The following is a 57,671-nucleotide window of genomic DNA, read 5'->3' as shown; positions in this document are numbered from 1 at the left end:
CTACATCGTCGACAACTGGGGTAACTACCGGCCCACCGGCACGTACAAGGGCACGGTCACCAGCGACGGCGGCACGTACGACATCTACCAGACGACGCGGTACAACGCCCCCTCCATCGAGGGCAACAAGACGTTCAACCAGTACTGGAGCGTCCGGCAGTCGAAGAAGACCGGCGGGACCATAACCTCCGGCAACCACTTCGACGCGTGGGCCCGTAACGGCATGAACCTGGGCAGCCACGACTACATGATCCTCGCCACCGAGGGATACCAGAGCAGCGGAAACTCCAACATCACGATCGGCGGCTCCTCCGGCGGCGACAACGGCGGCGGCAACAACGGCGGCGGCAACGGTGGCTGCACCGCGTCGCTCTCCGCGGGCGAGCAGTGGAGTGACCGCTACAACCTCAACGTCTCGGTCAGCGGTTCGAGCAACTGGACCGTGACGATGAACGTCCCGTCCCCCGCGAAGATCCTCTCCACCTGGAACATCAGCGCCAACTACCCCAGCGCCCAGGTGCTGACCGCGAGGCCCAACGGCAACGGCAACAACTGGGGTGTGACGATCCAGCGCAACGGTAACTCGACCTGGCCGACGGTCTCCTGCAGCGCGGGCTGACCTCGTGACGACGGCCGCGTAGCGCCGTACCTGATTTTCCGACCGGATGTGCGCTCACCCGGCTCAGGCGGGTCCGGTCGGAAAACGGTGGCCCCGTTTCCCCTGGGGGGGTGAGGCGGGGCCACCGCCATGTCCGGACCCTCGTCTCCGGCGGGGCGGAGCCGGGTGACCGGCCCCGCCCCGTTGATCAGCTTCCGTAGACCTCGAAGGTGAACAGGGAGTACCCGTACACCGTGGCCCGGGTGGTGCCGTGGATCCGCACGTACCTGGCGGAGGCGCTCAGGCCGGTGTGGTCGTCCTCACCGCCGTTGCCGCCGGTCACCGACCGGGCATTGGCCCAGGTCGTTCCGTTCGTCGAGGTCTGGATCTGGTACGCGGAGCCGTAGGCCGCCTCCCACACCAGACGCACCCTGTTGACCGTGTACGTGGCGCCCAGGTCGACCTGGATCCACTGCGGGTCGGAGAACGCGCTGGACCACCGGGTCGTCGCCGACGCGTCCACCGCGGCGGAGGCGGGGTAGGTGGCCGACTCCTCACTGGAGGCCGTCGCCGGCTTGTTCAGCGCGAGGTTCGTCGACGTCGTGCCGCCGTTGAAGGTGAAGGAGTCGACGTCGAACAGCGACCCCGTCCCCCCGGTGAAGACCAGGAACAGGTTCGTCGTCCCCGAGGGCGGCGTCACCGTGCCGGTGACGTTGACCCAGTTCTCCCAGCCGCCGGTCGGCGCGACCGTGGCCGTGCCGATCACCGTCCCGGTCGCGGAACCGGCCCGCAGGGTGAGCGTGCCACCGGCACCCGCCGACGCGACCCGGGCGGTGAACGACGTGACCCCGGTCAGGTTGTACGGCGTGAACGAGATCCAGTCCCCGCTCTCGACGTGCCCGACCGCGTTGCCGCCGTTCGCCGACGGCTTGGCCACGACCTGCACACCCTGCTGGGCACTGTAGTGCTCGGCCTGGCGGGTCCGCGGCTGCAGGACGGCCTGCGGCGCGTGGACGGCCGTGGTCGAGCCGGCCGGGGTGTACTCCGCGTCGAAGACACCGAAGATGTTCGCGTTGGCGTCGTGCTCACCGTCCACGGGAGTCTGGATGGTGCCCGAGCAGCCGGTCGCGCTGGTCATCTGGTGGCCGTGACTGTCGTGGCCGAGAATGTAGTTGATCTTCACCCGGGAGCAGTCGACGGTCGGGGAGTTCGGATCGGTGACGCTGATCTGGAACGGGATCGCGTCGCCGAAGTTGAACACCCGCCCGTTGAGCGGCAGGTTGAGGGTGACCGTCGGCTGCCCGACGCTGATGACGGTGCTCGCCGTGGCGCTGCGACCGGTGTTGTCGCTCACCGTCAACGTCGCCGTGTACGTGCCGTTGGCCGCGTAGGTGAACGACGGGTTGGCCGCGGTCGAGTCGGTGCTGCCGTTCGTCGTGAAGTCCCACGCGTAGGTGATCGGGTCGCCGTCAGGATCCGTCGTCCCGGCCGAGCTGAACTGCACGGTGAGCGGCGCGTTACCGGCCTTCGGGGTGGCGTTGATCACCGGGATCGGCGCCTGTCCGGTGCCCGAGTTGTACTCGATCCTGTACACGGCCGAGTTCGCGTCGCCGCCGAACCAGCCGGTGCCGTAGTCGAGCACGTACAGCGCGCCGTCCGGCCCGAACTCCATGTCCATCACCTGCGTGCCGGTCCAGGCGGGGAAGGGCTCGATCGCGCCCACCCCGCCGCCCGAGGCGAGGGTGACCGTCTTGATCCACCGCCGCCCGAACTCGCCGATGAACACCTTGCCGTTCATCGACGCCGGGAACTTCACGTCGGAGGCGAGCCCGGCGTCGTAGTTGTAGACCGGGGCGTTCATCGGCGACCAGCTTCCGCAGCACAGCTCCGACCGGTCCTGGCCGACCCCGTACGGCAGCCAGGCCGCGCGCGAGGCCGGGAGCTGGGTGATGCCGGTGTTGTTGCGCGAGGTGTTCACCGGCCCGCCGGCGCAGTTGAACGCGGAGCCCGAAGGACCCGACGGGAACGTGAAGTCGATGTACGGCACGTTGAACTGCGAGCAGTACGGCCAGCCGTAGAAGCCGGGCTGGGTGATGCGCTCGAACGAGACCGACGCCGCCGGGCCACGGGTGGCACTCGCGGTGCCCGCGTCCGGCCCGTAGTCGCCCAGGTAGACGATGCCGGTGGCCTTGTCCACGTTCATCCGGAACGGATTGCGGAACCCCATCGCGTAGATCTCCGGCCGGGTGTTCGCGGTGCCGGGCGCGAACATGTTGCCCGAGGGGATCGTGTAGCCGCCGGCCGCGCTCGGCTTGATCCGCAGCACCTTGCCCCGCAGGTCGTTGCTGTTGGCGGAGGTGCGCTGCGCGTCGTAGGCGGGGTTACGGTCGGTCCGCTCGTCGATCGGCGTGTAACCGCCGGAGTCGAACGGGTTCGTGTCGTCACCGGTGGACAGGTAGAGGTTTCCGGCCGCGTCGAAGTCGATGTCGCCGCCGACGTGGCAGCACATGCCCCTGCTGGTGGGGACGTCGAGGACGGTGACCGCGGAGGCCGCGTTGAGGGTGTGGTCGGCGTTCACCGTGTACCTGGCGAGCCGGTTCACCCCGTTGAACGGGGCGAACTGCGCCGCCGTCCCCGAGGCCGGCGCGTCACCGGCCGGGGTGGACAGCGGCGGCGCGTAGTAGACGTACACCCACCGGTTCGACGCGAAGTTCGGGTCGGCCTTGATGCTCTGCAGACCCTCCTCGTCGTGCGTGTACACCGGGATGGTGAGCGCCACCTTGGTGTTGCCCAGCACGTCGGTGTAGCGGATCGTGCCGTCGCGCGAGGTGTGCAGCACGCCCCGGTTGGGCAGGACGGTGAGCCCCATCGGCTCCCCGGTCTCCGCCGCGCCCTTGGCGAGCGTCACCTGGGTGTAGCCGGGCGCCGCGAGCGCCACCGCGTTCGAGGTGGTGTTCGAGGTGGTGTTCGGTGCGGCCTGCGCCGGTGGGGGAGCCAGGCTGAGGGCCGTCGCCAGTACGGCGACGCAAGAGACGAGTTTTCTTAGCATGATCGGCGGTGCTCGCTTCCTGTGGTACGAGTCCATGCGGGCGTGCGCCGATCACGCCGGCGACGCGGAGAGGTGGGGAATCCCTCGGCGACGTCGCTCGGACAAACTGTGACTGTTATTGGTAAAACAGTCAATAAGCTGTTGTCAGGAAATGTGAGGCAGGTCACTTTCGAGCACTGCGTGATCGGGGTGCGCCGTTCGGTGAGCATGGGCGAGCGCGTCGCAGCGCATCACGAAGATGGCCGTCGCGGGTGACCACGGCGCGAGGAAACGGGGAGGCGGAACCGGGTCGGCAGGGGGAGGAAACGAGGGGGGCGGGACGACAGGAGGGGAAACGGGGAGGTGGGACCGGGTCGGCAGGAGCGGTCGGCGTCCGCCCCCGCCGACCCGGCTATCCCCCCTGTGACGGCGGCACGGCACCCTCGGGTGCCGCGTCGGCCGTCAGCGGGTCATGGTGGGAGAGATCAGCAGTCGCATGACGACCTCCAAGCCGTTTGAGGGGGGTGAGTGGGCGAGGGGGCCGGCTCCCGGTCACTCCGGCTACGGCCCGACCACCGCGCGCCCGCGCGATGGTTCGACCCGCTCCCCGGCCTCGACCTCGGGCGGCGCCGCCCCTCGCCATGCGGGGGACGAAGAGCGAGGTGCTGCGTTCTCAATGGCCGCACCTCCCGAACTTTCGCCAACTGCACGGCTCATTCTGGTGTGAGCTTAAAATGTTACGTACTAATTGTCCAGATGTTACGGCCGAACTCATGGAACTTTTGTCGCTCATGGACGAAAGTTCAGGGGTATTGATGGAAACTCCACCTGCGTGACACAAAAAACCGCAGGCCATGACGACGATCGCCGATTAGTGGCCGCCATCCGGCATCGGCGGCACTGGAAGCTGGCGTGCCACTCCCGTGACGGCCCCGCCCGGGTGCCGAGACCAAGCCTGATCCGGTTCGGCGGACATCTGAGATCAGAAGTCGATCGCACCGAATCGACCCCAAGCACGTGTGCGCCATCGTGTGTACGGATGGCGGGGTCGGCGATTCGGAGTGCGTCCAGTAGGCGGATCGAAAAGGCTTCCGACATGCGGGCCGAGACCTCGTCGAGTGTGAGCCACGCGGCCTCCGTCGCCTCTTCGGTCGGTTTGGCTCGTCCCCCACCGGGTGGCAGAGAAAGACCAGGGAGACGACGCCGAGCGTCATGTTCTTGTGGACGCCGGTCAGGCGGATCGGCTCGACGTGGACGCCTGTCTCTTCCAGGACCTCGCGCCGGACCGTGTCCAACGGGCCTTCTTCCAGTTCGACGACACCGCCGGGCAACTGCCACTCGCCGTTGTCGCGCCGCCTGATCGCGAGGAAGCGGCCTTTCGTGTCGATAACAGCGGCGCCCGCACTCACCGAGTGCAGAGGTCGGTCATTCCGATATGCCCGCGTGCGGTCTGGTTGGACGGGTTCAGGCTTCTCGTTCAGGGACATCCGGGCCTCGCCTCGGCGGCCCAACCGGGCCAGGCTCGACGCCGTCGAGCGGCTGGCCGAAGTCGCCGACGAGGCCGGCCTGACGATGATCCAGCTCGCGCTCGGATTCGCGACCGCGCATCCGGCCGTGACCAGCGCGCTCATCGGCCCCCGCACGCTGGACCACCTGCACTCGCAACTCGCCGCCGCCGACACCGTGCTCTCCGCCGACGTGCTCGACGCGATCGTCGCCCCCGGCACCGACCTCGCCGCACACGAGAAGTACGACACCCCGCCCGCGCTGCTCGACCCGTCACTGCGGCGGCGCTGATCGTCCGAGGGGCGGCCTTCACCCCCTCTCCCACGGCTCCCGAGTCCGCGCGATCCGCTGCGACGATTCGCCGTGGCCGTACGAGAACAGGGCCGAGGAGGGGCCGGCGAACCCCGCCCCGGCCTGGGCTCCGGAGGTCAGCCGGCGTCGACGACGGCCGCGCCGATGTCCACCGCCATGGCTCGGCTCCCGGCCAGGAGGCCGCCGTCCACGGGCAGGTCGATCCCGTTGATCCAGGAGGCGCGGTCGCCCGCCAGGAACGCGACGGCCTCGGCGACGTCGTCCACGGTGCCGACCCGTCCCATCGGGTACCACCGGGCCGCCTCTTCCAGGGCGTGCGGGTCGGTCGCGAGCCGGTCCTCCCAGGCCGGGGTGGCGATCGTACCGGGCGACACCGAGTTGACTCGCACGCCGTACGGCCCGTACTGGGCGGCCAGGCTGCGGGTGAGGTTGAGCAGCCCGGCCTTGGCGGCGCTGTAGGTGTCGTTGCCGAAGTAGCGGTGGCCGTTGACCGAGGCCACGTTGACCACGGATCCCCGCCTGACCTCGCGCATGCCCGGTAGGACCGCCTGGCACAGGCGGATCGCCCCGCCGAGGACGACGTCCACGTCGATCGACCAGACCGACTCGGGCACCGATTCGAACTCGATGTTGCTGCAGACGGCGGCGTTGTTGACCAGGACGTTCAGGGGACCGTGGCGCGAGGTGATCGAGCCGACCGCCGACCGGACGGACTTCTCCGAGCGCACGTCGAGGTGGACGGCCTCGGCGTCCTCGATCCCGTCCGCGACCGCGCGCGCCGCGTCCAGGTCGACGTCGGTGACGATCACCGCGGCGCCTTCGGCGTGGAGGACGCGGGCGATCGCCGCCCCGATGCCTCCGCCGGCGCCGGTGATCAGCGCGCGGCGCGGTGCGGCCGCGTCCCGAGAACCGGATGACATGGATCTTCCTCTCTCGCCTCTCGGCTCAGCCCTTGAGCGCGCCGGCCGTCAGGCCCTTGGTGATCTGCTTCTGAAGTACGGCGAATCCGAGCAGTACGGGGGTGACCGTGATCATCATCCCTGCGAACAGCGTGGCCCAGTTGGTGCCGTAGTCGGCGGCCTGACCCAGTTGGAACAGCCCGAGCGGCAGGGGCATCTTCTCCGGCGAGTGGATCAGCAGCAGCGCGTAGAAGAACTCGTTCCAGTTCTGCAGGAAGCTGATGATGGCGACCGACGCCAGCCCGGGTCCCATGAGGGGGAGGATCACCGAGACGAACGTGCGGGCCGGGCCCGCTCCGTCCATCGCCGCCGCCTCCTCCAGTTCGTACGGCAGGGTCTTCATGAAGCCGACCAGGACGAAGACGTTGAACGGCAGGTTGTAGGTGGCGTAGACGAGGATCAGGCCGAATTGGCTGTCGAGGAGGCGGAGGTCCTGCATGATCAGGTAGAGCGGCGCGAAGGTGACCATCCACGGGATCATCAGCCCGAGCAGGAAGGCGCTCAGGATCAGGCCGCTGAACCTGAAGGTGATCCGGGCCAGAGGATAGGCGGCGAACACGGCCAGTACGACGCCGACCGCGGTCGAGGCGACGCTGATGACCACACTGTTGCCGAAGAACAGGCCGATGTTCGCGCGGTCCCAGGCGTTGGCGTAGTTCTCCCAGCGCCACCCGCTGGCGATCTGCCAGGGAGGCGTGGAGATGAACTCGCCGTTCGTCTTCATCGACACGTTGAAGACCCAGGCGTAGGCGCTGATCGAGGACAGCGCGACCCCGCCGAGCAGCAGGTAGAAGAAGAGGTGGTGCGGGCGGAAAGGCGCGCGGGGGCGGGATGAGACGCCCTTCCACCGCGGGGCGGGGGCGGGCGGTGGGGGCGTGTCCGCGGGACCGGCGGGCACGGGGCGCTCGGTCAGGTCAGTACTGGAGGTCATCGCGCTTCATCACCTTGTTGAGGAGCTTGGCCACCGTCAGCATGACCACCACGAGCACGACGCCGATGGCAGCGGCGTAACCGAATTCGGCCCGGTCGAAGGCCACGCGGTACATCAGCGTGCCGACGGTCTCGGTCGAGCCGAAGGGGCCGCCGCCGGTCATGATGTAGACGAAGGCGAACGTCTGCAGGCTCTGGACCACCCACAGGATGGCGAGCATGCGCAGGAGGTCGCGCATCATCGGCAGCATGATGCTGCGGAACACCCGCCACTCGCCCGCCCCGTCGATGCGCGCGGCCTGCAGGACGTCGGTGGGCAGGCGCTCGAAACCGGCGCACAGCAGGACGATCCAGATGCCGATGCCGTGCCACACGGACACGAACGTCACGGCGGCCAGGGCGGTCGCGGGGTCGCCGAGCCAGATCTTGGCCAGGGCGCCCAGCCCCATGGACTCCAGCGCGGGATTGATCAGGCCGAGGGTGGGGTGGTAGAGGAACTTCCACATCAGCGAGACGACGGCGACCGACAGGACCACCGGGGCGAACACCACGAACCTGAAGAAGCGTTCGCCGTGGATGCGCTGCGACAGGGCCCAGGCGATCGCCATGGCGGGCGGGAACAGCATGCCGCTGCCGATGAGGGTGAGCAGGAAGGTGTTCTTGAGCGAGTTGAAGAAGGCGGGGTCGTCCACCAGCAGGCGGTACTGGTCGATCCCGACGAACCGCATCGTTCCCGTGCGGGAGAACTCGTGCAGCGACAGGTCCACCGTCTTGACCAGCGGATAGAGGAAGAAGACCCCCAGCAGCGCGAGCGCGGGGAGCAGGAATGGGACGATGATGCGTCGCTGGGCCGCCTTGAGCATGTGGCCTCCCGGGGTTCATACCCGCCGCGGGAACGGAGCCCGGGAGGCGGGTTCGGTTGAGGGGGTTCAGTTGCCGTAGACCCGGCGCAGTTCCTTGTCGAGGTTGTCGAGGGTCTGCTGGGCGTCCTGCTTACCGAAGAGCAGCTTGGCGATCTGGGGATAGACGACGTCCTTGGCCTTGGACTGCAGCAGGCCGTAGTAGCTCGCCTGGAGCCGGTCGGCCTTGGCCACGACGTCGGAGATGCCCGGCAGGCCGGGGGGGCTCGGCACTCCCTTGACCCCGGAGACCTCGCCGATCTCGTTGGACCTGCGGGTCTGGGTCTCCACGCTGGTGACCCGGCGGATCCACTCCAGCGACAGCGGGATGTTCTCACTCTTGGCCGACACCGACATCAGCTGGGCGGCGGCGAGCATGCTCGCCTGGTCGCCGGTCCCGCCGGTCACGGTCGGGAACTGCAGGACGCCCAGCTCGAAGCCCTCGGGGATCACGTCGGCCATCTCGCTGACGAGCCAGCTGCCCATGAGGATCATGCCGGCCTTGCCCTGGAAGAACTGGGCCTGGGCGGCGGTGAAGTCGGTGCCCTCGAACCCTTTGAGGAAGCCCTTCCTGTCCCGCAGGTCCTGGAGCATCTGCAGCCCCTTGAGGAATCCCGGGTCGTCGGTGATGTTCCCCTCGCCCTCGATGAGGACGCCGTGGACCTTGTCGTATCCGACGGTGCGCAGCCAGATGTTGTCGCTCCACATGCCCATGTAGGGCTCGAACAGGCCGGTGACCGCGATCGGGTCCACGCCCGCGGCCTTGAGCCCGTCGACGGCCTTGGTCAGGTCGTCCCAGGTGGCGGGCGGGGTGATGTTGTGCTTTTTGAAGAGTCCGGCGTTGTAGAACAGCACCTGCAGGGACAGCTCGGAGGGGACGCCGTAGATCTTCTTGTTCGCCGGGTGTTCCATGAACTGCATGACCGCCGGGCTGAACTGGTCCAGCCACGGCTTGCCGGTGGTCGTGTCGACCTGCTCCAGGTAGGGCTTGAGATCGAGCAGGGCGCCGCTGTCGGCCCAGTCCAGCAGCGCCGGGTTGGTGCCGTCGAACATCGTGTAGTCGACGTCCAGCCCGTCGCCGGCGCGCCACCTCTGTTCCAGGGCCGGGCGCGCCTTGGTGTTGGCGAAGGTCGTCTTCAGGTCGGCGCCGGGGTGGTCCTTCTCGATCCCGGCGGCGACGTCCTCCAGGAACTTCAGGGAGGGGGTGCCGACGGCGGGGAGCACGCCGACCTCGATAGGCCCGCCCTTGATGTCCTGCTGCCAGCTCTTGGCGTCGGGTGCCTTCGCGGCGGCCTGGTTCGCGTCGTTTCCGCCACCTCCGCCGCACGCGGTCAGAGCCAGGCAGGGAACGACGATTAAACCGGCAAGTAGCTTATGCATAACTTTCGTCACGGAAACCTCCACTCTTAGTGATATTGGGTTTTATGTCTATATTTCTAGGCTTATGTCGCAATTACTTGGTTCCAGATGGAAGTCAGTTCCGTCCGGACAGATCCGGCAGCAGATCCGCGAACTCGTTGAGGAACACCTCGATCCGGCGGAGTTCCTCGGCGTCGAGCACGTGGGCGGGCTTGCGACAGTGGGCGCTGTCGATGAGACCCCGGCGGAACGAGATCTGCTTCTCGGCGGCGATGATGAGCTCGGTGTCGAGCATCCAGTACGAGATGTACGGCAGCAGCCGCCGGTGCAGGTCCTCGCCGCCCGCCTCGTCGCCGGAGGTGAGCCGGCGCCAGATCTCGACATAGATCTCGGTGAAGGAGCATCCGGGCTGGCTGCCGACCGCGCCGCGCCGCCAGGCGTCGGGCAGTTGCACTCCGGCGTAGCCCTCCAGTGAGGTCACCGGCGGGTCGAGCGCGGCCAGTTCGCCGATGAGCCGTCCGGGCGGGTTGGACTCCACCTTGACCAGCCGGAGGTTCGGGTGGGCGCGAACCAGGTCGGCGATGGTGGCCGCGTCGAGGCTGCTTCCCGTCTCGTTCGGGGCGTACTGCAGTACCACCGGGGTCGGCGCGACCGCCGCCAGGACCGCCGCCACATGCTCGATCTGGGAGCGGCGCGAGGGGTTGAGGAAGTGCGGCGCCAGCAGGTTGATCAGGTCCGCCCCGGCGGCCACGACCTCGCGGGCCCGCGCGACGGCCATCCGGGTGGTGTGGTCCTGCACCGCGACGATCGCGGCGAAGTCCTTCCGGTGGGCGGTCCGCCGCAGCAGGATCCCGGTCAGCTCGCGGCGCTCGTCCTCGGTGAGCTTGTAGTACTCCGAGGCGAACCCCGGGAACATCGCGCTCGTCACGCCCGTGCCGAGGACGTGGTCGACGACCCGGCCGAACCCCTCGAAGTCGACGTCTCCGGCGTCGGTGAACGGAACCGCGAGAACGGGCGAGATCCCCCGAACCAGGTCCGAGGCGTCGCCGCGGCCGTCGCCGTTGAGGGAGGCCGGCGTGGGAGAGGCACTCGTCTGGGTGTTCATTCGCCCTCCTGGCTTGATGAGGCTTTATATTCGAAATATCGAAACTATTTTCCTAAATAGGAACAATAGACGCCCAGGTCCCCCCGCGACAAGAGGGCGCGGGGGGAAGAGGGGAGCTCAGCTGAGAGAGGGGCCCAGAAGGCGCATGATGGTGCCACCGAGCACCTGGCGCCGCGCGTCGTCGTCGAGCGGCCAGTCCAGCACCCGGCGCAGCTCGGAGCGGGGCACCGTGTAGGGGGCGTCGGTGGAGAAGACCAGCCGCGACGGACCGATCTCCGGATCCCGGCCCAGCTCGGTCAGTACGGTGTCCCACGGCGCGTAGCTGGTGTCGCCGTAGAGGTTCGGCGCGTAGCGCAGCGCCGGTGCCGCGTCGATCCAGAAGTCGGTGGCGCCGCTGCGGCCCATCACGAACGGCGTTTCCGGCCGGCGTCTGGCCAGGCTGGCCAGGGGGAGCGGCAGCGCGCTCGGGGGAGTGCCGGTGCGGACGTAGACGGGCCACCCCGCCTCGGCCGCGAAGTCCAGCAGCGGGTCCAGGAGCCCGTCGAGGAGGTCGAACCCCTGGAGCACGCTGTCCACGTTGAGGGCGCGGGCACCGGCGTCCCTGGCACGTTCCAGTTCGTCCACGGCCGCCCGGCCGCGCCACGGATTGGCGACCGCGTACGGGATCAGCCGCCCCCCTGACGCGGCCGCCGCCGCGGTCACATGCTCGTTGCCGGTCCGGTTGTCGTAGGCGATGCAGCGTTCGTCCGGTGCCACCAGCGCCACGTCGACGCCCAGTGCGTCCATTGCCGAGATCAGCCGATCGGCCTCCAGTTCGACCTCGCGTCCCCGCCCCAGTCGTACGTGCGCGTCAACGATCAATGGGTTCTCCCACGGTCAGGCCGAGTGCGGAGAGCGCGTCGGCATGGATGATCTGCTCGATGAGTTCGGACGGCACGCGCGGCAGCGCCGTACCCTCCAAGATCTTGTTGACGCCGCGCAGCCCCGCCATCGCCTCGCCGGTATTGGCGATCGGGTAGTCCGAGCCGAGCAGGAGCTTGTGCGTGCACCCCCATTCGACCGCGGCGAGCAGCGACTCGTAGCAGACCCACGGCCGCAGATAGATCGAGGAGACGTCGGCGTAGACGTGGGGGTGCTTGCGGATCGTCGCCACGGTCTCCTTCCCCCAGGGATGGCCCATGTGGGCCATGACGATGCGCAGCTCGGGGAAGCGCAGCGCGACCTCGTCGGTCACCAGCGGGTAGGTGTAGCGCAGCGGCGCCGCGCGGATCGGTGAGGCCCCCTGGTGGAAGAGGATGGGGAGCGCGTTCCTCTCGCAGTAGGCGTAGAACGCCAGCGCGGGCTCCCCGAGCGGGTCGAAGTTCTGGTAGTTCGGGCCGAGCTTGACGCCGACGAGCCCCATCTCGCGACATCGCTCGGCCTCCTGGATGCAGTCGGTGGACGTGGGGTCGACGGACATGAACCCGATGCGGCGGGCGGGGTCGTTCGCCACGAACTCCGCGGTCGCGTCGTTGGTCCGTTCCGGAGCGTGCGGTATGCCGGTCGCGGCGGCCGGGTCGGCCACCGCGATGTTGAACACGATCGCGATGTCCGCCGCGGACATGGCGTCGTCGAAGTCGGCCCAGGTGTTCGTGGTGATGACGGGACGGTCGGTGCGCCAGGAGGTGAAGACGCACGTCTCCTCGGGTGGCACCGTGTCGCGGTGGGTGGGAGTGTGGGCGTGGACATCGACGATCATCGGAATTCCCTCATCAGATCTGCTCGCGGCCGGACCCCCAGTCCGGGTGAATCCCCGAGCCTGACGCGACGGCCGTCGCTGTCCAGCGGCTCGGCGAGGATGTCCTCGGCGTAGTAGTGCGCGCCGATGATGTCGGAGGGGAACTCCCTCGACAACGTCGGTAGTGCGCAGGCGACATGGAGCTGTGCGGCGGCGCCGATCCCCAGCTCGCCGTTGGAGCCGATGAGCGTGTCGACCCCGAAAGCCGAGGCGAGCCGTCCCATGGCCACGGCGCGGCCGGGGCCGCCGCTCTTGCCCACGTAGAGGCTGACGCAGTCGGCCGCCTCCGCCCGTACGAGCGCCGTCAGGTCGGCCATGCCGAAGACAGACTCGTCGGCGACCACCGGCAGGCCGAGGCTCCGCAACTGCCGCATGCCGTCCAGATCGGCCGGTGCGACCGGTTGCTCGACGAACGAGACGCCCCGCTCGGCCAGCGCCGGGATCGCCCGGGCCGCCTGGCTGCGCGTCCATCCTCCGTTGGCGTCGGCGCCCAGGAAGGCCGCGGGGCCCGCGAGCCCGCGGGCCCGGGACACCCGGGCGGCGTCGCCTTCGACGCCGAGGCCGACCTTGACCTTGAACGCCTGGAATCCGGCCGTCGTCGCCGCCCGGAAGACCGAGTCCAGCGCCGCCCCGTCGCCGGACAGCGAGAGCTTGATCGGGACCTCGTCGCGGTACGGACCGCCGAGCGCCACGGCGAGCGGGACGTCGAGGGTCCTGGCGAACGCGTCCCACAGCGCGATGGACACGCCCGCCTTGGTGAACGGGTTGCCCGCGAGCAGCCGGTCCATCAGGAGTTCCAGGCCGCCGACCGGCGCGAGCGGCCGGCCCACCAGGGCGGGCTCCAGGACCTCGCGGATGAAGTGAGCGGCGCTGACGCCGTCCTCGCCGCTCCACAGCGGCGTCGCGCTGACCTCGCCGTACCCTTCGACGCCGGTGCTGGTCACCACGCGGACCAGCAGGAAGTCCGAACGGGCATGGGTCCCCCTGGCGCCGGTGACGACCAGGTCCGGATGCACCTCCAGGCTGATCGCCGCGGTGTGGACCGCGGCGACGGTCGGCCTCACCGCCCCGCCGCCAGCAGAGCGCGGGGGTTGTCGACCAGCATCGCCCGGCGCCGCTCGTCGGTGATCCCCCACCCGTCGATCTCGGCCACTCGGGCCACCGCGTAGTCCTGGCTCTTGCGGTCCGACAGACCGGCATCGGTGCCGAACAGGACCTTGTGCGAGGGCGCCCGGGAGAGGATCTCGCGCGCCGCGTAGGGCGGCGTTCCGCAGATGCAGATGTAGAGGTTGGGGGTCTCGATGGTGAGGGCGAGCGACTCCCGCCAGGTGTCGTGCAGGCCTGCGTGCCCCAGGACCACCGGGAGCGAGGGGTGCCGCCGCGCCAGGGCCGCGATCTGCCCGCCGGTGGAGTAGGGCGGTGTCCCGTCGTGGCTGAGCAGGATGCCGCCGCTCTGGGCGAGAACGTCGCAGATCGGGTCGAGCGCCAGTTCGTGCATGCTGAAGCCCTGCAGCCACGGATGCAGCTTCAGGCCGCGCAGCCCGAGCCGGTTGAGCATGCGGTCGACCTCCTCGGGGGCGTCCGCGCGGCGCGGGTGCACGGTCCCGAAGCCGGCCAGCCGTCGCGGATACTGTCCGACGAACGCGGCGAGGTCGTCGTTGGCCTCGGGAGTGGCGTCGAAGAGGCCGTCGTGGCTGAGGACCACCGCCTGTTCGATACCGGCCGAGTCCATGAAAGCGACGAACTCGTCCGCGCCGAACGTGACGCCGCCCAGCCAACTGGTGGTGCGCCACGTGGGGGTATGGGTGTGGAAGTCGATCAAAGGACGCTCGCAATCTCGACCAGGCGGTCCGCCGCCCGGTTGACGATGTCTTCCAACCGGCGTTCGCCGTCGCCGACCCGGGCCAGTTCGGGACGGTCGGTGAAGCCGTCGATCCGGCGCCACACCGTCCCGGAGTGCAGGTCCACGTCCTGGACGGTCAGGACCTCCGGCGCCCGGGTCCGGGGTTCGCGCGGACCGACCAGGTCGGCCCGGACGGCCAGCACCATCGAGGTCTCGAACTCTCCCGCGTGTCCCGGAACCGGCGGCTCGCCTTCGGTGCCGGCGAGCCGCCAGTAGTCCAGGTGTGCGACGGACAGGTCGAAGCGGGTCGAACCCGCGGCGGCCGCGGCGTGGCAGACGCCGATGTTGCCGCCGTGCCCGTTGAGCAGGACCACCCGCCGCCCGCCCTGCGCCGCGATCGAGCGGAGCAGGTCGCAGATCACGGCGAGCAGCGTCTCCGGTGACAGGGAGAGCGTCCCGCCGTACGGCAGGTGGTGGTCCGACGCGCCCCAGGCGATCGTGGGGGCGACGATCAGCGGCCTGCCGCTGCGGTCGGCCGCCGCCGCCGCCGCGCCGTCGGCGACGGCGGCGGCGATGAGGGTGTCCGTCGAGGTCGGCAGGTGCGGCCCATGCTGCTCGGTCGCACCGACGGGGATGATGACGACGGCCTCTGGCAGGTGCCGTCTCAGCCGGTCGCGATCCGTTTCGGACCATCGCAGAGCTACCGACACCATCACGCTTCCTTCGGTATATCGTAATTATTTCCGATACGCCGAATACTAGGAGCCGACGAGCTCGGATGGCAATGACCCGGTTCGACATCCGAGCCGCCGGGATATCACGATGCCGAGACGGACGACGCCCGCCACGGCGAGGTCGCGCCTGTCCTCGGCGAAGTCGCGGGCGAACCCGGTCACTCCGACCGACCCGGCGATCCGGCCCTCCGCGTCGAAGAACGGCGCGGCCAGGCAGGAGATCCCGGCCTGCTCCTCTTCGTCCTCGAAGGCGTAGCCGTCAGCGCGCACCCGCTCCAGCAGCTCCTTGAACGCCTCCGGGTTGGAATCCCTGGCCCGTGGCCCCTGTCCGGCCTTCAGGCGCGGCAGCAGGACGGCGAGCTCGTCGGCGGGCAGGTGGGCCGCGATGGCCCGGCCCAGTGCGGTCAGGTCGAAGGGCGCGACCTTGCCCGGGTAGGTGTCGAACTGGATGAAGCCCGGGGTCGCGGCCTTGGCCACGTAGACCACCGACGCGCCGTCCAGGACCCCGATGTGGACGGGCATCCCCAGCTCCTCGCCGAGCGCCCGCATCTCGGCGGTCGCGATCTGCGACAGGTCGACCTTGCGGACCAGTTGGCTGGCCAGGCTGTAGAGCCGTAGTGTGGGGCGCCAGAAGTGGCTGCGCCCGACCACCCTGCGGGTGGCGTATCCCCGATGCTCCAGGGTGTAGACGATGCTCGCGCAGGTCGCCAGCGGGATGCGGGTCACCTTGGCCAGCGCCGTCAGCGTGAGGTCCTCCTCGGCCATCACCAGCTGTTCGAGAACGGTCAGCGTGCGGTCCACACCCGGAGACGCCGGGCGCTCCACCCCACTGCCACCATCAGACATCGACCAGTCCTGCCTTTCTGCTCGTTGTTCCCGTGCTTCTCGTTCCCGTGCCTCGCACGGCACCGGCGTCGGTGGCCGCTCATCGGAACGTGACCCCAGCCCTCGAGGTTCGATATTCTGAGATTCCGATAATAGTTTCACTATATCGAAACGATGGGACCCGTGAGCGCTGAACAAGGGAACCCGGGAGCGACCGTTTCCGGCGTTGTAGCCATCATCCGCCTGCGTGAGAGTGAACCCGACGACGCCATCGCGACCGCCCTGCTGGGCGGCGGTGTGAACGTCATGGAGGTGACCCTGCCCACCCCCGGAGCCCTCGGCGTGATCCGCCGCTGGAGTGCGCACCCGGGCATCCTCGTCGGGGCCGGAACCGTGCGCACCGCCTCCGACGCCGACGCGGCGATCGCCGCGGGGGCCCGCTTCCTGGTGACCCCCACGACCATGCCGGACGTCCTCGGCGTCGCCCGCGCCGCGGGTGTGCCCGTGGCGTGCGGCGCGCTCACCCCGACCGAGATCGACCTGGCCTGGGGCCACGGCGCCGCCGCGGTCAAGGTCTTCCCCGTCTCCGCCCTCGGCGGCGCCGGCTATCTGCGGGCCGTCCGCGAACCGCTCGACGACGTGCCCCTGCTGCCCACGGGCGGGGTGGGCCTGGAAGACGTCGCCTCCTACGCGCGGATGGGGTGCGTCGGCGTCGGCGTCGGCGGCGCGCTCGTCTCCGCGGACCTGGTCGCGGCCCGACGCTGGGGGGCGATCACCGAGCGCGCGGGCGCCTTCGCCGCGGCGTGGAACGAAGGGCTGGCGGGGCGAGATGCCTGACGTTCTGACACTCGGCGAGGCCATGGTCTGCCTGCGGGCCGACGGCCAGGTCAGGCTCGGGGGGACCGCCCGGATGAGCGTCGCGGGCGCCGAGGCCAACGTCGCCATCGGCCTGACCCGGCTCGGGCACGACGTCGCGTTCGTCGGTGCCGTCGGGCCCGACCAGTTCGGCGAGCTCGTACGGCGCACGCTGCGCGCGGAGGGGGTCGGCGTCCACGCGCTACGGACCGACCCGGCACCGACCGGCATCGTGGTCTTCGAAGAGCGTCTCACCGGGGTGACGCGGGTGGACTACCACCGGCACGGCTCGGCCGGTAGCGGGCTCTCCGTCCCCGACGTGGAGGGCGCGTTCGCGGCGCTCCCGGATCCACCGCGGATCCTGCACGTCACCGGGGTGACCCCGGCCCTCGGCGAGGGCACGGCGCTGGCCGTGCGCGCCGCGGTCCGCCTGGCCAGAGCCGCCGGCGCGCGCGTCTGCCTGGACGTGAACCATCGCGGCCGGCTCTGGTCCGAGGCGCGGGCCCGCCGGGTGCTGACCGAGCTGGCCGCCGAGGCCGACATCGTCGTCGCCTCCGAGGACGAGCTCGCGCTCGCCTCGCCCGGCGACGACGAGGCGGGCCGGGTGCGGTCGCTGCTGGCCGGGGGAGCGGCCGAGGTCGTCGTCAAGCGCGGGGCGGCCGGCGCCACGGTGTTCACCGCCGGCGAGGCGCTCAGCCTCCCGGCCAGGCCCGTCACCGCCGTCGATGTGATCGGCGCCGGCGACGCCTTCGTCGCCGGATACCTCTCCGGGCTGCTGGACGGCCTGCCTCCGGACGGGCGGCTGGCGCGGGCGATCACCACGGGAGCCTTCGCGGTCGCCGTGCGCGGCGACTGGGAGGGGGCGCCGACCCGCGCGGAGCTGTCCCTGCTCGGCCTGCCGGACGGCACGGCGGTCCGGTGAGGGTGCCGCCCGCCGCCGGATCCTGACACCGCCGAGTGTGAGTTTCATGCTGTCCGTCTAACAAATCCCATCACGGGCGAATTGTCACTTCCCGTGACGCACCCCCTTGCCTTTCCTGGATGCCAGTGCCACAGTTTTCTATTATCGATACTCCGAACATATCTTCGGGATAGCGAAAATTCCTTACCCCCCCTGTCGTCACGTCCGGCACCGACGCTGTGCGAGTGCCGTTCGAGGAGGCTGTCCAAGTGACTGAACCATCCAGGCGCCGAATGCTCCAGATGGCCGGCGGAGCCGTCGTCGCCGGAGGCGCGTTGGCCGCCACGGCCCCCCTGACCGGACTGTCGGCCGCGCACGCCGACACGTTCGTACCGACCCCCCTGGCCGCGACCGACCCCGAGCCGAACGTCGAGCGCTCCAAGCACTGGTGGCCGGCGCAGCGCAACGTCTGGACGCCCATCGGCTGGAAGGGCCACCTCTTCCGGTTCAACGTCGTCTACAACGGCGCGCTCATCTGCGACCCCAGCTGGGTCCTGGCGGCCAAGCCCAACACCCAGCCCTGGCATGGGAAGAACTTCCAGACGACCGTCGTCATGCCCATGCGCGGCGGCGGCTTCCAGCCCTTCCCCGCCTTCCAGTACGAGGTCTGGGACGACGACCTCGGCCAGGGCAAGCAGGGCTGGGAGGAGGACAGCGACGCCCCGGTCCTGTGGACCGAGCACCGCCGCCAAGAGGGCCTGGTCATCAAGCAATCGGTCTTCGCGCACGTCCCGGGCGAGCAGACCGTCCAGACGGCGACCGAGCCGCTGTACTCCTGGACCCGCTTCGAGGTCACCCACGTCGACCCGGTCAGCGCGGTGAAGGACTTCGTGTTCCAGCTCTGGCTCAGCGGGTCGTACATGAAGCCCGCGGGGCCGTACCAGGACGAGGACGGAGTGCCCCTCACCGTCTTCCCCCAGACGGCGCCGATCCCCACCGGCCTGACGATGGGCCGGGTGTGGAACCCGACCGGCAAGCCCATCACGGTGCCCATCACCGATGCCGAGGGCAACGTCAAGGTCATGGTGACCACAGCCGACAAGGGCTCCATCGCCATGACCGAGAACAAGGTCAAGGGCGTGTACGACCTGCGGCTCGGCCTGCCCGCGACGGTCGGGGCCCACATCGACGTGCTGATCCCGATGATCCCCGCGCCGCTCGCCGACGCCAAGGCCGAGGCCGAGCTCGGCCGCGACGCGGCGCTCGCCAAGTGCCAGGCGTTCTGGAAGGAGAACGCGCCGACGATCGCGGTCGTCGACACCCCGGAGAACTACGTCAACCAGGTCATGCGCCGCGGTCCGCAACTCGCCCAGGTGGTCGCGGAGAAGAGTCCCGACACCGGGCTGTTCACCTTCCTGTCCGGCTCGTACGCCTACGACGTGCTGTGGAGCACGCCGACCTCCATGGTCAGCCACATGTTCATGGACCGGCTCGGCTACCACGACGTCGTCGAGAACCACATCGAGATCTACAAGGCCACCCAGGGGACGCGGACCCCGCCGGGCGCCGTCTTCGCCGGTGGCTCCTACCCGGGGTACCTGTCGACCCCCAAGACGTTGCAGGCCATCGACTGGATCAGCGACCACGGCGCGATCCTGGAGATCCTGTCGGTGCACGCGCTGCTGACCAACCGTCCGGCGTTCATCGCCAAGTGGACCGACGTCATCGTCAAGGCGTGCGAGTACATCGTCCAGGCCTGCGCGCTCACCAACCACAGCGGCGTCAAGGGCCTGATGCCCCCCGGTCACTCCACCGACGAAGGCGTCGAGACCCAGGGCTTCATCAGCCAGTGCTTCACCTACAAGGGGCTCGCCTCCGCCGTCGAGTTCCTGCAGCGGATCAAGCACCCCCGTGCCGGCGAGTTCGCCACGTTCGCGAACACCTTCCGTACGACGTTCGTCCAGGCCGTCCGCGACCTCGCCGACCGGTCGGCGAAGTGGACCGACGCCGAGGGCAAGCAGTGGCCGGTCTTCCGGCCGCAGTTCGCGGGCGAGGGCGTCTGGGACGCCTTCACAATGCTCGACACCGGCGCGCTGATGTCGGTGTGGGCCGGGCTGATGCCGGCCTCCGACCCGATGATGAAGTCGTTCGTCGAGTTCTTCCGGGTGGGCCCCAACACCAAGCTGTTCGACCCGGTACACCACAACGCGCTGGACCGCGCCATCCTCGACCACGAGCAGTCCTCGGCCGAGCCCTGCTACAGCTGGAACATGTTCCACACCTGGCAGCTGGGGGAGCGGGCGCCCTTCATCGAGGGGTTGTACGGCCTGCTCACCGGCGGACTCTCCCAGGACACCTACATCTCCAGCGAGCACCGCAACGCGATCTACGGCAACCTCTTCTCCTACCCCATCATCACCTGGTGCCTCCTCCACTCGGTGATCGACGACAGCCTCGTCCCCGACCAGTTGCAGTTGCTGCGGCTCTGCCCGCTGGAGTGGCTTTCCGCCGAGAAGCAGACCCGTTTCGAGAAGGTCCCCACCAAGTTCGGCCCGGTCACGCTGCGCTTCAAGTTGGAAGGCAAGAACAAGGACACCCTCAAGGTGGAGTACAGCGGCGACTGGCACCACAAGCCCAAGAACGTGGTGGTCGAGACACCGCCGCTGCCCGACCTGAAGTGGATCACCGTCAACGGAAAGAAGTACCGCACCGGCCGAAGGATCGTGCTCTGATGAAGATGTCGATACGGGCGACCGCGGTCGCCTCGGCCCTCGCCCTCGCGGTCCTCACCGTCGCCCCGGCCGCGCACGCGGCGCCCGGCGACGACCGCAAGCGGCCCACCCCCGCTCCCACCGAGCCCTACCACTCCGGCAAATCCGGTAAGCCCAGCAAGCCGGGCAAGATCAAGACCAAGAAGTGGGATGTCAGCGGCCTCCGAGCCAAGGTGCTCGCCACGGCCCCCGAGCTGACCGCCCGCGCGGACGCGTCCCGCGCCGCCGCGCCCCCGGCGCCGGTCGCGAACGACGTCACCGGCGACGGCCGGGCCGACCTGGTCGCCCAGCTGTCCGGCGCCGACGCCGGAGCGCTGCGCGTCTACAACGGCAACGGGGCCACCACCTCCAACCCGTGGGAGACGACCTACACCGCGACGCCGCCGCAGTGGGAGTTCGCCGATACCCTCATCGTCGCCGACGTCACCGGCGACAACCGCGCCGATGTCATCGTGCGCGACCCCTCGGCGAACAACGGCACGCTGTACGTCTACCCCAACGACGGCTCCGGCTCGGCGAACCCGTGGCCCAACCGTTTCGCCGCCGGCACCGGATGGAACATCGTCGACCGGATCCTCGTCGGCGACGTCACCGGCGACGGCAGACCCGACCTACTGGCGCGCAATCCCCACGAAGCCAGCGGAACCCTCTACGTCTACCCGAACAACGGCTCGGTCACCTCCAACCCGTGGACCCGGTCTCCGATCTGGTCGGGCACCGGGTGGAACCTCGCCCAGATGATGATGCTCGACGACGTCACCGGCGACGGCAAACCCGAAATCGTCGTCCGCGACGCCACCGGAGCACTCCTGGTCTACCCGCACAACGGGTCGACCACGTCGAACTTCTGGACCTCGATCGTGTACGGGAGCACCGGCGGCTGGAGCAGCACCGACCGGCTGTCCATGGCCGACGTCACCGGCGACGGGCGCCCGGACGTGATCTCGCGGGACCCCTCCGGCGCCCTGTGGATCCATCCCTGGCAGAACGCCACGGCGGGCTCGATGTGGTCGCCGACGATCCGCTTCGCCGCGGGCACCGGCTTCGAGTACGCGCTCGACGTCGTGACCGGCGACGTGACCGGCGACGGCAAGCCCGACCTGATCGTCCATGTCGCCCGCAACGGCGACCTGTGGCTGCTGCCGAACAACAAGGCGGCCACCGGCAATCCCTGGCCCGACCGGGTCAGTGCCGGCACTGACTGGGGCTTCGCCTCGCAGATTCTCCTCGCCGACGTCAACGGCGACCGCCTTCAGGACGTGCTCGCGGTTGACAAGCGCCTCTCCAACGGCACCCTGTGGATCTACCTCAACAACGGGTCCACGACCGGCCTGCGCTGGACCACCCGCTACTTCGGCGGAACCGGCTGGAACATCTTCAACCACCTGATCGCCGGAGACGTCACCGGCGACGGCCGCGCCGACCTCATCGGACGTGACAACAGCGGCGACCTGTACGCCTACCCCGGCAACGGATCGACCACGGCCTTCCCGTGGGCACCGCGCGCGTGGGTCGGCAGCAACTGGCAGACGGCCACCCGGCTCGCCCTCGGCGACGTGGACCACGACGGCATCGCCGACCTCGTCGACCTGGAGAACGACGGGTCCCTGTGGGTCTTCCCGACCGGCGCCTCAACCGATCCGATCGTGATTCCGGGCAACTGGAGCGGAACGCGGACGCTCGGCCTCGGGTACGTGACCGGGGGCTCCGGGCCCGACCTGGTGGTCGGCGACGCCTCAGGCGGACTGTCGATCTACGCCAACAACGGCGCGACCTCGGGCAACCGCTGGTCCAGCACTCCCAGATCGGGCGGCAACGGCTTCCAGAGCGCGGTCTCCCTGGTGCTGTAGCACCGGCCACCGAGAGGATTTCAGGTATGACACACACCAAGGCGGGTATCCGCACCGATCAGGCCCCGCCCCCGCGGGGCGCCTACTCCCAGGCCGTCGTCGTCGGAGACCTCGTCTACACCGCGGGCTTCGGGCCGGTCGACCCGGTGACCCGGGCGATCGTCGGAGACGACGTCGCCGAGCAGACCCGCCAGACACTGCGCAACGTCGCCGCAGCGCTGGAGGCCGCGGGCTCGGACCTGCAGGACGTCGTCAAGGTGACCGCGCACCTTGCCGACGTCGACAACGACTGGGACGGCTTCGACACGGCCTACCGCGAGTTCTTCGACGAACCGCGCCCGGCCCGCACGACCGCGGGATCCAACCTCGGCGGAATCCTCGTGGAGATCGACGTCGTCGCGGTCAAGGGCTGCCGCCGACGGTCCTGATCCTCTCACCGCGCGCCGAGCCGGTGTCGGGGCCCTCGGCGCGCGGTGAGGAGGCCCCACCACGCGAAGCGGGCGGTGGCTCGCCGGGCCGATGAGCGGACACACACGTCTTCGCCCGGTATCGATGGGTGCCCGCCCGCTCAGGAGGGGGACCTGGTCCCGATGACGACGGTGGCGTCCAGCTCGTCGGAACCGGCCACCCGCGGGATCAGGCCGTTGCGGGCGAAGATCTCGGCGGCCTCCGGCGCCTGGCGCTCACTCGTCTCGACCAGCAGGAGACCTCTCGGGGCCAGCCAATACGGCGCGGCGGCGGTCACCCGCCGCACGACGTCAAGACCGTCCGCGCCACCGTCGAGCGCCGTCCGCGGCTCGTGGACGCGGGCCTCCGGGGGGCGCCTCGGTGGGCACGTAGGGGGCGCTGGCCACCAGGACGCCGACGCGGCCGCGCAGCCCGGCGGGCAGCGGCTCGTAGAGATCGCCTTCGTACACCCGGTCGCCGGCGGCGGCGAGGTTGCGGCGGGCGCACCGGACGGCGGCCGGGTCGATGTCGACGGCGTGCAGTTCGGCCCGGTCCAGTGCGGCGCCCCCCGCGCCCGAGCCGCAGCACAGGTCGACGACCACGGTCCGTGACCGAGGGAGGACCTGGCCGGCGAGGCCGGAGGCCGGACTGGCGAGGCCTGCGGGCCGGTGGGCCAGGGCCGCGGCCTGGAGGGCGAGGAACTCGGTACGGCGGCGGGGGACGAAGACCCCGGGGCTCTGACGGACAGAGTGCGGGCGATGAACCCGCTTGGGGTGGCACTGCGGCCCCAGGAGATCGCGCAGTACTACCTGTTCCTGCTGTCCGGCGAGGGTAGGGCGATGACCGGCCAGGTGCGTACCATCGAGAACCTGGGAGACATGGTAAAGACCCTGCAGGAGGGGACCGCGGAGCGGAAGAGCGACGTCTATCGAAGCATCGGCCTGCGCGCCGAATTCGATCCCAGAACAAGAAAGTGCGGGCCGAGGTGAACCTCGATCCCGCACCGTCTGGTAAATCCCATTGGGATTTGGTTGGTGTCCGAGGGGGGACTTGAAGCGTTCGCCCATCTCCTGAGTAGCTTCGACGCTCCGTGTCTGGACCTTTCATGTCCGGACTAGGTGTGCAGGGAGGCGGCGCCCGCCGTAGCGTCGAGGTCGTCAGCGGGAAACTCGGGCGCTGCGGTAAGCGGCACGGGTGTGCCTTCCCGGCCGACGCGCCAACATCGGCCTTATCCCGAAACCATCATCGGATGATCCGGGAAGGTACCCCCCTCCCCGGCAGATCCACGGGTTTCGATCATTGCTCGCGATGTCTCCGTACCGCGTGAGGCTGGTGGTCAGGCGCAGGTGTAGCCGGACGGCAGGGCGGTGTTGCCGTTGGGCCTGCTCGCTTGGAAGCCGAAGCTGGTGGTGCTGGCTCCCGGCGCGAGCGTGCCGTTGTGGCTGACGCTTCTGACCGTGACGGTCTGGCCGCTGGTGGTGACGGTGGCGTTCCACGAGCCGGTCAGGGTGTGCCCGGCCGGCAGGGTGAAGGTGACGGTCCAGCTGGTGATCGTCGAGGTGCTGGTGTTGGTGATGGTCAGCGGCTGGATCACATACCCGCTCCCCCACTGGGACTGCACGGTCGGGGTGGCCGAGCAGGCGCCGGTCGTACCTCCCTGAGTGGTGATCTGGACGGTGTTGGAGACCGGCGAGACGTTACCGGCGGCATCGCGCGCCCGGACCTGGTAGCGGTAGGTGGTGTCCGCAGACAGGCCCGTGTCGGTGAACGAGGTCGTGGCCGAGGTGCCGACCTGGGCGAACGTGCCACCCGTCGCGCCGGGAGCGCGCAGGATCTCATAGCCGGTCACACCGGTGTCGTCAGTGGAGGCCGTCCAGGTCAGGCTGGTTCCGGTTGTGGTGGTGCCCGAGGCGGTGAGTCCGGCAGGGGCGGTCGGTGGCGTGGTGTCGCCTCCGGTGGCGGCCGTGGTGAAGGTGGCCGGCGCGGAGTTGCCCGACAGGTTGCCCGCGCCGTCACGCGCCCGTACGTACACCTGGTATTGGGTGTTGGCACTCAGCCCGGTCAGGGTGATCGAGGTGGTGGTGGACTGGCCAAGCTGCGGGTCGGTGGTGCCCTGCTCTCGGTAGACGTTGTAGCCGGCCAAGCCGGAGCCGCCCTGGTCGGTGGACGCGGTCCAGGTCAGCGTGGCACTGGTGGCGGTCACGTTGGACGCGACCGGCGTGCCTGGCGTGGTCGGCGGCGTGGTGTCGGTCGGACTGGTGGTCAAGCCGAAGAACTCGATGGCGTAGCGGGCCATACCGCTCTGCGGAAGAGCATGCCCGGCGCCCTGGATGCTGTACGCCTCCACCTGCACGGTGCCGGACGGATTGGCGTACCGGCTGCGGTTCCAGTTCGCCTGCGGGGTGTCGGTGCTGGTCGGAGTCTGGCTCAGCCCGAACACGTTCGTCCACTGCTCGATCGACTCTCGCAGCAGCGAGTAGGGCACGAGGGTGTCGGCGGTGCCGTGCCACAGTTGCATGCGCGGGCGAGTGCCGGAGAATCCCGGGTACGCCTGGCGGACCGCATCGCCCCACTGCTGGGGTGTTCGGTCCATGCTCCCGCCGGTGCACCTGCTGCTTCCGGGCGGGTAGTCGGAGGCGCCGGCGAAGCAGTTGAAGGGCACACCCATGAAGGAGGCCCCTGCCTTGAACACGTCCGGGTGGACGGCGAGCATGTGCTGGGTCATCATGCCGCCGGACGAGCTTCCAGTGGCGTAGACCCGGTTCGGGTCTCCCTGATAATTCTGCTTGACATAGTCGATCATCGAGATGATCGAGACCGGATCGCTGCCGCCGCCGCGCTGCTTGGCCGCGTTTGACCAGGTGTCGAAGCAGTTGCCGAACCCTGCCGACTGGGTGGCGGTCGGGTAGATGACGATGAAGCCATATTGATTCGCCAGCGAAGCGAACTCACTGCCCTGGTAGAAGCCGGGACCGGACCCGCCGCAGCCATGCATCGCAACCACGATCGCAGGCGAGGCCGGGCGCGAGTCCGGCACATAGACGTGCATCCGCATGTTGCCCGGGTTGTTGCCGAAGCTGGTCACCTCCACCAGGGTGGCGGCGACGGCCGGCGATCCGAGTACCACGGTCATGACGGCAAAGAGCGCCGCGGCGCAGGCACTAGCCAGCACCGTGGTCAAGCGTCTCATTCGTGCTCCTCCTCTGCATGTCCGCGGCGCGCCGCGGATCGGTCCGCCGCGTATTGACGTCGGTCGCTGGAAAATAGAAGGGCCACGATTTGCCGTCAATGCCCGCTCGGTGCGCATGCCCGCCAGTTCGCCTGGCAGTGAGCCGTTTTCCCTGGTTATCAAGTAACTTGTTATCAACATCCTTGATAACGGTGTGAGAAACTTACATTGGAGCCCGTTCTGACGGGGCGCGATATCGTCTTCTGGTGACCGATCCGGGTGTCCCGGCGGCCGCTGCGCCGGACGCACCGCCGCCCTGTGTGAGCTACCTGGTGTTCCGGCTGGAACGCCGCATCCGCGCCTGCCTGGATGAAGCGCTCGCCCGGCACGGCATGACGACCACCGGATACATGGCGCTCAGCGAGCTGCGCCTGCGCGACGCCCCGTCCTCGGCCGACCTGGCCCGTATCGCCTTCGTCACTCCGCAGGCGATGAACCTGGTCATCCGCGATCTCGAACAACGCGGCCTGATCCGCCGCGATCCGCATCCCTGTGGCGGCCGCGCTCTGCGCACCCGCCTTACCCCGAAAGGTTTGAGCACCCTCCGGCGATGCGACCGCTCCCTCGACAGCATCGAAGCCGTCATGCTCGCCGAGATCTACGACCCGGACCGCACGACACTCACGGAAGCGCTCACGCTGTGCGCCCGAGCCCTTCACCCGGGCACACACCCCTGACCCCGGTCCTTCGGATGAGGCAAGCAGGATGGCGCGGGCCGAGCGGCCTGCTTCTTGAACGGTACTGCGGAATCGCGCGCCCAGCCGCGGGTGATGTTCACCAGCGACATCACGGCGATGTCCTGGTCCAGGCCCTCGGCTTCGGCGAAGACCTCGTGCTGCCGCCGGCACAGTTCGGCTGCCAGGGTCGGGCACGCCGCTGTCGGAGGCGATGAGCGCGGAGAAGTTGAGGACACCGCAGGCGCGGGCCACCCGCTTGGAGCGGTCCGCGCCGGGTGTTTCGGCGGTCAGCGCGGTGAGCTCCGCAATGCGCTTGTCCAGTGGAAGCCCGGGGGGTTTGGGTCGGCAGACCAGCGGGATACGGGCGGCGATCGCAGGGTTCACGGTCGTGAATGGCTATCCCCCGAGCCAGGGGTGCGAACGGCGCGTCGCAGCGCTCAGGGAAGCACGGGATCTGGACCCGCCCATCTGAGCACCTACGTCCGCCGACACCGGGGGAGGCCCTGCACCACATCCGCGAGTGAGAACGTCGGCCCAATCCGCCCCCGCAGCCTGCCCCAGGTGATGGCGACCTGCAGAAACCTCTTCTGGGAAAGGTTGAGCCGGTCAGGAGGGCCCGGCTGTACGCCGGGCTCGGCGTTCGGCGGACCTATCACCCCGGAAAAAGAAGAATCCTGGTCAGCTCTACGTCTGACCAGGACCTCATGGGCGAATCGAACGTGTCCGAGGGGGGACTTGAACCGTTCGCCCATCTCCTGAGCAGCACCGACGCTCCGTGGCTGGACATCTCATGCCCGGAATAGGCGCGCGGAGCGGGGGCGGTGCCCACACCCACCTCGATGAGATCGGGTCCTACCTCGCGGCACATGCCCATGCCGGGGAAGCCCAGCAACCACCAGTTCAGGATCCTCAGCAGACGATCTCAACTGTGCTCAGGGCAGCGGTGGTAAGGGGGCAGGAGCTCGGCGATCGCAGCACCGAACCCCTTCCTGCATCCCAGCAACCTGATCAACCCGGAAGCCAGGCCGTGCGCCGCCCCTCGACACCAGAAATCGCCGGGGAGGTGGTTCCGGTCGAAGGGGCTTGGGTCGAGCGTACTCAGCGCGATCGGGCTGGGGACCGGGTCATTCTCGGCTGCGCGGTGGCTGTCCTGCTGGGGGTCGCCGGCGCGGCCGCCTACGTCTCGTACCACCACTTCTACGGTCTGGCGATCGCTCTGGGTGAGCGGCACGACATGGCCATTCTGTATCCGGCGATGTCCGACGGTGTGATCGTCATGGCGTCACTGGTGATGGTCTACTGCTCGCGTCGTCGGCTACGTGTGCCGGTGCTGGCATGGGTGGCGCTCGCCTTGGGCGGGGCGGTGACGCTGGCGGCGAACGTGGCGCACGGCTGGTCCGGTGGACTCGGATCGCGGCTGATCAGTGCCCTGGCACCGCTAGCTTTCGCGGGCGCGTACGAACTGCTCATGTGGATCGTCCGGAACACCCGGCAACCGTCCATCGAGACGTTGGCCAAGGACCACGTGTGCCAGCCCGTTGAGACTCTCGTTGAGGCGGAATGCGTGGTGCCGCTGCTGCCCACCGACCGGTACGAGGCGGCGCGGCTCACCTACATCGAGAGCCTCAGTGAGGGCAATCAGCGGGTCGGCCGACGCCCGCTGATGAGCCGGTGGGGACTGGAACAGCGCGAGGCCGAGGAGATCATCGCCGAGGTGGAGAAGGAGCGGGCCCACACCATCGTCGAGGTGGCCGATTCAGAGGGTGTCGTGCCGCCGCCGGGCGGCCCCCGTTCGACCGGCACGAGCGAGGCCTGTGGCGCGTAGCAAAGGACATCGGTAACGGGGTGGTCGGGTCGTCCTCCAATCGCCCAGTTCGATTATCGGGTGGCCTCCCATTCTGGAACGATCAAGGCTCTGGGCCGCGATAAATCATTTATCGCGGCCCAGGGTTGACACCAAGATCAGTTTGAGTTCCGCGAAGCATGGATGCGTGCAGCCGAACTCCGCTTGTGACTAGAGGATTCGTACGTCCGAAGCAACGGCAATCATTCGTGTGGATACGTCGCCGACAAGCTAGAGATCCTCCTCCTCAATGGAGGAGGTGACGCCAGGTAGCAGTTCAGCTTGAGACAAAAGCGATCTGGTGTGTGAGGTGGTGAGGCGCCAGGGATTCGAATCCTGAACCTACGGATTAAAAGTCGCAAGGTCTTGTGTTTGTCCGTACCCGAGCCTGCTCAATTACATCACTCGGGCCATAAATGTCGGTTTCAAGATGTCCAAGAATGAACATATTTCAACCTCAACTACCTGGTCAGAGCTCTGTCCTGAGCAGAGGACCTGGCCGTGGAGCCTTCGATCGGCAGTCCGACGACCACCTTTCTAGAGTCGGCCGACCATCGAACCTCCGTCGACGGTCCGGGTGAAAACTGTTCAGTGATGAGAAAATGTTCAGTAGTAACACTGGAGTTGCATGTGGTCGAAGCGGATGTAGGTTCTGACGCCGTTGTTGTTGCCGTAGATGACCTGCAGGTAGATTTCCCCGTAGGATTGCAAGTTGAGTCCGGTTATGTAAACCTGCCTGTAGCCGCCTCCGGCGACCCACGGATAGGTTTCCGCGATGACGCGCCACCCGTTCGGGTCCCAGATCTGCAGGCCGACCTGCGCGCCGGAGGCCAGGACGTTGAACCAGACGGCCGCCGAGCAGTTGGAGCGGGGGCTCATACTGGCGAGGGGTTTGCGGATCCGGTTGGCGGCCCAGCCGTTGCCCACGTAGAGCCAGCCGTCGTTCAGCCCCGAATAGGCCACCCCTCCGTTGATGTCGTAACCGGCGACGCCGTCTCCTTGACCGCCTCCCTCCCATGTGGTCCAGGGGGTCGGTCCTTCGAGGCTGTCGACCCAGTCGATGAGTCCTGCCTGGGCCGGGGAGGCGGTGCCCGCCACCGTTCCGGTCGAGGCGACCACGATGGCGATCAGCAAGGTCAGCGCCCGGCGTAATCGCGTTCTACGGATTGGCGTGTTCAAGATTCCTCCAGAAAGGGCGTTGGGGAACCCGGGATAAATCGAGTATGGACGCGCCCACGACTGCCGTCTATTTAAGGTCGGGCGAACCGGGACTCCGGGCGCCCGAAACCTGATGCCGCCTGGATGAATCCTCGTATCCAGCGGAATGCGGCGGCGTGTTTTACCGGGGCACGCCCGGGACCGGCCACCGAAATATGCCCATTCCATCAGCCTTTTTCATCCCCGTGCGAGGGCTGGCTGGTCACAGCATGATCGCGGGTTGGGCGTCTGGCCGCAGACGTAGTGAAGCCCCTAATAGGTGAGTTGAACGACCAGGAACAACCATCTCCACCAAGGGCTTCAGATGCTTTTCTACCGTGCCGCGGTCGCTTTGTCGCGTTCAACCCTGAACTACGTCGCCGGAGTGATCCACCGGCACCGCAAGAGCATCGGGTCGAGATGGCGACTCCTCAACCCGGGTCAGCAGGCTCTGCTCGTCCTGGTCCACCTGCGTAAAGAAGACACCTTCTCCGAGGTCGCAGCGGGGTTCGCGGTGTCGACCACGACCGCGTGGCGCTACATCGCAGAGACCGTGAAGCTGCTGTCCGCGCGGTCCCCTAAGCTCGGCCAGGCGCTGAAGAAGGCCAAGGACACCGAGTTGTACGTGGTGCTGGACGGCACCCTCATCGCGATCGACCGCGTCAAGGACGATCGACCCTACTACTCCGGTAAACACAAGATCCACGGTGTGAACCTGCAGGTCATCTCCAGCCCGGATGGCACGATCTTATGGGTGTCCGGGCCGGTGCCCGGTTCGACGCACGACCTCACTGCGGCCCGTCTGTGGGGAATCGTGCGAGCACTCGCCGAGGCCGGACTCATCGTCTTAGCCGACAAGGCATACCAAGGCGCCGGTGACCACGTGGTGACCCCGTACAAGGGCAAGAACAAACCGGAGCCCCAGAAGGCCGCCAACCGCTCCTACGCTCGGCTTCGTGGCCCGGGAGAGCGAGCGAACGCCCAGCTGGCATGAGAGTCAACCAAGCCAACTCCACCGAACTCGGGATACATCACCGCCTCCACAAGACCAGGGGCACACCAGCGACTCCATCGGACTCGGGACACACCAGAGTCTCCATGAAACCCGGCGCGGTTCACATCCACCGCCAGCACCAGGCGTCCACCCGCCGCCCTGGGCAGCCGCAGAGCGGCCAGCGCCTGGCGGAACCCGGCCCTGGTTCAGCCCGCCGTACAAGGCGCCGTGCCCGTGCCGGTGTTGGGCGCCAGCGCCAGATCCACCAGTGTCGTGACCGGCCCGGCGGCACACAGGAGGGCTTCGGTCAGCTCGAACAGCTCATCGGCCCGAGCGGTCAGGCAGGCGTAGAACTCGCCGCGAAAGCCCGACAACTCCGCCAGCGCTTCGGTACGGAGATCTTCCTGGTGCACATCTGGGCTGCATACCGCAGCGCGTGTCAGCATGGACCTCACGGCCACCGCCTTCATCGTGATGTCTTGGTGACTCGACGATGAGGCGGTGGCCACTTTCATGTCCAGCGTCCGAGTCGTTACAGCCCGGTATGTCGCCTGACATGGCCTATCGCAGCAGATATACAGGTCAGAGGTTAAACAAAAAGCTAAGCCCGCTTTTTCTCCTCGACGCGCTCGGCGATCTTCTTGCTGAGTGCCACCGCGCATTCCGCTTCGGCGTCGGCACGATCGGCCGCGAGCAGGCCGAGCCCTGCCTTCAGTTTCGCCACCTCCGCCCGCTGCTGGGGAATGTCATGGTTGGCGAGGAAGGCGTTGAGTTCGTTGTTTCGGGCTGAAGAGCTGGCCATGGCGTTGACGTGCTTCTACGCGTCTACGCCGAGTGTCTTGACGGCGAGCAGAATTAAGCGGGCCACCAAATTGGTGCAACTCTTCACCAGGATTGCGCCCCTCCCACCCCCGTCCCCGTCCCCATGGAGAGGGGTTTCTCGTCGTCGAAGGCGCATCGACCAATGGTGCAGCATCCATCAGAATGGAGAAGGGGTTCGTCGTCACTCTGACGAAAGGTGCTGTGTAGATCAATCTGCAGGGTGTGGGAATATGGCATGGCTTGAATCCTTCGTATTGGATGAGCCTAATTGGTTGATAGTAACGGCTCTTGGTGCTGTCCTCGGTGCCACGGCCCAGTGGTGGTGGTTGGCGGCGCGCCATCTGCTGGTCCGTTGGAAGCCTCATCGCATGCAAGGAGAGTGGCATGAGTGTCACTACACATTTCGCTACGGCCGTGAAGAGCTGGGGCGTGGTCGTCTGACCATTAAAAAGGGCTTATTGCACCGGGTGGCCGTAACCATCTATGACGAAGAGCGTCACGTCAAAGGGAAGGGGCATGGCCTAGATTACTCGGGCGAGCTGACGGGGGAAGATCATATATTGATATCGGTGAGGGAGCGGAACCATCCGCATACTGTGGTTATGCGTTTCAATGATCCCCTCCCGTCGAATCCAGAGCCGATTGTCGGGCTCTGGCTCTCGGAAGATCACGATCGCTGCCCGGCGGCAGGAGTAACCTTATTGACGCGAGATCGTCTGTCGGATGAGCAGGCGTGTGCGCTGCTGCGGCGCCATAGTGCCATCGGCCGACGAGCTCTCAGGATCAAGCCTCACGCCGACCTGAAGGAGGGGCGTCGAGCCCGGCCGACAGAGTAGTTCATGTCGAGGTCCCATGGCTGACCTGACCCAAAGGGGTGATTTCATCCCGCACGCATCCCATGCCCGCTGGTAGAGGGTGTCTGAAAAGTCGTTAGGTTGGTGCTCGGGTGAGCTGGTGGAGCAGGGTGAAGCCCATAGCCAGGTAGATGGTGTTTTCCGAGGTGGCCGGCAGGTACTCGTAGTCCTTGGCCAATCGGCGGTAGCGGCCCAGCCAGGCGTAGGTTCTTTCCACGACCCAACGGCGCGGGACGACGGCGAACCGGGGCACGATCCGGGGCGGTGCTCCCACGGGTGCCCAGGTGTGCTGCATGCCGCCGTCGCGGCGAGCGACCACCTGCACGGTGATGCCGGCAACCCGGCGGGCCCATTCCAGGAATGGGCCACGGTAGCCCTGGTCGGCCCAGCAATGGCCAAGCCGCGGGAAGTCGTGCCGGATGTCGTGCAAGAGGAGGGTGGCGCCGACGCGGTCGTCGATGTTGGCCGCACTCACCTGGGCCTTGAGCACGATGCCCAGGGTGTCGACGAGCAGGTGCCGTTTGCGGCCGTTCACCTTCTTGGCGCCGTCGTAGCCGTGCAGCCCCCTTTTTTTCGGTGGTCTTGACGCTCTGACTGTCCAAGATGCCCGCGCTCGGCTGCGAGGATTGGCCCTGCCGGGTGCGTTCTCGCTCCCGCAGCACGGTCAGAATTTCCTGCCAACGGCCCTCGATCCGCCACAGCCGCCAGTAGTGATAGATCGTCTGCCACGGTGGAAAGTCGTGCGGCAGCAGCCTCCAGGCACACCCGGCCCGAAGCCAGTACGCCAGCGCGTTGACGATCTCACGCCGCTCATGCACCGCCGGACGTCCACCCAGCTTGACTGGCGGGATCGACGGAGCAAGAGCCTCCCACTCGACGTCACTCAGGTCGGTCGGGTATGTGGCACGCTTCTCGGTCATCGACGACCTCCCGTGCTCCGACACGGGTCATTACATGGTCGACATACCCCATCAACGGACTTTTCAGACACCCTCTAACGCCTGGAGGCGACCGTATCTTCGAGATCTACGAGAATGGCGCGGACAGGACCCCAGCACATCATCACGGTGTGCGGATCAGGATGCAGGTCCATTGCCGATTGACGCTGAAGGTGCACAAAATTACGGTATTCGCGAACTTTGTCGATAAATTCCTTCCGGTCGAGTTTGATGAATCCTCGGGTATAAGCAATCCTGATGAGCTGGTCGAGGGATACCCGACCTCCGCGTATTGCCCTGCCCGTTTGATCGGTAAAACCGTGCTCCCTGATGTCGTTGTCCCAGCGGGTCAGAACAGAAAGCAGTAAGTGCTCGACGAAGCTGCCGATCCCGACCAGCGCAAATACGTAGGCCCCGTTGGCTTCGCAGATCCGAGTCTCGTTGGCCCGGGCCACCAGCCACGCGACCGTTTCGGCGTCATCGATGAGTGCGGGAAGACGCGATTCCAGATCCTCGGGGGCGGTGTAGACCGTGGACCCTGTGTTGCTCAACCGTCCCATGATTGGTTGATCGCTGATGTAGGAGATGGTCAGTCCTTCGTTGGCCAACGCGTGGTTGATGGCGTCGCGGACGGCTCCCGCGGAGGATATGCCGCCCTCGTCATACTCCACCGGGTGGCAGACCCGGCAAACAAGTCGCTCAACTTCGGCGGCGGTAGCTGATTTCATAGCGTCGACCAGCCAGGGAATCCGCGGAGTTCCGTCATAGAGGGGCGGGTCGGTCCAGCCGGAATGCAGGAGCAGAGTTTCCAGGTCCCGACCATATCTTTCGAAAGGGCCGTCGAGGTCACAGATGATCCGTGCGACGCGTTCGATCGTCCGGGGGTCAAGTGCCGGCATGCTCGTGGCCTCCTTGAGTGTCGATGATGTGCTGTGCACGCTCCAGGGCCGCCTCCAGTCGGTCGCGGATCGCTCGGCCCACCCGCTGGAATCCCAACTCGGAGGCAACCTCCCTGATCCGGTCTTCGCGTCCGATCTGCAGGGCATCGCTGAGAACCCAGAGGCAGAGCGCAATCAGTTCGGCATCGGTGTAGTCGCCGATGTTCTTGCGGGGCTCATGAGGAGGTCGTTGCCCACGCCGGGAGTGCGGATTCGTGCCCTGGTCCACGTTTTGCTCGGTGCTGGTGGGGGGCTCCAGCGGTGTGTCAGCGGCCGCGACGGCAGCGCGCCATGCCGTGACGACGGCTTCGGTCTGGCCTAGTGGGTCACGCAGCCAGTCGGCGGACCAGATTCGATGGAACTGCCAGCCGAGCCGTTCGAGGTGGGTCTGGCGCAGCCGATCGCGAGCGCGGGCGCCGAGTGTCAGGTGATACTGCTCGCCATCGGTCTCCACGGCAAGCACCATGCGGCCATGCTGGGTGGGGTGGCTCAGCGCGAAGTCGATCCGGTAGCCACCAGAACCCCACTGGGGATGGACAGGGAGGTTCCTCTTCTTCAATGTGTTCAGGACGCTGCGTTCAAATTCGTTGAGCTTATGACCGCTGGCCGAGCCTTCGCTCGTCCCGCCGTTCAGAGCGAAGATGAGGAATTTCCGTAAAATTTCAATACTGGTATGTCTGGCCGCACTGGTTCGTGCCGGATCAAGGTCGAAGGGATGGAAGGCTCCGACGACGATCATCCGGCGGCGGGCGCGGGTAATGGCGACGTTCAGCCGACGATGGCCGTCTTTTCTGTTCAATACGCCGAACTTGAGAGGTAGTTGGTGGCCTTTGACCGGGGCGCGGCCAATGCTGAGGATGATGACGTCACGCTCGTCGCCTTGAACGGTTTCGAGGTTCTTCACAAAGAAGCGGGTGCCGGGACTCTTGTCTTCGGAAAAGAATTCGGCGAGGTCTGGCCGGTCTCGCTGAGCGATTCGCAGCGCCTGCTCTATACGCCTGGCGTGGGTGCTCCCCAACGTGATCACGCCCATGGTCAAGTCGTTGCGCTTCTCGGCGTGGTCGAGGACCAGGCGGACGACGGCATCGACCTCCTCGGAGGAGGAACCACTCTGCCCCACTGTGGTGTACGCGTGAGGAACGGTCAGGTAAGTGATCGGGGGGTCGGACAACGTCCCAGGGAAAGTGGTCAGGCGTCCCTTGTAGATTTCGGCGTTGGAGAAGGCGATCAGCCGCTCATCAAGGCTGCGGTAGTGCCAAGAGAGTTGGGCACGGGCAGGAATCAAGGCGATAAGCCGGGTCAGGATCGACTCGTAGTCGGTGAGACCGTCCTCGTCATCGCGATCCTCGTCGCCGCTGTCTTTATGGTCTGCCGTATTGTCGTCGATCGACTCGGCCAGGACTCGCTTGAAGAAGTCTGAGGGAGGTAACTGGTGTTCGTCTCCCGCAAGGATGATCTGGGTGCCGCGCATGATGGAGGTGATCGCGTCCTGCGGGGTGATCTGGCTGGCCTCATCGAAGATCACAGCATCGAACAGCCGCTTGGATGGCAGCGTTCGGCTGACCACGATCGGAGACATGGCCCAGCACGGGAATGCGGAGAGCAACACATCCGGTGCCTTCTCTATCAGTCGGCGCACGGGCATGTGCCCTCGGGTACGGATCGCTTGCTCTCGTACCGTTCTCATTTGCTCGCGCTTGTCGTCGCCGACCTGTCGGATTCGCTCTGCCACCTTCCGGCGGATGCGGTTGGCCGTGGTCTGGAGGTGCTCAGCGTCCGCGTGTTGATAACGCGTGATGACCTTGGAGTGGGTCTCGCCGATGAATCCGCGCAGGTGGTCGGATTCTACTTGCACGTACTCGATGAAGGATGTCAGCCAGACATGCCGGAGCATGTCTGCGGAGCAGTCGGCATCAGTGTTCCTCTCGGCCAACTCCTTCAGCAGCTGTTGGAGTCCCAGCGCATGAAATCGGTCGGCGAGCTGGTTGATCTCCGGCATTCGGTGCAGCATGCCACGCTCGGCATGCAGGGTTGCCATTGTCGCCGCGACCTCTGCCGGGGTGTGATGGGGGAAGAAACGGACCAGGGCGGTGTGCTGATCGACGGATTCCAGGTCGCGGAGGAACTCGGAATAGCTTTCGTGGGCGGACACGCGTCCGGCCAACTCCGCAGGGAGGGTTCCGCGGATGGACCGCTCGTACCAGCGTTCGCGCTGGGCGAGCGCCGCCCTCAGATAGGAGTGCAGAACCTTTCTCGTCCGTGGGTTGCCGATCGCTAGTCGGCGGGCGTGCCATCGTAGGAAGAGACGGCGCCAGATGCCCATCCCAGTGGGATGTTCGGCGCGCCATGTCCAATCGGCTGTGGCGTGATACAGGTCGGTGAGATCTTCATCGAAGATCGTGGGGCCGAATACCGTCAGCGTGCCGGCGACATCGTCGAGCAGGTGGAGCAGGTCTCGCCAGTCACCCAAAGTGGCGGGAGGATGAATTCCCGCGTTCTCGGCAAGCGCACAGATGCGATTGTGCAGTGCCAGGATGCGAGATGGGCTGAGCCGCTCCAGTTGAGTCAGCAGGTCACGGAGAGCCTCACTGTCCCGCACACGACTGCGCGACCATGGTGATTTCCCCAGCAGGATCTGGTGGCCGCCCAGATCCACGTATCGTCGCAGATCGTCTTCGAGGTCGCTGATCAGCCTGATGTCGACTTTCCGGAGCGCGGAGGCGCTGAGGTGGACATTGCTGACGAGCCCGGCGCTCAAGGCGTGGAGTTGGTTCAGTGCCTGATAGAAGCTGATGCCCCACGGAGGACGCAGGCTGTGCATTTCGTTGTCGTGCCGGACAGCCGTGGCGTGGTGGCGACTCAGGCGCGCATGCAGATCGGCCAGGTCGTAGGGAGGCTCTTGTTTCGCGTTCTCAAGCGCTTGATTGATCTGTTGGGCGACCTGCCGGTGGCGAATCCGCTGGTCGTGGAGGTCGAAGACCAGGTTGCCGAGATCGGTGGCTTTGAGGCGGTCGGTGACCGCTTCGATCGCGGCCCGTTTCTCGGCGACGAAGAGCACACGCCGGCCCTGGGCAGCCATTGAGGCGATGATGTTGGCGATCGTTTGGCTCTTGCCGGTTCCCGGGGGTCCGTCGATCACCAGGTGATGGCCGGCCAGTGCCATGGAGATCGCTCGCTGTTGGGTGGGGTCTGCGTCACAGACTAGGAATTCGTTCTCCGGACGGACTGAGTCGGTGGGAGCCGAAGCCGGCTCGGGGGCGGGCCGGTCATGCAACTGTTGGAGGGCTTGGGAATCGCCAGCCAAGGCGGCGATCACCGGATGGTCGGCCAGCAACTGTCCGCATGTGTGCAGCTCTTGGACCATGGGGAGTTTGTCGTAGCTGAACACGCCCGCCAGCAGCAGTGTTTCCAATCGTGGTGTGTGACCATACGGTTGAAGTGCCTCCTCCAGCATGCGGTAGACCTGTTGCACTTGATCTTCATGGCTGGCGGCCTCGGTCAGGAGCGCCGTGATCTTCTCCGATAGATGAGTGGATTCCACGCCGAACAGCCGGTCCAGCGCGTACATCAACACCGGGTTGAGGGTGACCTCTTCGGAGATTTTCAAGATGAAGTCGGACTCTGTCCGGGTGCGCAGGCTGAAGCTCTGTAAGAGGAGAGGCGCACGCAGCGGCACAACTCTGCTATTCCGCGAGGAATGCATCACGTGAACTAGGCCACGAGCCAGCCGGCCGGTTTCTATGCCCTGTTCTTCGTCAAGGGTAATGATCTTCTTGCGAAGAGTTCGTGCGCGTGCGCACATCGCGTCACGGCGCGCCGAATCACGAAAAAGAACACTTAGTCGGGTTGGTTTTCCGTGGAACAGTGCTGTGAGTGCAGGAGGGTCGGCTCCATTGAGGTCGAGTGTGGCAGGAGCCCCCTTTTTAAAATAGAGCAGTGTGTTCTTGCCATCCAAGTCAATCAGTCCGTCGGCCCATTTGGCCGCTGCCTTGCGAACGGCGCCGGAAAAAGAATAATCCATCGATCGCCTCCAATTCCTACCTTGGGTGGGCCGAACAGAACATCGTCTCAGGTAGAGAACAGGAACGTCCAGGTAAGACACAGTTATCTGACCGTTGGGTGAGTTGCTCGCAATGGAGGAATTTAATGATTACGGATGACCTAATCGGCAAAGGGATGCCTGTGTTGTGAGAATCTTGTTGAGGTGTAAGGGGGAAATTGGCGGGTTGCCTGCATCAAGCATGGGATGCGCACGAGGCTGATCTATCGGACGATCACCCACCATCGCTGCAAGGGGAGGCGGAGGGGGGGCCGGAGGATCTCACGGCCCTGCTGAGTACGGTGCATCAGCGGTTGAGCGGGTCGATCATGGTCGTCTGGGACGGGCTGCCCGCGCACGTCCGCGCCGCGACCCGGGCGTTTATCAACGCGCACACCGACTGGCTGCTGGTCTACCGGTTCCCCGCCTACGCACCCGAACTCAAGCTTGCCGAGGGGGCATGGGCCTGCCCGCGCGACAAGCCGCTCAACCTCGCCGCCGACGGCATCAACCAGCTCACCCTCGTCATCCGCAGCAAACTGAAACAGATGCAGTATCAGCCGGCGCTACTGGACGGCTTCGTCGCCGAGACCGGACTGTCACTGTCCCTCCAACCGAAGCCCGGTGGTAGCCAGTCAGGCCGAGGTCGACGGCGGTGACTCCCGTCCAGATCCAAGGCGTTGCCGTACGGAAGGGCTCTTATAACAGGTGCCCGGAAGGGGGTGCAAAGCGGGATCATTGGTAGCGTGACGGACCCGACCACCGCGGCGTTGTTACCGCTCTTGGCGGCGACTGGCCCTGGCCAGAGCGATCTCTTGATTCATTTCTGTGGTCGCCGGCCGACCTCGACTTTCACTCCCACTGTCCCGACGAGCATCAAGACGATGACCCCTCAGCAACGCCTGGACGCCATCCTCGGGACACAGACTCTCCGCGCTTTCGTTCCTTTCCGCGCCAGCGTTCCGGCCGTTTGCCTGCCGGAGAGCCCCGGACCTCACCTGTTTCACATGCTCACTGAGCGTGGCATGTCACCGTGGGGTATCTTCCTCCGTCGCAGTGGTGTCATCGCCGCTGGGGGTGGCGCCATCGCCTACATACCGGAAGCCGTCCACCAGCAGTGGCCCGCTGAGATCCAGGTCTGGGGCAGTCCCATCCGCACTGATGGGCGAAGCGTCATGGACTTCAGTTGGGAACGAGAGTGGCGTATCCCCGCGCCTGGTGGATCGGTCGGCCTGCCACCCGGTGCCGTCGCCGCGGTCCTGGTCGGCGATCCCAACTGGGCGCCTACGCCGGTGGCCACCACTTGGGTAAACGGCCAAACGGGCGAGCGCTTGCCTGGTCCTGCCATTCCCGAGGCCGTCCCACTGCCTCATTACCCGGTGGCATGGACCCAGGCCCCACGCCTCTATTGGAACGGTTCCACCCTGCAGCACATCCCCTAACACGCTGGGGATTCAGCGACGGGCCGCCGTTGAGGTCTTACCCGCCCGCCGTCCTCGGTTGGTTGCGCGTTAGGCCGCCAGGCTTCGCCATGCCGGGTCGTGACCATTAGCTCCGGCGCGTGCGCTCCCGCCAGGCCGTGGGGTGGGCTCTCCAGTAGCGTCGTTCCACGGCCGCGCCGCCCGGTTCGGGCCTGCGCCGGGCGGTTGCCGTGATTGGAGTGCGGGGTTCGCAACCACGGCCGGAGTAGCGATCATAGGTCGGCTCAGGCCGCTCCGTGTAGCTCGGCAAGCAGGGCGCGCAGGCTGTCCTCGCCGTGGCGGACTGCGGTAGTGAGGGCATCCAGGTGGGCTGCTGGAAGGTGCCCGGCGCCGAACCCCGAGGCGGTGAGCACGCCAGCGACTTCCTGTTCCTGCTGCGGGGTCATGCGGGAGCGCATCCCGTGGTGCCCCATGACCTCTCGGGCAGCGTAGGCGTCCGAGCAGGCCACGCCGACGACAGTGGACCGCAGGTCGGAGTCATATGCCGTGGCTCGGTCGGCGGTCAGGTCGAGCACGGTCAGGGCGAGCCGGGTCCGGAACGCTGCGGTCATCGGGTCGGGGTCGGTGATCAGCGCGAGAGTTTCCCGCCCCGCATGGTCCAGTTCGTTCTGTGGTGTCGGCGTGGTCGGAGGACGGCAGTAGACGCGCAGGATGGCGGCGACGGCGTTCTCCCAGGGCTCTGTGGGAACGCTGGAGTCGATCATGGTGGCGGCCTGCTGCGGGAGGCCCTGTTCCATCAGCGACATGATCGTGAGCTGGCGGCCGTCGAGAAGCCGCTGACCGACGCCGCGGTGCGCGGCCATGGATTCGGCCGCCTCGGTCCAACGGCCGACGCTCGCGAGGGCTCTGGCGCCGTCGATCAGCAGGGCGACCCACAGCTCCGTACAGATCGTGCGGTGGTCTGCGACGGTCCGGATCAACGGCGACAGGTCGACGGCGTGATCGCGGATGACGGTGGCGCCGCGCTGCTCGGCGGCCTGGTACAACTGCTGCAGCACCGCGAAGGCAGCGCTACCTTCACCTTCGCGGATCAGGAGCCGGGCGATGTTCACCAGCGGCATCAGCGACATCACGGCGATGTCCTGGTCTAGGCTCTTGGCTTCGGCGAAGACCTTGTGCTGCCGCCAGCACAGTTCGGCTGCCAGGTCGGGCATGCCGCTGTCGGAGGCGATGAGCGCGGAGAAGTTGAGGACACCGCAGGCGCGGGCCACCCGCTTGGAGTGGTCCGCGCCGGGTGTTTCGGCGGTCAGCGCGGTGAGTTCTGCAATGCGCTTGTCCAGTGGAAGCCCGGGGGTTTTGGGGCGGCAGACCAGCGGGATACGGGCGGCGATCGCAGGGTTCATCACGCTGTTCCCCTTCCTACGGCCAGTCGATGACGAGTCGGCTGTTGGTCTTGTCGATGACGAAGCGTGAGTCAGCGGCCTTCAGCAGGTCGCGGTTGGCGGCCGTGGCCATGCGGAAGCCGGGGGCCGGGGCGTCGTTGCCGTAGTCGCGGTCCCATTCCTGGATCGCGGAAGCGACCTGCTCCGCGAGGTCGGCGGCGCGCGGGCCGTGACCGATGACGCCGATCTCCCAGAACCGGCCCACGGTGTCTTCACCCTCGCGGACGGTCAGATAAGCCAGGCTGTCGCCGTCGAGCGCCGCCATCGAACCCCACCCGAAATGCGGGGTGAACCCGGGCCGCCGACCAGGTACCCGAGACAGGCCGTTGGGCAGGACGCACGCCAACCACAGATAGACCCACTCCCAAGCTGAACCCTGCCGGAACTTCACGCCCGTGTAGACCTGGTGGGAGGGCTCGTCCAGGACGGTCCGCATCGCCTCCCGGTCCACGAGCTGCTCACTGTAGGTTTCCAGCCGGACATTGCCCTCCCCGGCCATGGGGACCACGGTACGGACGTCGTCACATACGCCTTTGCGTAGCGGGACGAACGTGGCCATCTCGCAGGAGACGGTCTTCCAGGTCTCGCCGTCTCCGTCGCGCTCGAAGGCGAAGGAGCGAGAGATACTGCCGCGGATCCGCATCGGGATGACGAGACGGCCGTCCGGGGCCAGTTGATTCAGGACGGGGAGGGGGATGTCACCGGCGCCCACGGTGAACTGGATCCGATCGAACGGGGCATGCTCGGGCAGACCGGCCGCGCCATCGGCCAGCAGCGCGGTCACATTCGACGCGCGAGCAGCGGCCAGATGCTTCGCGGCGGTGCTGACGAGGTCAATGTCGACGTCCACCGTCCACACGCGGCCGCCGGGGGCGACGAGTCGCCCGAGGAGGGCGGCGTTGTAGCCAGTGGCTGCCCCAGCCTCCAGGACCTTGTGGCCGGGCTCTGCGCCCAGTTGCTCCAGTTGGGTGGCGACGATAGACGGCGCGGAGATGCAGGAGATCATCTCGCCGTCTCGGTCGTTCTTCACCGACACGGCGTCATCGACGTAGGCGGCGAAGACATCGACGTCGGGGATGAACCGGTGGCGCTCGACGTCCCGGAAGGCGTCGATGATCGCGGGAGTGCGCAGGTGGCCGGAGCCGGTGAACTTGTCCACCATGGCGTTGCGCAGCTCGGCGGGGTCGGTCGTAGTGATGGTGCTCTCCATCCTCTCGAAAACAAGGGTTATGGGCGCGGACTGACCGCTGGACACGGTGGCTGGGTTGCCGTCTCCGAAGGCGACGTTCCAACCCAGCCAGGCTGCGGCAGCCTGCTCGGCCACGGGGGTGGCCGCGCGGTTGAAAGCGAAGATCGCATGGTGGGCGAGGACCGCGCGCAGCCCCCGCCGAAGTTGCCCACCGGTCGCGAGCCGGGCCAGGCGGCGTCCGGCGTCCTCGAACGCGGCGACGCGGTCAGGCCAGCCGGGTTCGGTGGTGTCCCGCTTGGCGGCGTCGGCGTGCACGAGCCGCCGCATGGCAGTGATCGCAGACGCCTGGTAGGCCGCCTGCGGTGGGTCGATCGCCGGGCGGAGGTTGCCGAATGTCGCCCACACGTCGCTGATCTCGAACGGGTCGAGGCCCGCCGCGCGGTTCATGGTGGAGAGCAGCAGGATGCACCGCTCACGGGCGTACGGGCTGCCGGTCTCGGCCAAGGCCGCGGGGCTGTCGGCGCACCACACCTCGTGGGCGATGGCCATACCCTGCTCGCCGCCGAAGGTTTCGATCTCCGGTTCGTAGATGCCGCCAACCCAACCGGCCGCGACCTCGTCGGCGACGAGCTGATCGAGCAGGTCGGCAGCGGGCCTCTCGGTGCGCAGCCGGAGATGGCCTTCCTTGCGCAGGAAGTGGAAACGCCAGCCGGACAGCGCGGCCGCGAGTGCGGTCGCAGCCTTCGGGGTCGCTCCGGCATCGCCGGGAAAGCGGATGGTGGCGTGCCACCACTTCGGTTCGTCGGGCAGCGGTAGGTTCTCGTCGTTCCAGTCCATGTCCTCGGTTCGCTCCTGCTCGGTTGTGACAGCGGGTCAGTTGATCAACAGGGCGCGGGTCCAGCCGGTCACGTTGGAGCCCTTCAGCGCCATGACGGCTCCGGCTCGGCCTTCCATGAACCCGGGCTTGGACAGTGCGGGGATCCCCGCTTCCAACCTCTGGCGGGTCTGCCGGATGGGCTCGGCGAACCGGTCGGGGGTACGGCTGTCGGCGGCGAGGGCGGTCGTGACGGTCAGCAGCCCGGCCCAGCCGTGACAGAGGGACGCATCGGTGACCCGGCTCAGCCGGGCCGGATCGGTGAGGGCGGCGATGGCGAGTTCTTCGGCCTTCTGCCTGCGGGCGTCGTCGCCGAGCGCACAGGCTGCCAGTTGCAGCGTGCGGGCGATACCAAGGTCCCCGTAGCACCAGGAAGGGCGCAGGGACGGCGCCTGCAACGCCTCAGCGGCGAGCGGGTCCAGGGTGATCCAGTAGAAGGAGCCGAACTTCTCCAGCCAGGCCGTGAACGTCTTGATGGCGCCTATCTGGCCTTCCACCAGGACGCCGCGGCGGGCGGCGAGAGATAGCAGCGCCAACGGGCCGGCGATGCCGTGGGCTACCCCGTTGTTCGCGTGTCCACCGGTGATCTCCTCATGTGTGGGGCTGTCCGGCGACCACCACCCGGGCAGGACCTGGGCATCGGCTTCGGCCGGGACTGCCAGCGTCACCAGGTAGGCCAGCACCTCCTGCAGCAGCGGCGGCGGCGAGCCTGCTCGGGCAAGCAGCACCACCCCCAGCCCGGTGAGCCCCCGGATGAGATCGAACTCTGCCAGTGCCGGGAGCCGGGTCGCCTTTCGTCGGCAGCTGGCCGCGGCGAGCCGGGCGGCCACGACCCGGTCGACGGCCGTCTGAACGGTCTGGTCGGCGCGCCCGGCACGGCCAAGCACGAACTCCAGGGCCGGGGCGCCGTGGAACAGAGAAGCGTTGGAGCCGGTACTGACGCCACCGGTGACCGCCTCGGTCAGCAGGGGCCGGGCTGCGGCAAGGTTGCCGCGCTCGATGTGCAGCAACGCTATCCCCAGCGCGCCCTCGGCCAGGGCCTGCGTCGTGGGCGGGCTCATCGGCCCGCCTTGACCGCGACGACGATGCTGTGGGCCCGCCCGCCGATCCATCCATTCATGTCCGGCGGCGGCGCCTCGTAGAGCACCGCAATGGGGGAGCCGCGCAGGTGCGTACGGAGCACGTCCAGGTCCATCTCCCCGGTGAGGTCCAGCAGCAGGCGTTGGTCGTCCATGGCCAGGAGCACACGCTCCGGCACACCCGCCCGGCCGCGCCAGGCGTGCAGCTGCGCGGCCCACTCCTCCAGGGATGCCGCACGGCCGGGCAGGGCGCGGGCCCGAAGCTGCCAGCGGGCGGCAACGATGATGCTGCGCCGATAGTGCAGCCCCGGCGTGAACGGCAGCGTCCACGCCGCACCCCAGTCGAACCAGGTCACCTGCGGAGTCGCGGCACGGCTGATCTCGGCCAGGAACCGGGCCAGCGGCGGGGTGAAGTTGTTCCACATGAAGTTGAGCGCGGTCGGCGCGAGCAGCTCCAGGCGCTCCCCGGTGGCGGCCACCGCGAGGTAGAGGTGGCTGCCGCGCAGACCCACGACCAGATCAGAGGGGACGAACACCGTGGCGTCGCTGTCCCGGTGCTCTCCGACGCTGACCAGCTTCGGCAGGACTCGCGGGGTGCGCGTGAGTAGGTCGGCCTCGACGCGGGAGGGATGGAACGACAACTGAGCCAGTTCCGCCACAGGGTCAACCGTGGGAAGGGCTACCTGCCCGGCGGCCTGCGGGAACAGGTGCCGGAATCGTCCCGTCATTGTGCCTGCCGCCCTGGAGACGGTGTGAACGCGGACGCGGAAGTCGCCTCGGTCGAGCGCTGGGAGGGAACGGGCTTGGACCTGTGCGCACACCTCGAAGTGCGGGGCAAGGGCGGTGGGTTCGCCTGCGGCCGCTTCCAACTCCTCGATGAGCGGCTCGGACAGGATCACCGTCCGGTGGCGTTCGACGGCGGCGGTGCCTGCGAGATCCAACAGCAGCCGGTCGCGCCGCGACATCGGTCGTGGCGGTTCGGACACCGAGCCGAACCCGTCAGGCAGGCCCAACCCGTTGTCTGGGTCAACGAGCTGGTCCAGGCCGACCTCGGCGTCTTCGCCCCATCGGGCGGCGAACTGCTCGGTGTAGCGCCGCCACGCCCGGGTGCCGATTGGGTTGGCCGCGAGCCTGGCCAGCACGGTTGCCACGGTTTCCAACTCGACCGCGACTGTCTCCGGCAGCCGAACCTTGGCGTCCAGCCGTAGGTCCACGCACGCGTCCCGATCGCGGGCGTCCAAGGCGACGGCAGGCAGGACGGCTGCTGGGTCAACGACCGTGGCGGGGGCACGCAACGCCGACAGCAGTAGCCGAAGCCGCAGCAGCTCCGCGAGGAACGCCGCCTGGCGGTGTTCCTCCATCTGCGGGAACTCTGCGGCGAGTTTGCCCGCGAGCGCCGCATACCGGATGGGCGATGTGGCCGCTTGGAGAACGAGTGTCAGCGCGGGCGTCAGTGCGAGGGAGAACTCCGACGCGCCCTCGGACGGCACGAAGACGCGGCCGCCGCGCACGTACACCAGGTTGTTGACGCACACCTCGACGGCCGCCATCGACACGCCGTCGGCTTCCTGGGCGCTGATCATCTTGTCCAGCGCCCGGGGGGCGGCTCGGGTAACGATCTCGTGCTCATCCCCGACAAGCACGGCGGATGTCTCGCCGAAGTCGACCAGGCAGACGCCGGCGAACAGGCCGAACGGCGTGGACCGGTGCTCATACCTGATGGCGTACCGGGCGACCGCGAGCGCGGCGCGACGCGCCCGGCGAGCGTTCGACAACCGCCCGTCCAGGACTGCCTCCACCTGGCGGGCCAGGTCCAGGCTGGCACTGGAGACCGCGCGCCGGAACGTGTCATCGGCCCAGATCGGGCCGAGCCAGGAACGCCACTGCTCGGGGGACGCGGCGGGCCCCGGCCACTGCGGCAGGGCGGGGGCGGAAAGGTTCACCGCCGCGCGCAGCATCCCGGCGCCCGTGCACCGGTACAGGGTCCGCCGCGACCGCGTCATCACTCACGCTCCGTTCTGGGGAAAAGGGGGGGCGGGCCCGTATGAACTCGCGCCCCGCGGACTACGAGGTCGTGCAGGCGCTCGGGCAGGAGGTTCCGCAGTTGTCGCCGGTGCTGCACATCAGCACCGTGTCGGCCGCCGGGGTGTTCTCGATGAATTCGATGTTGAGGGCGAACGGGTCGAACGTCTCTCCCGTGTCGACCGTGACCGTCTCCTCCGGGGTCAGAGTGCTCATGTCTCTACTCCTTGTCCTGTTTCGGGTTCCTGACGTGGGGTGTCCACGCCAGCCGGGCAGGGGCATAGTCAGCCCGCTTCCGCCTGGTTCACGTACGGGTCGGCCTCGTACCATTCGCCGCGGCTGGTGTGGTCAAGGTGGTGCTTGCGCACCAGGCGGCGTACATCTGGATGACGTCGCGGTAGGCCCGGCCTCGGCTGGTTTGCTCGTGCCCGCGCCCGTCGGCGTCGTAGGCGGTGCGGGGCAGCATGGGTGCTGGGTAGGGGCACGGGCCCGCGCCGGAGTACGTGGACGGCCGCACGTTGTGAGCCTGCTGGGCTGTCCACGCCAAGACGAGGAGAAACAACACGGCCACCCGGCGGCGACCGCCAGGAACGCGTCACTAAACGCGAACACGATGCGCTCCCTCCTGGTGTGGTCTGGGGCCTCGAGGTCTTCCAGGCCGGCGGGGTGCTGCCGGGTCCGGTGATCGTCTCGGGGCCGCCTCTGGCAGATCCTCACGGCCACCCGGGACGGGTGTGGTGGGTGGCCGGTTCGCGGTCATGGCGCGCGGGGAGGCCCGCCAGAGATCAAGTTCAGCTTCCTGCATGCGCTGCCACAGCTCGGCGGCGCTGTGCCCCATGACGGTGCGACACAGCCGCGGGTCGGAGCACTCCCACGCCTGCAGGACCCGCCAGTACGGGCGCCACAGGACAACCCAGCGCGGCGCCCGCGCCTGTATCAGTTGGGCGACCTCGACGGCGCCGGGGTCATACCGGGGCTGCATCGAGCACTTCACGAAGGTGTACGGGGAGGCGACAGCCCGCGCGACAGCCGCTGCGTTCTTCTGGACGACCTCGGTTACCCCAGGAATCGCCCCCTTCAGCCTGCCGGCGGCTGCACGGTCGGCCTCGAAGCCGTCCTTGTCGGAGCCTGCGAGCGCGGCGTACGTGCGCTCTACCGCTGGCACGTTCGGGTTGAATTCGCTGCTAGGCGGTGGTGCCACGAAGGTGTCAATCATCATGGGGTCCTTGGCGAGTTGGTTCGAGCTGGCCATGGGGAACGGCGCGGGCCAGAGTCACGACTGGTCGGCTGGCGGAAGAGCCAGTGGTACGGAGGGCTCCCCGCACGACCAGCAGCCGCGCCCCAATCGCGTTCAGCTGTTCCCGCCGCCGAGTCGCGATGGACTTCTCGCCCAGGTGGTGCGTAGTGGGCAGAACCACCCCGTAGGCGCCGGACATGAGAAGGACGTCCAGCAGGCCGGCGAAGGCCGGGTCGTCCGACGATGCGGCCCCTCGATCGGTGAAGATGCCGCAGAGCTGCAGTTCGTGCTGCTCGCAGTATTGGGCGAGGGCTACCGTCAGGGCGGCGTGCCGCTCGGGCGTCGAACGATGCAGCCGCAGGTACCCGTAGACGATCGGGCCGTCCACATCGTGTTGTTCGGTGAGTGTCCACAAGGTAGCCGTCCTTACCGTGGTCGGGGCTGATGGCCCGCTCTTCGAGCATGGCCAGCCCCGACCCCGCTGGATACGACCCGCTGTCGCACTTGCGTTGCACTTCCGTAAGCCCTCGGTACCGCTACGTGCTTCCATGGCCGTGGAAGGGAGCAGCGACGTGACGACCGTGCATGAGTGGACCGGCCTCGAAGCGCGTGCACTTCGCCGAGCCTTGCGGATGAGCGTGCGGGTGTTCGCGCAGCACCTCGGCGTGGCTCCCCGCACCGTGGCGAAGTGGGACCAGCTCGGTACCACTACTCGGCCACGTCCGGATACCCAAGCCATCCTGGACACCGCGCTCGCTCGCGCGAATTCGGCGACTCACCTGCGTTTCGAGACGCTGCTCTTGGAACTCGGCCAGGATGTGGACCAAGGGCTGAGAGTCACCCAGATGGGACCACGGGCCTGGGACTACGAGACCTGGACGGATGACCTTGACCGGGCTGTGGTCGCGCTCAGCCGCCAGAGCTTCAGCTACGCCACCGACCTGCTGAACCGATGGCTCACCCGCTACGACCCGCACGCCTTGGACGACAAGGGTCTTTACCTGTTCGCACGATCGACGACGTTGTTCGGCGACCTCCAGCGCGACCAAGGAGCAGTCGCCGGCCCATTGTCCGCTCGTCGCTCCTACCTCAACGCCCGATCGATCTATGGACAGCTCGACATCCCCCGTCGTATCGCGCAACTCGACCTTTCGTTGGCGGTGGTCGCCGAGATGGGGGGCCGGTTGGACGAGGCCGCCAAGGAATATGAGGCGCTGGCGGTGGACGACAGGCTCTCACCACGCGATAGGGCGCGAGCCCGGCTGTGGGTGGGGACCGCCCTGAGCAAGAACGACAAGAATGACTACGCCGCCCGCCTGATGACGACCGCCATCCGCGAGTTCGAGAATCTCGGTGAACCCGAGGACTGGTCCGTCGCGCACCAGAAACTCGCTCTGGCCCACCGTGGCGCAGGGAACTTCTCGGAGGCGCTACGCCTGATCGATCTCGCTCGTGCTACCGCAGTCACCGATGCGCCCATGCAGCGGGTCCGGCTGGAGACGGCTTACGGGCACGTCCTGCTTTCGGATCGGGCCACCGTGGATGATGGGGTGGTGATCCTCGACCGTGCCGCGCGCGAGGCCGCGCAGCACGGGCTCGCGCACCAACTGCGCAGCATCGAGGGCATTCAGCGGACCATCCAGGGGGAGATCCGCCTTCCTCTGCCACGGCGACCAGGGAGCAATCGAGTGAGTGTCAAGCAGCAGGTCATCACCGACGAGCAGTGGCAGCACGCCTACACCATCTGGGACTACCACCAGATGCACCACGACCTGAGCCGGTGTGACGTGGCTATCGGCCTGGGTAGCCACGATCTGGGGGTGGCACGCGCGGCGGTCGACTTGCACCGCGCTGGTTGGTTCCCGCTGCTCGTCTTCTCCGGTGCCACCAGCTCCACCACCGCGGCGCGCTTCCCCCGAGGCGAGGCCGTCCACTACCGCGAGCACGCGCTCGACCTCGGCATGTCCGACGAGGCGATTCTGCTGGAGCCGAACGCCACCAACACCGGCCAGAACATCGCACTGTCCCGCCAGGTGCTGGCCGATGCGGGTATTCAGCCCGGTTCGGTGCTCCTGATCTCCAAGCCGTACATGGAGCGTCGGGCCTACGCCACGACACGAAAGGTATGGCCCGAGGTCGAGGTGGTGTGCGCCTCCGAGCCGCTTGAGCTGGATGACTACGTCAGCTCGATCGGTGATCCGAAGTTGGTCATCGACATGCTCGTCGGCGACCTCCAGCGCGTGATCGAGTACCCCAAGCTTGGCTACGCCATCAAGCAGCCCGTCCCAGGAGAGGTCCATGACGCCTACCAGGCTCTTCTCCGCGCCGGATTCGACAGCAGGCTCCTTACGCCCTGACCTGCCGTACGGCGAGGTGTGCGCCATCCACCAGCCCAACCTCTTCCCCCGACTGGTGACGCTGGCCAAGCTGTTCACCGCCGACTACTGGATCGTCCTGGACGACGTGCAGTTCGCACGCAGGGACTACCAGCACCGCGCGCGCCTCGCCTCGCTCGACGGCTCGCGGCAGCCGCAGTGGCTCTCCATTTCCACCCATCTGCCGCACGGCCGCTCCACCTCCATCCGCGGAGCGCGCCTGGCCGATCCCGCTCGCTGCCGGCGCCGTGTCGCCCAGCTCCTCGCCGACCACTACCGGCACAGTGCCTACTGGCCGTCGTTCAAGAGGCGGCTTGAACCCTTACTCGCCGCGTTCGAGAGCACGGATCGACTGGCGGACGTGACGGAGCTGTCCACGCGCCTGCTGCTGGAGGAGGTCGGGTGGCGGGGGCAGATCCTGCACAGCAGCGATCTGCTCGCACCCGGTGAACGCTCGCAACGCCTGGCCGACCTGGCCTGGCTGACAGGCGCCACGACCTACCTGTGCGGGACCGGGGGCATGCGATACCTGGACCCGGCCGCTTTCCGGGTCCACTCGATCGAGGTCCTCCCGTTCCAGGCCTGCGGATCGGGCATATGGGCATCCGCCCGGGAGGTGAGCGCGGTACACGCCCTGATGCTCGTCGGGTCGGGTGCTCTGGGGCGGGAACTGGAGGCTCTGCGCGAACGAGTTCTTGAGGACGATCCCCGATCTGGTGCCTAGCCCTGCTGGGCTTTGGAGATCGGTTCGCACTCCTCGCCATGCCGGCTCATGGCACTCTGGTTCCTCGGCAAGGATCCCGACAGCCCCGACGGTGACCCAGTGCTGCGATGCGGCTCACCGGGTAGGGCTCGCACGACCGGTGGTGATGAAGCGCCAGCCGTATCCGGCCATACGGTTGGCGCTCCGACATATAAAGGCCCCTCCTTTACACCTTTCGTTCTCTGCCGGTCCTGCTCTAACCGAACAAGATCGGGGAGAAGCCGCCCAAGGCAGCGGTCCCGACGGTCAGCCCTACCAACAGGGAAGCCGATGGCGACTTGCCTGAACGCAGCGCGAGCAGGGCGGCGCCCCCTCCCACAGCAACAGAGAGGGCGATAGCGATGATCGCCTTGATCACCACGCCGTACAGGATCATCAAACCTCCGGATTGAAAAAGCTTCCGGACCATTGATTGACCGGAAGCTCCCTTTTGCTTGCTTACCTGTCTATCGCCTTCTCAATGTGGACATATCTATACAGACCATCGCGGGAGGGGTCAGATCGATGCGAAACGAAGTGGAACGAACAAAGGTTCTGTTAAGCCATCTGTTTCGAAGCCTCGTTGCGCTACACCGGATCGTTCTGAGTCGTTCCAGCTGCTCAGGGCGATTCGGAACGATTTAGAATGATCACATTGAGATGTTGATCATTGGTCTTGTTCGTTCCGAGAGGGTTCGAGATGATCGAATCGGACGCGTAGATGCTCTTGATGCTTTGGATATGCGGGACAATTCGGAGATCGCATCAATGATGATGAACGGCGGTGTCCATGGTCGTGAATGGCCATCCCCCAAGCCGGGGGCGCGAACAGCTCGTCGCAGCGCTCAGGGAAGCACGGGATATAGCAGGAAACCCGTCGTACGGCGCACTGTCTCGCCACACGCCCAGACGTCATCCGCTGAGCAAAACTGCTGTCCACGACATACTGAACGGGATTCGGGTGACTCCCCTTCGGTGGGAGACAGTCTCCAGCCTCGTGCATGCCTGCCGTGAGGTCTTGGAACAGACCGGTATCGATCCTGATGAAGCACTGGGAACGATGGCGGACTGGCACCAGCGGTATTGCAGCTACCTTCACAACGGCGCCCCTCGGCAGGCCGACGAAGAAGCTGTTGTCGACCGTGCTGCCGGCAAGACGCTCTCTTCCGCCTCCGAGCCCAACGCCTCTGCTGGAAGCATCGATCAATCTGTGGGCAACACCACAGGTAGCACCGCCTCCGCTGGGACCGGCCTTGGCTCCTCAAAATCGGATTCACCCGAGCGGAAGCGAATGCTGACGTGGTTCGGACCGCGGGGTGTCGACCTCCTCGGCTGGGCTGACAAACAGCAAGCCCTGGCAGCCTTCGAACTGGGTGTCCTCCTGTTGAACGCCGGTTCTCTGGCCGAAGGCGGAGAATTCCTGCGCCAAGCGGCCCAGCGGGACCCTCGCCTGGCCTTGAAGGTGAGTCTCCGGCAGGGAGCGTATCTCTACGGCAAGATCCCGAAGGATATCTGTCGCAGGGTTGCCGTTGGCTACTCGTGGTGTGGACTTGATGAGATGTCACGTCAGTGGCAACGCTATGCCCAGAGCCTGGATGGTATCCCGGTGATCGGAGTTCTCTCCCCACTTGGGCGGCACGCTGTCATGGACGATGTCTTGGAGCTGAACCCGACCCGTCACGCCCCATTGGAGCCGAACCAAGTTCAACAGATCGACATCGCATACTGCGAGGTCTACACCTCACTGCCAGAGCCGGTTCTCACCAAGCATGAAGTCGATCTTCTCAAGAGCATACTTGCGCAGGAACAGCAGGACCCTTCTGTCGTCGAGCGCGAGCATCTAACGATTCCGCCACCTGTGGAGATCGCGGAGTTCTCCGCAGATTTCGTCTCTTGACAGAGACTCCGCGTTCCGATCACCCGGCGCCTAGACTCCAGTGACACTTCGGGATCATGGTTGGGATCTGCGCTGGTAGTGGCAGCGGCGAGCGGTGGCTTGATGACGTCGGTGTCATTGTGACCGGTGCAGAACCTGCGGTGCGGTGCGGGGTGCGAGTTCAGGACGAGGACGGTCAGCAACTGGCGGATCTCGGGCATGGTCAGCGCGATGTACTCCTCGTCGCAGGGGTGCTGGGTGGCGGCGATCGCGGACAAGAAGGCCAGGGCGAGCATGGCCAGAGTGATGTGCCGCGGCACCGGTTACACCGAGAGCGACCGGGGTCACGGCCGCAGCGAACGCCGCACCGTCCGTACCGCCCTCGCCGACGGCGTCGACTTCCCCGGCGCGGTTCAGGTCATGCGGATCGTGCGGCACGTCGCCGATCTGCGCGGCTCGGGCAGCAGTAAAAGGTGGCCTATGTCATCACGAACCTGCCCGTCGACCTGGCCGGACCCGCCCATCTGAGCACCTACGTCCGCTGGCACCGGAGTGGAGGCCCTGCACCACATCCGCGACGTCACCTTCCGTGAGGATTCCTGCCAGATCTGTACCGGCAGTCTGCCCCAGGTGATGGCGACCTGTAGAAACTTCGCGATCGGCGCGTTCCGCCACGTCGGGCACGTCAATATGACCCACGCCCGGCGACACTACCGAAACGACGCTCGTCGCCTGCGCGCCCTGTTCGACCTATGAACTCAAATCACCGTGAGCGGGCACATCTTCAACATGCCGGGATCGTGCAGCCACGGGGCATCGACGCTACTAAGGAGATGGGCGAACGGTTGAAGCTCTCTCGGTTGTCGTCGTCGGCTGGATCCGAGAGGAACAAGCCAAGAAGATCCGAACTGAAGCACAGCTGCGCCGTGAACCGAACCGCAGGCGGCAGCTCACCCGAGACGACCTTGCGAAGGTGATGAACACCATGGGTGACGCAGTACGAATTCTGGGAAAGGCTGAGCCGGTCAGGAGGGCCCGGCTGTACGCCGGGCTCGGCGTTCGGCGGACCTATCACCCCGGAAAAAGAAGAATCCTGGTCAGCTCTACGTCTGACCAGGACCTCATGGGCGAATCGAACGTGTCCGAGGGGGGACTTGAACCCCCATGCCCCGCAAAGGGCACTAGCACCTCAAGCTAGCGCGTCTGCCTATTCCGCCACCCGGACGTGGTGCCTGCACGTGGGACCGTCATCCCGCGTCGGCGGACTTAGGTTAGCAAACTCTTGAGCCGCCGTCATATCGGTAAGAGGGCGGCTGCGGGCGGGGTGCCGGGAAGGGGCGCCCGGCGGCAGGATGGGAGGTGGAAGCCGTACCGAAACCCCAAGGAGTCCACCATGACGGCGATCAACGCTGAGGACGAGGTCGTCGGGCTGTGCCGCGACCTGATCAGGATCGACTCGACCAACGCGGGCGACAACTCGGGGCCCGGTGAGCGGGCCGCCGCCGAGTACGTGGCCGAGAAGCTGGCGGAGGTCGGGCTGGAGCCGAAGATCCTGGAGTCGGACAGCCGCAGGGCGAACGTGGTCGCCCGCATCGCGGGAGAGGACCCCTCCCGGGACGCCCTGCTGCTCCACGGCCACCTGGACGTCGTCCCCTTCAACGCCGACGACTGGACCCAGCACCCGCTCAGCGGCGAGATCGCCGACGGGTGCGTCTGGGGGCGCGGGGCGGTCGACATGAAGGACATGGACGCGATGATCCTCGCCGTCGTGCGGCAGCGGCTCGCCGAGGGACGCAGGCCGCCGAGGGACGTGGTGCTGGCCTTCACCGCCGACGAGGAGGCGGGAGGCAAGTACGGCGCCCAGTGGCTCGCCGACGAGCACAAGGGCCTGTTCGACGGGTGCTCGGAGGCGATCGGCGAGGTGGGCGGGTTCAGCGTCTCCATCGACGAGGCGCGCAGGCTCTACCTGATCGAGGCCGCCGAGAAGGGCATCGCCTGGATGCGCCTGACCGCCACCGGCAGGGCCGGGCACGGCTCGATGCTCAACGCCGAGAACGCGGTCACCGAGCTGGCCGAGGCGGTGGGCCGCATCGGCCGGTACGAGTGGCCGGTCCGGATGACGCGGACGGTGCGGACGTTCCTTGAGGAGACCTCCAGGGTCCTGGAGCTGGAACTCGACCTGGACGACGCGGAGAAGACCGTCGCCAAGCTGGGGCCGCTCGCCCGGATGATCGGCGCCACGCTGCGCAACACCGCCAATCCCACGATGCTGGAGGCGGGGTACAAGGCCAACGTGATCCCGCAGACCGCGACCGCGCACGTGGACGGCCGCTTCCTGCCGGGATACGAGGACGAGTTCTTCGAGACGCTCGACGAGCTGCTCGGCCCCAACGTGACCAGGGAGTTCGTCTACCACGACATCGCCATCGAGACCGGCTTCGACGGGCCGCTGGTGCGCGCGATGGCCGACGCGCTCCTCGCCGAGGACCCGGGCGCGCTGGCCGTGCCCTACACGCTGTCGGGGGGCACGGACCTCAAGGCGTTCAGCAGGCTGGGCATCCGGGGATTCGGCTTCGCACCGCTGCGGCTCCCCGCCGACCTGGACTTCTCCGGGATGTTCCATGGCATCGACGAGCGGGTTCCGGTGGATTCGCTCCGGTTCGGGGTCCGGGTCCTTGACCGTTTCCTGGACGGCTGCTGAGCCTTTACCGGGAAAACCGTTGTGTTGACTCGATGTGGTGCTACCGTAACTCTCCGTTGAGGGATGGTCCGTGTCCAAGCGGGCCCGTCCAGGAGTTTGGGGAGGTCACGTGGCACGCGTGCCGCACGAGCAGTGGAGGGCGTCATCGCCCGCTGCTCGACGCGCGCCCGTGACGCTTCCCGTCGACGACACGATCCCCGGCCGGGCTGACCGGATGGCGCGGTTCGCGGCCGGCACTCGGTGGGGTTTCATGCGAGCCCTCGCCATCGGCGGTCTCCTGACCGTCGCATGGCTGCTCGCGGTCGTCTTCGGGCTCCTCGGCGCCGCTCCCGCGGTCGCGGACGCCACCGCGACGACAGGGGAGGCCCGCTCCCAGACCCCTCACACAGCTCACACCGCCGCCTCCGGACCGGCCCTCGGGGCCGGTGTCTTCCCCACGGTCGGCGGCGGGCCTTCGGCGACGGAAAACGCCGAGGCCATGGCGGGGCGAGGTGTGGACGGGCTCACCAGCCAGTCCCAGCCGGAGTTCCCGGCGCCCGCCCCCGTCGAGCACGGCTCTGGCGCGAATGGATTCGTGCCCCAGAGCGGTAGTGGATCCGGCACCCCAGGGCCGGGTCCGGGGGATGTCGCGTGGTTCGCCTACGACCCGCGGCCGACGACGCAGCATGTCCCGCCTGCGTTCGTGCTTCCCCCTGCCGTCCGCACAGCGGCGGACGACCCTTCTTTCTCTCCTGACTGATCTCGTCTCGCGGACCGGCCCATCCCCTTTCTGGTGATCCGCCGGTCGCGGAGCCTGCCTTCATCCTCCGTCCCCAGGAGAACCGCTCCGTTCGGTGAGCGATCAGCAGGCCGAAGAAAAGGCAATTGCCATTCCTCGTGACGGCCCTCGGGGCCTCCGCTGTGCGGGCCTTTCCGGCCCTCCCATGGCCTCGCACGCCCTCACGAGGGTCAGGTCCCCCCCGAAATGCTAGGAGCTTCAATCATGCGTACGTGGGTTACGGGTACGGCCCCCGCGGCACTGCTCGCACTGGGCGTCATGGCGATGGGCGGCGGTACGGCCTTCGCCGACACCGACGGTGACCATTCGATCGGCGGCGGCAACCAGGTCAACCTCCCGATCACCCTGCCGATCGACATCAGCGGCAACTCCGCCGCCGTGGCCGGGGAGTCGTCCGCCTCCTCGGAGGGCGGCGCCGCCGTCGAGAGCGACGGCGGCGGTGCGGGCGCCGGTGGCAACACCACATCCGGCCGGGGTTCGGTGCTGGGCGGCAACCAGGTCGTCGCCCCGATCACCGCACCCGTCAACGCCTGTGGCAACGCGGTGTCGGTCTTCGGCCGCTCCGAAGCGGGCTGCCGTGGCGGCTCTTCGGTGCGAAGCGAGGGCGGGAGCGGCGGCGGAGCCGGCGGCAACCGTACGAACGGTGACCACAGCATCGGCGGTGGCAACCAGGTGGTCGCGCCGATCACCGCGCCGATCAACGCCTGCGGCAACTCCTTCGCGATCTTCGGCGGGGCGACCGCCGGTTGCCGGGGCGGTGCGTCGGTGAGCGGCCAGGGCGGTGCCGGTGGAGCCGGTGGCAACCGCACGTCCGGCCGGGGTTCGGTGCTGGGCGGCAACCAGGTCGTCGCCCCGATCACCGCGCCGATCAACATCTGCGGCAACTCGGTCGCCGTCGTCGGAGAGGCCTTCTCCGGCTGCGAGGGCGGCGCCGAGGTCGGCGGCGGCACGCCCGACGGGCCGGGTGGCCCGAGGCACCCTGGCGGTCCTGGCCACCCGGGGGGGCCCGGTCACCCCGGTGGGCCTGGGCACCCGGGCGGTCCGGGGCACCCCGGCGGTCCGGGGTGGCCGGGTAAGCCTGACGGTCACGGCGGACCCGGCCACGGCGACCACGGGAAGGGGCCGCGTCCCGGTGGCGGCTGGGACCACGGCCCGCGTCCGGGCGGCCACGGCGACGACTGGGAGCGCGGTCCCCGTCCCGGCGGTCCCGGGGGCTACGGCCGGCCGGGGAACGACACCGACGGGCGCTTCGGCGCCGGTAGCGGCAACCAGGTGGTCGCGCCCATCACCGCCCCCGCCGAGGTCTGCGGCAACAGCGTCGGCAACGGCCCGGCGGGCTGCCCGGGAGGGGCGTCGGCCGGGACGGGCCGGGGTGGCGGTGCGGGTGGCGCCGGTGGCAACGTCACGTCCGGCCGGGGTTCGGTGCTGGGCGGTAACCAGGTGGTGGCGCCGATCACCGCGCCGATCAACGTCTGCGGCAACGCGGTGGCCGTCCTGGGCGGAGCGTTCGCCGGTTGCCAGGGTGGCGCGTCCGTCGTGGGCGGCGGCGGTGGCGCCGGCGCGGGCGGCAACGTCACGTCCGGCCGGGGTTCGGTGCTCGGTGGCAACCAGGTGGTGGCGCCGATCACCGCGCCGATCAACGTCTGCGGCAACGCCGTCGGCGTGCTCGGCCAGGCCGCGGCCGGGTGCAGGGGCGGCGCCTCGG

48 protein-coding genes, 1 tRNA gene and 2 pseudogenes (2 of these 51 running past the window's edge) are annotated in these 57,671 nt (G+C 67.5%); 21 read left to right on the top strand and 30 right to left on the bottom strand.

The window, feature by feature from the left end; genetic code table 11:
* A protein-coding gene (locus AB0B96_RS12595) for a glycoside hydrolase family 11 protein (RefSeq protein ID WP_362898196.1) crosses the window boundary here: on the top strand, nt 1–619 show its 3' portion. It extends 374 nt beyond the left edge of the window; only the last 619 of its 993 coding nucleotides appear in the window; its start codon lies off the left edge, out of view; the stop codon is at nt 617–619.
* 187 nt (nt 620–806) lie between these two features.
* Here AB0B96_RS12595 and AB0B96_RS12590 read toward each other — a convergent pair whose 3' ends face one another.
* On the bottom strand, nt 807–3,647 hold the full coding sequence (locus tag AB0B96_RS12590; protein WP_362898194.1) for a carbohydrate-binding protein: 2,841 nt from the start codon (nt 3,645–3,647) through the stop codon (nt 807–809).
* Between the two features lie 782 nt (nt 3,648–4,429).
* Nucleotides 4,430–5,113 carry an NUDIX hydrolase gene (locus tag AB0B96_RS12585; RefSeq protein WP_362898192.1) on the bottom strand — a complete coding sequence of 228 codons (684 nt, stop codon included), beginning with the start codon at nt 5,111–5,113 and terminating at the stop codon, nt 4,430–4,432.
* Between AB0B96_RS12585 and AB0B96_RS12580 the strand changes: the two genes are divergently transcribed.
* Nucleotides 5,070–5,423 (top strand): aldo/keto reductase, encoded by a 354-nt coding sequence (locus AB0B96_RS12580; RefSeq protein WP_362898190.1) that lies wholly within the window; start codon nt 5,070–5,072, stop codon nt 5,421–5,423. The two genes, AB0B96_RS12585 and AB0B96_RS12580, sit on opposite strands and share 44 nt — an antisense overlap.
* A gap of 137 nt (nt 5,424–5,560) precedes the next feature.
* Here the strand turns inward: AB0B96_RS12580 and AB0B96_RS12575 are convergent, their stop codons facing one another.
* From AB0B96_RS12575 to AB0B96_RS12525, 11 genes are all read right to left on the bottom strand, one after another.
* On the bottom strand, nt 5,561–6,364 hold the full coding sequence (locus AB0B96_RS12575) for an SDR family oxidoreductase (RefSeq protein ID WP_362898188.1): 804 nt from the start codon (nt 6,362–6,364) through the stop codon (nt 5,561–5,563).
* Nucleotides 6,365–6,389: 25 nt separating this feature from the next.
* The gene (locus tag AB0B96_RS12570; protein WP_362898186.1) at nt 6,390–7,334 is read right to left on the bottom strand and encodes a carbohydrate ABC transporter permease; all 945 of its coding nucleotides are present in this window, start codon (nt 7,332–7,334) and stop codon (nt 6,390–6,392) included.
* Nucleotides 7,318–8,196 (bottom strand): sugar ABC transporter permease, encoded by an 879-nt coding sequence (locus AB0B96_RS12565; RefSeq protein WP_362898184.1) that lies wholly within the window; start codon nt 8,194–8,196, stop codon nt 7,318–7,320. Before AB0B96_RS12565 ends, AB0B96_RS12570 begins: the two co-directional genes overlap by 17 nt.
* Nucleotides 8,197–8,262: 66 nt before the next feature.
* A complete protein-coding gene (locus AB0B96_RS12560) occupies nt 8,263–9,612 on the bottom strand; it encodes an extracellular solute-binding protein (protein WP_362898182.1) in 1,350 nt (449 codons plus the stop codon).
* A 94-nt stretch (nt 9,613–9,706) separates the two neighbouring features.
* On the bottom strand, nt 9,707–10,696 hold the full coding sequence (locus AB0B96_RS12555) for a dihydrodipicolinate synthase family protein (protein WP_362898180.1): 990 nt from the start codon (nt 10,694–10,696) through the stop codon (nt 9,707–9,709).
* A gap of 117 nt (nt 10,697–10,813) precedes the next feature.
* Nucleotides 10,814–11,557 carry an amidohydrolase family protein gene (locus AB0B96_RS12550; RefSeq protein WP_362898178.1) on the bottom strand — a complete coding sequence of 248 codons (744 nt, stop codon included), beginning with the start codon at nt 11,555–11,557 and terminating at the stop codon, nt 10,814–10,816.
* Nucleotides 11,547–12,434 (bottom strand): amidohydrolase family protein, encoded by an 888-nt coding sequence (locus tag AB0B96_RS12545; protein ID WP_362898176.1) that lies wholly within the window; start codon nt 12,432–12,434, stop codon nt 11,547–11,549. Before AB0B96_RS12545 ends, AB0B96_RS12550 begins: the two co-directional genes overlap by 11 nt.
* On the bottom strand, nt 12,431–13,537 hold the full coding sequence (locus tag AB0B96_RS12540) for an enolase C-terminal domain-like protein (protein ID WP_362898173.1): 1,107 nt from the start codon (nt 13,535–13,537) through the stop codon (nt 12,431–12,433). The genes AB0B96_RS12545 and AB0B96_RS12540 overlap by 4 nt, the downstream gene beginning before the upstream one ends.
* Nucleotides 13,534–14,295 carry an amidohydrolase family protein gene (locus tag AB0B96_RS12535; protein ID WP_362898171.1) on the bottom strand — a complete coding sequence of 254 codons (762 nt, stop codon included), beginning with the start codon at nt 14,293–14,295 and terminating at the stop codon, nt 13,534–13,536. Before AB0B96_RS12535 ends, AB0B96_RS12540 begins: the two co-directional genes overlap by 4 nt.
* Nucleotides 14,292–15,029: a creatininase family protein gene (locus AB0B96_RS12530; RefSeq protein ID WP_362898169.1), complete on the bottom strand. Its 738-nt coding sequence runs from the start codon at nt 15,027–15,029 to the stop codon at nt 14,292–14,294. The genes AB0B96_RS12535 and AB0B96_RS12530 overlap by 4 nt, the downstream gene beginning before the upstream one ends.
* A gap of 45 nt (nt 15,030–15,074) precedes the next feature.
* Complete coding sequence (locus AB0B96_RS12525; RefSeq protein ID WP_362898167.1) at nt 15,075–15,896, bottom strand: IclR family transcriptional regulator; 822 nt, start codon at nt 15,894–15,896, stop codon at nt 15,075–15,077.
* Between the two features lie 162 nt (nt 15,897–16,058).
* Between AB0B96_RS12525 and AB0B96_RS12520 the strand changes: the two genes are divergently transcribed.
* From AB0B96_RS12520 to AB0B96_RS12500, 5 genes are all read left to right on the top strand, one after another.
* Nucleotides 16,059–16,712: a bifunctional 4-hydroxy-2-oxoglutarate aldolase/2-dehydro-3-deoxy-phosphogluconate aldolase gene (locus AB0B96_RS12520; RefSeq protein ID WP_362898165.1), complete on the top strand. Its 654-nt coding sequence runs from the start codon at nt 16,059–16,061 to the stop codon at nt 16,710–16,712.
* A complete protein-coding gene (locus AB0B96_RS12515; protein ID WP_362898163.1) occupies nt 16,705–17,652 on the top strand; it encodes a sugar kinase in 948 nt (315 codons plus the stop codon). Before AB0B96_RS12520 ends, AB0B96_RS12515 begins: the two co-directional genes overlap by 8 nt.
* Nucleotides 17,653–17,900: 248 nt before the next feature.
* Nucleotides 17,901–20,363: a hypothetical protein gene (locus AB0B96_RS12510; RefSeq protein WP_362898161.1), complete on the top strand. Its 2,463-nt coding sequence runs from the start codon at nt 17,901–17,903 to the stop codon at nt 20,361–20,363.
* Nucleotides 20,363–22,252, top strand: a complete 1,890-nt coding sequence (locus AB0B96_RS12505) for a VCBS repeat-containing protein (RefSeq protein ID WP_362898159.1) — start codon at nt 20,363–20,365, stop codon at nt 22,250–22,252. The genes AB0B96_RS12510 and AB0B96_RS12505 overlap by 1 nt, the downstream gene beginning before the upstream one ends.
* Nucleotides 22,253–22,278: 26 nt before the next feature.
* Nucleotides 22,279–22,680 (top strand): Rid family hydrolase, encoded by a 402-nt coding sequence (locus tag AB0B96_RS12500; RefSeq protein WP_362898157.1) that lies wholly within the window; start codon nt 22,279–22,281, stop codon nt 22,678–22,680.
* A gap of 140 nt (nt 22,681–22,820) precedes the next feature.
* On the opposite strand, the pseudogene AB0B96_RS12495 reads toward AB0B96_RS12500, so the two are convergent.
* Nucleotides 22,821–23,433: pseudogene (locus AB0B96_RS12495) on the bottom strand (putative protein N(5)-glutamine methyltransferase); the annotation flags it as partial.
* A 24-nt stretch (nt 23,434–23,457) separates the two neighbouring features.
* Here AB0B96_RS12495 and AB0B96_RS12490 point away from each other — a divergent pair.
* Nucleotides 23,458–23,688 carry a hypothetical protein gene (locus AB0B96_RS12490; protein WP_362898301.1) on the top strand — a complete coding sequence of 77 codons (231 nt, stop codon included), beginning with the start codon at nt 23,458–23,460 and terminating at the stop codon, nt 23,686–23,688.
* Nucleotides 23,689–24,035: 347 nt separating this feature from the next.
* Here the strand turns inward: AB0B96_RS12490 and AB0B96_RS12485 are convergent, their stop codons facing one another.
* Entirely contained in the window at nt 24,036–25,889 is a 1,854-nt protein-coding gene (locus tag AB0B96_RS12485) for a PHB depolymerase family esterase (protein WP_362898155.1), read from the bottom strand.
* Between the two features lie 245 nt (nt 25,890–26,134).
* Here AB0B96_RS12485 and AB0B96_RS12480 point away from each other — a divergent pair, with 245 nt between their 5' ends.
* Together AB0B96_RS12480 and AB0B96_RS12475 are read left to right on the top strand one after the other, a co-directional pair.
* On the top strand, nt 26,135–26,605 hold the full coding sequence (locus AB0B96_RS12480; protein ID WP_362898153.1) for a MarR family transcriptional regulator: 471 nt from the start codon (nt 26,135–26,137) through the stop codon (nt 26,603–26,605).
* 1,141 nt (nt 26,606–27,746) lie between these two features.
* The gene (locus AB0B96_RS12475) at nt 27,747–28,430 is read left to right on the top strand and encodes a DUF2637 domain-containing protein (protein WP_362898151.1); all 684 of its coding nucleotides are present in this window, start codon (nt 27,747–27,749) and stop codon (nt 28,428–28,430) included.
* Between the two features lie 624 nt (nt 28,431–29,054).
* Here AB0B96_RS12475 and AB0B96_RS12470 read toward each other — a convergent pair.
* Nucleotides 29,055–29,627, bottom strand: coding sequence for a hypothetical protein (locus AB0B96_RS12470; RefSeq protein ID WP_362898149.1), 573 nt, complete (start codon nt 29,625–29,627; stop codon nt 29,055–29,057).
* Nucleotides 29,628–29,970: 343 nt separating this feature from the next.
* Here AB0B96_RS12470 and AB0B96_RS12465 point away from each other — a divergent pair.
* A pseudogene (locus AB0B96_RS12465) lies at nt 29,971–30,633 on the top strand (transposase family protein); the annotation flags it as partial.
* Between the two features lie 212 nt (nt 30,634–30,845).
* On the opposite strand, the gene AB0B96_RS12460 reads toward AB0B96_RS12465, so the two are convergent.
* A complete protein-coding gene (locus AB0B96_RS12460) occupies nt 30,846–31,154 on the bottom strand; it encodes a hypothetical protein (RefSeq protein WP_362898147.1) in 309 nt (102 codons plus the stop codon).
* A gap of 86 nt (nt 31,155–31,240) precedes the next feature.
* On the bottom strand, nt 31,241–31,441 hold the full coding sequence (locus AB0B96_RS12455; RefSeq protein ID WP_362898145.1) for a hypothetical protein: 201 nt from the start codon (nt 31,439–31,441) through the stop codon (nt 31,241–31,243).
* Between the two features lie 250 nt (nt 31,442–31,691).
* Between AB0B96_RS12455 and AB0B96_RS12450 the strand changes: the two genes are divergently transcribed.
* A complete protein-coding gene (locus AB0B96_RS12450; protein WP_362898143.1) occupies nt 31,692–32,297 on the top strand; it encodes a hypothetical protein in 606 nt (201 codons plus the stop codon).
* A gap of 94 nt (nt 32,298–32,391) precedes the next feature.
* Here AB0B96_RS12450 and AB0B96_RS12445 read toward each other — a convergent pair.
* The 3 genes from AB0B96_RS12445 to AB0B96_RS12435 form a co-directional block, all read right to left on the bottom strand.
* A protein-coding gene (locus AB0B96_RS12445) for an IS5 family transposase (protein WP_362898141.1) occupies nt 32,392–33,235 on the bottom strand; the annotation gives its coding sequence in 2 pieces (ribosomal slippage) (nt 32,392–32,886 and nt 32,888–33,235; 843 coding nt in all).
* A gap of 74 nt (nt 33,236–33,309) precedes the next feature.
* Complete coding sequence (locus tag AB0B96_RS12440) at nt 33,310–34,152, bottom strand: hypothetical protein (protein ID WP_362898139.1); 843 nt, start codon at nt 34,150–34,152, stop codon at nt 33,310–33,312.
* Nucleotides 34,139–38,212, bottom strand: coding sequence for an AAA domain-containing protein (locus tag AB0B96_RS12435; RefSeq protein WP_362898137.1), 4,074 nt, complete (start codon nt 38,210–38,212; stop codon nt 34,139–34,141). The genes AB0B96_RS12440 and AB0B96_RS12435 overlap by 14 nt, the downstream gene beginning before the upstream one ends.
* A 197-nt stretch (nt 38,213–38,409) precedes the next feature.
* On the opposite strand from AB0B96_RS12435, the gene AB0B96_RS12430 reads away from it, so the two are divergent.
* Entirely contained in the window at nt 38,410–38,889 is a 480-nt protein-coding gene (locus AB0B96_RS12430; protein ID WP_362898135.1) for a transposase, read from the top strand.
* A 1,046-nt stretch (nt 38,890–39,935) separates the two neighbouring features.
* On the opposite strand, the gene AB0B96_RS12425 is transcribed toward AB0B96_RS12430, so the two are convergent.
* From AB0B96_RS12425 to AB0B96_RS12395, 7 genes are all read right to left on the bottom strand, one after another.
* Nucleotides 39,936–41,054, bottom strand: coding sequence for a hypothetical protein (locus AB0B96_RS12425; protein WP_362898133.1), 1,119 nt, complete (start codon nt 41,052–41,054; stop codon nt 39,936–39,938).
* A 16-nt stretch (nt 41,055–41,070) separates the two neighbouring features.
* Complete coding sequence (fxlM, locus tag AB0B96_RS12420; protein WP_362898131.1) at nt 41,071–43,119, bottom strand: methyltransferase, FxLD system; 2,049 nt, start codon at nt 43,117–43,119, stop codon at nt 41,071–41,073.
* A 36-nt stretch (nt 43,120–43,155) separates the two neighbouring features.
* The gene (locus AB0B96_RS12415) at nt 43,156–44,217 is read right to left on the bottom strand and encodes a lanthionine synthetase C family protein (RefSeq protein WP_362898129.1); all 1,062 of its coding nucleotides are present in this window, start codon (nt 44,215–44,217) and stop codon (nt 43,156–43,158) included.
* Nucleotides 44,214–46,238, bottom strand: coding sequence for a lantibiotic dehydratase family protein (locus AB0B96_RS12410; protein ID WP_362898127.1), 2,025 nt, complete (start codon nt 46,236–46,238; stop codon nt 44,214–44,216). The genes AB0B96_RS12415 and AB0B96_RS12410 overlap by 4 nt, the downstream gene beginning before the upstream one ends.
* Nucleotides 46,239–46,299: 61 nt before the next feature.
* Nucleotides 46,300–46,473, bottom strand: coding sequence for an FxLD family lanthipeptide (locus tag AB0B96_RS12405; RefSeq protein ID WP_350941631.1), 174 nt, complete (start codon nt 46,471–46,473; stop codon nt 46,300–46,302).
* Nucleotides 46,474–46,561: 88 nt separating this feature from the next.
* On the bottom strand, nt 46,562–46,723 hold the full coding sequence (locus AB0B96_RS12400) for a hypothetical protein (protein ID WP_362898124.1): 162 nt from the start codon (nt 46,721–46,723) through the stop codon (nt 46,562–46,564).
* A gap of 742 nt (nt 46,724–47,465) precedes the next feature.
* A complete protein-coding gene (locus AB0B96_RS12395; protein WP_362898122.1) occupies nt 47,466–47,909 on the bottom strand; it encodes a recombinase family protein in 444 nt (147 codons plus the stop codon).
* A gap of 157 nt (nt 47,910–48,066) precedes the next feature.
* On the opposite strand from AB0B96_RS12395, the gene AB0B96_RS12390 reads away from it, so the two are divergent.
* Entirely contained in the window at nt 48,067–49,851 is a 1,785-nt protein-coding gene (locus AB0B96_RS12390) for an ElyC/SanA/YdcF family protein (protein ID WP_362898120.1), read from the top strand.
* A complete protein-coding gene (locus AB0B96_RS12385) occupies nt 49,793–50,593 on the top strand; it encodes a WbqC family protein (protein ID WP_362898118.1) in 801 nt (266 codons plus the stop codon). The genes AB0B96_RS12390 and AB0B96_RS12385 overlap by 59 nt, the downstream gene beginning before the upstream one ends.
* A gap of 235 nt (nt 50,594–50,828) precedes the next feature.
* Here the strand turns inward: AB0B96_RS12385 and AB0B96_RS12380 are convergent, their stop codons facing one another.
* Complete coding sequence (locus tag AB0B96_RS12380) at nt 50,829–51,008, bottom strand: hypothetical protein (RefSeq protein ID WP_350941627.1); 180 nt, start codon at nt 51,006–51,008, stop codon at nt 50,829–50,831.
* A gap of 621 nt (nt 51,009–51,629) precedes the next feature.
* Between AB0B96_RS12380 and AB0B96_RS12375 the strand changes: the two genes are divergently transcribed.
* The 3 genes from AB0B96_RS12375 (at nt 51,630) to AB0B96_RS12365 (ending at nt 53,243) form a co-directional block, all read left to right on the top strand.
* Nucleotides 51,630–52,508, top strand: coding sequence for a hypothetical protein (locus AB0B96_RS12375; protein ID WP_362898116.1), 879 nt, complete (start codon nt 51,630–51,632; stop codon nt 52,506–52,508).
* A gap of 126 nt (nt 52,509–52,634) precedes the next feature.
* On the top strand, nt 52,635–53,015 hold the full coding sequence (locus AB0B96_RS12370) for a hypothetical protein (RefSeq protein ID WP_362898114.1): 381 nt from the start codon (nt 52,635–52,637) through the stop codon (nt 53,013–53,015).
* 24 nt (nt 53,016–53,039) lie between these two features.
* The gene (locus AB0B96_RS12365) at nt 53,040–53,243 is read left to right on the top strand and encodes a hypothetical protein (protein ID WP_362898112.1); all 204 of its coding nucleotides are present in this window, start codon (nt 53,040–53,042) and stop codon (nt 53,241–53,243) included.
* Nucleotides 53,244–53,626: 383 nt separating this feature from the next.
* Here the strand turns inward: AB0B96_RS12365 and AB0B96_RS12360 are convergent.
* Nucleotides 53,627–53,712 (bottom strand) — tRNA-Leu (locus AB0B96_RS12360).
* Between the two features lie 168 nt (nt 53,713–53,880).
* On the opposite strand from AB0B96_RS12360, the gene AB0B96_RS12355 reads away from it, so the two are divergent.
* The 3 genes from AB0B96_RS12355 to AB0B96_RS12345 form a co-directional block, all read left to right on the top strand.
* Nucleotides 53,881–55,188 (top strand): M20/M25/M40 family metallo-hydrolase, encoded by a 1,308-nt coding sequence (locus tag AB0B96_RS12355; protein ID WP_362898110.1) that lies wholly within the window; start codon nt 53,881–53,883, stop codon nt 55,186–55,188.
* Between the two features lie 109 nt (nt 55,189–55,297).
* Nucleotides 55,298–55,927 carry a hypothetical protein gene (locus AB0B96_RS12350; RefSeq protein WP_362898108.1) on the top strand — a complete coding sequence of 210 codons (630 nt, stop codon included), beginning with the start codon at nt 55,298–55,300 and terminating at the stop codon, nt 55,925–55,927.
* A gap of 243 nt (nt 55,928–56,170) precedes the next feature.
* Nucleotides 56,171–57,671, top strand: the 5' portion of a protein-coding gene (locus tag AB0B96_RS12345) for a chaplin family protein (protein WP_362898106.1). The gene runs 761 nt beyond the window's last position; 1,501 of the gene's 2,262 nt are visible here — the first part of the coding sequence; its start codon is at nt 56,171–56,173; the stop codon falls past the right edge of the window.

It is taken from the genome of Streptosporangium sp. NPDC049046, from assembly GCF_040649155.1.
Lineage (GTDB): Bacteria > Actinomycetota > Actinomycetes > Streptosporangiales > Streptosporangiaceae > Streptosporangium.
The sequence above is the reverse complement of the archived record's forward strand: the minus strand, read 5'-3'. Positions and strand labels throughout refer to the sequence as shown.

Bases quoted from the DNA above. Each gene is read 5' to 3' on its own strand.
- AB0B96_RS12485 (WP_362898155.1), bottom strand. From the start codon at position 25,889: ATGAGACGCTTGACCACGGTGCTGGCTAGTGCCTGCGCCGCGGCGCTC.
- AB0B96_RS12400 (WP_362898124.1), bottom strand. From the start codon at position 46,723: ATGCTGCCCCGCACCGCCTACGACGCCGACGGGCGCGGGCACGAGCAA.
- AB0B96_RS12440 (WP_362898139.1), bottom strand. From the start codon at position 34,152: ATGCCGGCACTTGACCCCCGGACGATCGAACGCGTCGCACGGATCATC.
- AB0B96_RS12515 (WP_362898163.1), top strand. From the start codon at position 16,705: ATGCCTGACGTTCTGACACTCGGCGAGGCCATGGTCTGCCTGCGGGCC.
- AB0B96_RS12525 (WP_362898167.1), bottom strand. From the start codon at position 15,896: ATGTCTGATGGTGGCAGTGGGGTGGAGCGCCCGGCGTCTCCGGGTGTG.
- AB0B96_RS12385 (WP_362898118.1), top strand. From the start codon at position 49,793: ATGACGCCTACCAGGCTCTTCTCCGCGCCGGATTCGACAGCAGGCTCC.
- AB0B96_RS12410 (WP_362898127.1), bottom strand. From the start codon at position 46,238: ATGACGCGGTCGCGGCGGACCCTGTACCGGTGCACGGGCGCCGGGATG.
- AB0B96_RS12380 (WP_350941627.1), bottom strand. From the start codon at position 51,008: ATGATCCTGTACGGCGTGGTGATCAAGGCGATCATCGCTATCGCCCTC.
- AB0B96_RS12490 (WP_362898301.1), top strand. From the start codon at position 23,458: ATGAACCCGCTTGGGGTGGCACTGCGGCCCCAGGAGATCGCGCAGTAC.
- AB0B96_RS12450 (WP_362898143.1), top strand. From the start codon at position 31,692: ATGGCATGGCTTGAATCCTTCGTATTGGATGAGCCTAATTGGTTGATA.
- AB0B96_RS12500 (WP_362898157.1), top strand. From the start codon at position 22,279: ATGACACACACCAAGGCGGGTATCCGCACCGATCAGGCCCCGCCCCCG.
- AB0B96_RS12560 (WP_362898182.1), bottom strand. From the start codon at position 9,612: ATGCATAAGCTACTTGCCGGTTTAATCGTCGTTCCCTGCCTGGCTCTG.
- AB0B96_RS12585 (WP_362898192.1), bottom strand. From the start codon at position 5,113: ATGTCCCTGAACGAGAAGCCTGAACCCGTCCAACCAGACCGCACGCGG.
- AB0B96_RS12460 (WP_362898147.1), bottom strand. From the start codon at position 31,154: ATGAAAGTGGCCACCGCCTCATCGTCGAGTCACCAAGACATCACGATG.
- AB0B96_RS12575 (WP_362898188.1), bottom strand. From the start codon at position 6,364: ATGTCATCCGGTTCTCGGGACGCGGCCGCACCGCGCCGCGCGCTGATC.
- fxlM (WP_362898131.1), bottom strand. From the start codon at position 43,119: ATGGACTGGAACGACGAGAACCTACCGCTGCCCGACGAACCGAAGTGG.
- AB0B96_RS12355 (WP_362898110.1), top strand. From the start codon at position 53,881: ATGACGGCGATCAACGCTGAGGACGAGGTCGTCGGGCTGTGCCGCGAC.
- AB0B96_RS12530 (WP_362898169.1), bottom strand. From the start codon at position 15,029: ATGGTGTCGGTAGCTCTGCGATGGTCCGAAACGGATCGCGACCGGCTG.
- AB0B96_RS12455 (WP_362898145.1), bottom strand. From the start codon at position 31,441: ATGGCCAGCTCTTCAGCCCGAAACAACGAACTCAACGCCTTCCTCGCC.
- AB0B96_RS12435 (WP_362898137.1), bottom strand. From the start codon at position 38,212: ATGGATTATTCTTTTTCCGGCGCCGTTCGCAAGGCAGCGGCCAAATGG.
- AB0B96_RS12555 (WP_362898180.1), bottom strand. From the start codon at position 10,696: ATGAACACCCAGACGAGTGCCTCTCCCACGCCGGCCTCCCTCAACGGC.
- AB0B96_RS12415 (WP_362898129.1), bottom strand. From the start codon at position 44,217: ATGAGCCCGCCCACGACGCAGGCCCTGGCCGAGGGCGCGCTGGGGATA.
- AB0B96_RS12590 (WP_362898194.1), bottom strand. From the start codon at position 3,647: ATGCTAAGAAAACTCGTCTCTTGCGTCGCCGTACTGGCGACGGCCCTC.
- AB0B96_RS12405 (WP_350941631.1), bottom strand. From the start codon at position 46,473: ATGAGCACTCTGACCCCGGAGGAGACGGTCACGGTCGACACGGGAGAG.
- AB0B96_RS12570 (WP_362898186.1), bottom strand. From the start codon at position 7,334: ATGACCTCCAGTACTGACCTGACCGAGCGCCCCGTGCCCGCCGGTCCC.
- AB0B96_RS12425 (WP_362898133.1), bottom strand. From the start codon at position 41,054: ATGAACCCTGCGATCGCCGCCCGTATCCCGCTGGTCTGCCGCCCCAAA.
- AB0B96_RS12565 (WP_362898184.1), bottom strand. From the start codon at position 8,196: ATGCTCAAGGCGGCCCAGCGACGCATCATCGTCCCATTCCTGCTCCCC.
- AB0B96_RS12545 (WP_362898176.1), bottom strand. From the start codon at position 12,434: ATGATCGTCGATGTCCACGCCCACACTCCCACCCACCGCGACACGGTG.
- AB0B96_RS12505 (WP_362898159.1), top strand. From the start codon at position 20,363: ATGAAGATGTCGATACGGGCGACCGCGGTCGCCTCGGCCCTCGCCCTC.